This window comes from Synechococcus sp. R5-12 (assembly GCF_047502655.1).
Classification (GTDB): Bacteria; Cyanobacteriota; Cyanobacteriia; order Thermostichales; family Thermostichaceae; genus Thermostichus.
In genome coordinates this window covers 1-40,489 of the sequence record NZ_JANSIM010000041.1, presented here as the reverse complement: position 1 = coordinate 40,489, position 40,489 = coordinate 1, and the positions used below count along the sequence as shown (strand labels likewise).

31 protein-coding genes, 2 tRNA genes and 1 pseudogene are annotated in these 40,489 nt (G+C 59.4%); 20 read left to right on the top strand and 14 right to left on the bottom strand.

What is annotated here, in order from left to right; genetic code table 11:
• Nucleotides 1-487 precede the first annotated feature (487 nt).
• Together NW843_RS03125 and NW843_RS03120 are read left to right on the top strand one after the other, a co-directional pair.
• Complete coding sequence (locus NW843_RS03125) at nucleotides 488-958, top strand: photosystem I reaction center protein subunit XI (protein WP_011433113.1); 471 nt, start codon at nucleotides 488-490, stop codon at nucleotides 956-958.
• 38 nt (nucleotides 959-996) lie between these two features.
• Nucleotides 997-1,110 carry a photosystem I reaction center subunit VIII gene (locus NW843_RS03120; protein WP_011433114.1) on the top strand — a complete coding sequence of 38 codons (114 nt, stop codon included), beginning with the start codon at nucleotides 997-999 and terminating at the stop codon, nucleotides 1,108-1,110.
• Nucleotides 1,111-1,763: 653 nt separating this feature from the next.
• Here the strand turns inward: NW843_RS03120 and NW843_RS03115 are convergent.
• The 5 genes from NW843_RS03115 to NW843_RS03095 form a co-directional block, all read right to left on the bottom strand.
• The gene (locus NW843_RS03115) at nucleotides 1,764-3,197 is read right to left on the bottom strand and encodes a 1-acyl-sn-glycerol-3-phosphate acyltransferase (RefSeq protein WP_414381867.1); all 1,434 of its coding nucleotides are present in this window, start codon (nucleotides 3,195-3,197) and stop codon (nucleotides 1,764-1,766) included.
• 334 nt (nucleotides 3,198-3,531) lie between these two features.
• A complete protein-coding gene (locus NW843_RS03110) occupies nucleotides 3,532-5,124 on the bottom strand; it encodes an Hsp70 family protein (protein WP_414522085.1) in 1,593 nt (530 codons plus the stop codon).
• The gene (locus NW843_RS03105) at nucleotides 5,124-5,687 is read right to left on the bottom strand and encodes a helix-turn-helix domain-containing protein (RefSeq protein WP_414356640.1); all 564 of its coding nucleotides are present in this window, start codon (nucleotides 5,685-5,687) and stop codon (nucleotides 5,124-5,126) included. Before NW843_RS03105 ends, NW843_RS03110 begins: the two co-directional genes overlap by 1 nt.
• A gap of 48 nt (nucleotides 5,688-5,735) precedes the next feature.
• Entirely contained in the window at nucleotides 5,736-6,278 is a 543-nt protein-coding gene (locus NW843_RS03100; RefSeq protein ID WP_011433119.1) for a hypothetical protein, read from the bottom strand.
• A gap of 259 nt (nucleotides 6,279-6,537) precedes the next feature.
• Nucleotides 6,538-6,897, bottom strand: a complete 360-nt coding sequence (locus NW843_RS03095) for a hypothetical protein (protein ID WP_414344375.1) — start codon at nucleotides 6,895-6,897, stop codon at nucleotides 6,538-6,540.
• A 202-nt stretch (nucleotides 6,898-7,099) separates the two neighbouring features.
• Between NW843_RS03095 and trpB the strand changes: the two genes are divergently transcribed.
• From trpB to lysS, 7 genes are all read left to right on the top strand, one after another.
• The gene (gene trpB / locus NW843_RS03090; protein ID WP_414522084.1) at nucleotides 7,100-8,377 is read left to right on the top strand and encodes a tryptophan synthase subunit beta; all 1,278 of its coding nucleotides are present in this window, start codon (nucleotides 7,100-7,102) and stop codon (nucleotides 8,375-8,377) included.
• Between the two features lie 37 nt (nucleotides 8,378-8,414).
• A complete protein-coding gene (locus NW843_RS03085; RefSeq protein ID WP_414351904.1) occupies nucleotides 8,415-9,197 on the top strand; it encodes an AMMECR1 domain-containing protein in 783 nt (260 codons plus the stop codon).
• Nucleotides 9,187-9,951 (top strand): pantothenate kinase, encoded by a 765-nt coding sequence (locus NW843_RS03080; RefSeq protein WP_414522083.1) that lies wholly within the window; start codon nucleotides 9,187-9,189, stop codon nucleotides 9,949-9,951. The genes NW843_RS03085 and NW843_RS03080 overlap by 11 nt, the downstream gene beginning before the upstream one ends.
• A 53-nt stretch (nucleotides 9,952-10,004) precedes the next feature.
• Nucleotides 10,005-11,141 carry a chorismate synthase gene (aroC, locus tag NW843_RS03075; RefSeq protein WP_414522082.1) on the top strand — a complete coding sequence of 379 codons (1,137 nt, stop codon included), beginning with the start codon at nucleotides 10,005-10,007 and terminating at the stop codon, nucleotides 11,139-11,141.
• A gap of 12 nt (nucleotides 11,142-11,153) precedes the next feature.
• Entirely contained in the window at nucleotides 11,154-12,548 is a 1,395-nt protein-coding gene (gene radA, locus NW843_RS03070; protein ID WP_011433126.1) for a DNA repair protein RadA, read from the top strand.
• Between the two features lie 266 nt (nucleotides 12,549-12,814).
• On the top strand, nucleotides 12,815-13,624 hold the full coding sequence (locus tag NW843_RS03065; RefSeq protein WP_414381847.1) for a Uma2 family endonuclease: 810 nt from the start codon (nucleotides 12,815-12,817) through the stop codon (nucleotides 13,622-13,624).
• 54 nt (nucleotides 13,625-13,678) lie between these two features.
• Nucleotides 13,679-15,214, top strand: coding sequence for a lysine--tRNA ligase (gene lysS / locus NW843_RS03060; RefSeq protein ID WP_414522081.1), 1,536 nt, complete (start codon nucleotides 13,679-13,681; stop codon nucleotides 15,212-15,214).
• 93 nt (nucleotides 15,215-15,307) lie between these two features.
• Here the strand turns inward: lysS and NW843_RS03055 are convergent, their stop codons facing one another.
• The 5 genes from NW843_RS03055 to NW843_RS03035 form a co-directional block, all read right to left on the bottom strand.
• Nucleotides 15,308-19,120 (bottom strand): tetratricopeptide repeat protein, encoded by a 3,813-nt coding sequence (locus NW843_RS03055; protein WP_414522080.1) that lies wholly within the window; start codon nucleotides 19,118-19,120, stop codon nucleotides 15,308-15,310.
• Nucleotides 19,121-19,257: 137 nt separating this feature from the next.
• Entirely contained in the window at nucleotides 19,258-20,901 is a 1,644-nt protein-coding gene (locus NW843_RS03050) for a copper resistance CopC/CopD family protein (protein ID WP_414522079.1), read from the bottom strand.
• A 17-nt stretch (nucleotides 20,902-20,918) separates the two neighbouring features.
• Nucleotides 20,919-21,518 carry a YcnI family protein gene (locus NW843_RS03045; RefSeq protein WP_414522078.1) on the bottom strand — a complete coding sequence of 200 codons (600 nt, stop codon included), beginning with the start codon at nucleotides 21,516-21,518 and terminating at the stop codon, nucleotides 20,919-20,921.
• A gap of 62 nt (nucleotides 21,519-21,580) precedes the next feature.
• Complete coding sequence (locus NW843_RS03040; RefSeq protein WP_414406505.1) at nucleotides 21,581-21,928, bottom strand: hypothetical protein; 348 nt, start codon at nucleotides 21,926-21,928, stop codon at nucleotides 21,581-21,583.
• A complete protein-coding gene (locus NW843_RS03035; protein ID WP_011433133.1) occupies nucleotides 21,928-22,269 on the bottom strand; it encodes a c-type cytochrome in 342 nt (113 codons plus the stop codon). The genes NW843_RS03040 and NW843_RS03035 overlap by 1 nt, the downstream gene beginning before the upstream one ends.
• Before the next feature lie 135 nt (nucleotides 22,270-22,404).
• Between NW843_RS03035 and dnaG the strand changes: the two genes are divergently transcribed.
• Nucleotides 22,405-24,345, top strand: a complete 1,941-nt coding sequence (gene dnaG / locus NW843_RS03030; protein WP_414522077.1) for a DNA primase — start codon at nucleotides 22,405-22,407, stop codon at nucleotides 24,343-24,345.
• Nucleotides 24,346-24,501: 156 nt separating this feature from the next.
• Here dnaG and alaS read toward each other — a convergent pair whose 3' ends face one another.
• Entirely contained in the window at nucleotides 24,502-27,156 is a 2,655-nt protein-coding gene (alaS, locus tag NW843_RS03025; RefSeq protein WP_414522076.1) for an alanine--tRNA ligase, read from the bottom strand.
• A gap of 284 nt (nucleotides 27,157-27,440) precedes the next feature.
• Between alaS and NW843_RS03020 the strand changes: the two genes are divergently transcribed.
• Nucleotides 27,441-29,102 (top strand): protein kinase domain-containing protein, encoded by a 1,662-nt coding sequence (locus tag NW843_RS03020; RefSeq protein WP_414522075.1) that lies wholly within the window; start codon nucleotides 27,441-27,443, stop codon nucleotides 29,100-29,102.
• A 263-nt stretch (nucleotides 29,103-29,365) separates the two neighbouring features.
• Here NW843_RS03020 and NW843_RS03015 read toward each other — a convergent pair whose 3' ends face one another.
• Complete coding sequence (locus tag NW843_RS03015; protein WP_414342275.1) at nucleotides 29,366-29,869, bottom strand: hypothetical protein; 504 nt, start codon at nucleotides 29,867-29,869, stop codon at nucleotides 29,366-29,368.
• Nucleotides 29,870-29,918: 49 nt separating this feature from the next.
• On the opposite strand from NW843_RS03015, the gene NW843_RS03010 reads away from it, so the two are divergent.
• From NW843_RS03010 to NW843_RS02995, 4 genes are all read left to right on the top strand, one after another.
• Nucleotides 29,919-29,992: transfer RNA gene (locus tag NW843_RS03010), tRNA-Asp, on the top strand.
• Nucleotides 29,993-30,169: 177 nt separating this feature from the next.
• Nucleotides 30,170-31,351, top strand: a complete 1,182-nt coding sequence (locus NW843_RS03005; protein WP_414522074.1) for an aldo/keto reductase — start codon at nucleotides 30,170-30,172, stop codon at nucleotides 31,349-31,351.
• A 134-nt stretch (nucleotides 31,352-31,485) separates the two neighbouring features.
• Nucleotides 31,486-31,755, top strand: coding sequence for a DUF4258 domain-containing protein (locus NW843_RS03000; RefSeq protein WP_011433139.1), 270 nt, complete (start codon nucleotides 31,486-31,488; stop codon nucleotides 31,753-31,755).
• Entirely contained in the window at nucleotides 31,752-32,006 is a 255-nt protein-coding gene (locus tag NW843_RS02995; RefSeq protein WP_011433140.1) for a DUF2283 domain-containing protein, read from the top strand. Before NW843_RS03000 ends, NW843_RS02995 begins: the two co-directional genes overlap by 4 nt.
• Nucleotides 32,007-32,304: 298 nt before the next feature.
• On the opposite strand, the gene NW843_RS02990 is transcribed toward NW843_RS02995, so the two are convergent.
• On the bottom strand, nucleotides 32,305-32,763 hold the full coding sequence (locus tag NW843_RS02990; protein ID WP_414342279.1) for a gamma-glutamylcyclotransferase family protein: 459 nt from the start codon (nucleotides 32,761-32,763) through the stop codon (nucleotides 32,305-32,307).
• A gap of 89 nt (nucleotides 32,764-32,852) precedes the next feature.
• On the opposite strand from NW843_RS02990, the gene NW843_RS02985 reads away from it, so the two are divergent.
• Nucleotides 32,853-35,201: an AAA family ATPase gene (locus NW843_RS02985; protein WP_414522073.1), complete on the top strand. Its 2,349-nt coding sequence runs from the start codon at nucleotides 32,853-32,855 to the stop codon at nucleotides 35,199-35,201.
• Nucleotides 35,202-35,428: 227 nt separating this feature from the next.
• On the opposite strand, the gene NW843_RS02980 is transcribed toward NW843_RS02985, so the two are convergent.
• A tRNA-Pro gene (locus NW843_RS02980) sits at nucleotides 35,429-35,502 on the bottom strand.
• 290 nt (nucleotides 35,503-35,792) lie between these two features.
• Here NW843_RS02980 and rpsB point away from each other — a divergent pair.
• The 4 genes and pseudogenes from rpsB to queG all read left to right on the top strand — a co-directional run bounded on the left by rpsB (nucleotide 35,793) and on the right by queG (nucleotide 40,165).
• The gene (gene rpsB, locus NW843_RS02975) at nucleotides 35,793-36,587 is read left to right on the top strand and encodes a 30S ribosomal protein S2 (protein ID WP_011433146.1); all 795 of its coding nucleotides are present in this window, start codon (nucleotides 35,793-35,795) and stop codon (nucleotides 36,585-36,587) included.
• 159 nt (nucleotides 36,588-36,746) lie between these two features.
• Nucleotides 36,747-37,391: pseudogene (tsf, locus tag NW843_RS02970) on the top strand (translation elongation factor Ts); the annotation flags it as partial.
• A 354-nt stretch (nucleotides 37,392-37,745) separates the two neighbouring features.
• Nucleotides 37,746-39,161: an amidohydrolase gene (locus tag NW843_RS02965; RefSeq protein WP_414522072.1), complete on the top strand. Its 1,416-nt coding sequence runs from the start codon at nucleotides 37,746-37,748 to the stop codon at nucleotides 39,159-39,161.
• Between the two features lie 2 nt (nucleotides 39,162-39,163).
• Entirely contained in the window at nucleotides 39,164-40,165 is a 1,002-nt protein-coding gene (queG, locus tag NW843_RS02960) for a tRNA epoxyqueuosine(34) reductase QueG (RefSeq protein ID WP_414522071.1), read from the top strand.
• The last annotated feature ends 324 nt before the right edge of the window (nucleotides 40,166-40,489 follow it).

The following is a 40,489-nucleotide window of genomic DNA, read 5'->3' as shown; positions in this document are numbered from 1 at the left end:
AGCCCGCCCTGTACTGCGAAGCAGTCAGGGTCGGGTAGTTTACTTAGGCTTTGTTGACCCATGGCCAGTGTATCTACCACTTTTTTCGGGGCTACCTACCACAGCGCAATATCGATCCCTTGCCCAGCAGGGATCCCACTTCATTGCAGACCTTAATACTCAACTTAATACTCAATACACAGTCCGAAAAAGCTGCCGCTATTCCTCACCACTGGTTACAACCAGGCGGTGAATCTGGACTTCTCTCTTCTTCCCCTGGAGAGGGTGAAGTTCGCGTTAGCAGGTCAGGGATCATGGGCAAGAGCGCGAATTGCTGAGGACAGGTTCTGGGAGGGAATGTCTCAAACTTATGTCTCAAACTTATTTAGAAGAGCTATCTCTGTGTTAAGCGAGCATGAACTTTTTTAACGATCCGGGTGGTGGTTGCCGAGAGGGTAACTTAGGCCCCGTAGAATGAATCGCAAAATTCCAGGCAGGACATTCGGACATGGATTACATTCGCACCTTTAACGACGATCCCTGCGAGGGGCATCTTTCGACGCCCATCAGCGATTCTCCTGTCACCCGTCTGTTTATCAACAATCTCCCCATCAACCGTCCTGGCTTATCGCCGCTGTTGCGGGGTCTAGAAATTGGGCTGGCCCATGGATATTTCTTGGTGGGGCCGGAAATTGTGCTGGGGCCGCTGCGGGATTACCCTGAGGCAGCTAACTTAGGCGGGCTGGTTACGGCAATGGCGATTGTGCTGCTGGGAACCGCCTGCATGTCGGCCTATGGCAGCGTTACCTTCGGAAACAAGCCGGAAACACCGGGGGCCGCTCCTCTGGCTACAGCTCGGGGTTGGGGGGATCTGACGGCAGGATTTTTCTTGGGAGGTATGGGTGGCGTGTTCGCTGCCTATTTCCTGCTGGAGAACTTTGCCGGGATCGACGCCATCTTTCGAGGGCTGGTGAATTAGTTGTCAAGTTTGTCAAGTCACTTGAGAGGAGCAAAATCATGACCGGTTCTTACGCTGCTGCTTATCTTCCTTGGATCTTTATCCCCATTGTTGGTTGGCTGCTTCCTGCGGTAGGCATGGCAGTGCTTTTTTTGTACATTGAGCGGGACTAGTCCCGGAGTGCTTTGATACTCACTAGTGCTGATTAATTTCAATTACTTCAGGCTAGAGATCAACCCCAGATATTGAGGCAGGGATCCCTTTTTTAGGGATCCCTCTCTTTTGGTCAGGATGATTTCCATCCGCGCTACCAGAGTCCCGAAAGGCGAAGGCTGTCCCCTCACCTCTTTTTTTAGGAAGGGAGCATTTCCAAAGGACTTTAGATTGGAGCAGGATCCGGCGAGCTGATCCCAAGCCAACAAGGGGAAGGGCAGCTTCCGCAACACCCTTGCAACTTCAACGAGAAGGAGGAGTCGATGGCCAGCCTTAACTTTCCAACCCTGCGTATAGGCGATCCCATTCAAGAGGGCAGTTTCCAGGTTTTCCCTCTCTTTTCTTAGGGGGAGCAGGAAGTTGCCTATCGCCTTCCAGATCTGCAAACCCAGGAAGCAACCATCACCGAGGTGAGCGAGGCCGGAGCAGTACCTCACCTGGTTGTGGAAAACCACAGTGAGTTCCTATTGCTGCTGGGAGTACCGAGCAGAGTCCCAGCGGGGCGACCAAGGCTCAGCTCTGTTCTATGATGGGAAGGTGGTTTATCTTTCAGCAGTCTCTCGGCAGTAGTGCCAGGCTTCTCACCTAAGCTGGTTCCCCCTTTGGGGGATCCCTAGAAATTGGAAGAAAAAGAAAGAAATTGGAAAGAAAAAACATCCTGAGTTAGCTCGGTCACCGCCTGTTTGGCTTCCTGGCGGCCTCGGCAATACCGCTCTAACCGCTCGCTAACGGAGATGGGATCCCCGACGGTCACGTGAACCCCCCGCCAGCCTAGGCGAGGGCGGGCTGGGTAGGATTCCCCTCGAAGGCGGGCCAGCACATCAAATAGAATGAGGGCAGTTTCTGCCAGCCGCTCAAAAGAGGGTTTGCTCAGCAAATACTCTTCCTGGACGGCTACACAGCTTTCCACCAAGCGCATGTGCTGCAGGTAGAGCGTTGCCTGGTGGGCTTTCCAGTCGAGCAACCCCCGCTGCAGGGGAGACAGGGATCCAGGATGCCGCAATTCTTCTCGGTAAATCTGGATCCAGGCGACTTCTTCAATGCGGCGGCAGCGGCTGTTCCAATCCCCCTGGGGAGATAGGCCAAAGTAGGTCTCTGCGGTTTCCAGGGCTCTGTGGAGCAGCCGCTCCAGGCGAGCGTTAAAGTGGCCAGGGGCTAGCCTCTGCTCTATCCGTGGTTCTTCTTCATCTCTCCCAGAGATGAAGGGAGGTAGGTCGTAGAAAGCTTCCAGTTGTCCCAGGAGATGCTGGGCTAGGCGGCAGATCCGCTGGGTGTAGCGAAGGTTGGGGCTCCTGGAGGATCTTGGCTCTGGCTTCGGAGGCGTCAACCCACTCAGGTGCTCAAGGCGCGCCAGCAGGCGCTCCAGCTTCGTCCAGGAGGGATCCGTGTAGTAGTACCGAATGCCAATGGGCAGCAAAATGACGGTCTCTGAGCGACCAGCTTTGGCCAGGTCCTCGGCGCACCAAAAGCACAGCTGAGCCATTCCCGGTTCCAGGGGATTGATCCGTTCGCTGTGGCCGTTGGTGGCTCCTTCTGGGGCGATTGCAAAGGGAAATTGCCCATCCAGGAGCAGTTGCCGGGCCGCCTTTAGCGCCACCCGATCCACCCTCCGACCGCGGCGTATAGGGATCCCGCCCAGGCGAGACAACAGCCACCCCAGCCATTCCCCTCCCCAGAGGGGCATGCCCCGGTCGTAGAGAAAATGGGCGTGAAGGGGTTCTCGAAGGCGGATCCCTTGTCGACGGGCGGCTTCAGGCACCAGGCGAGATAGAACGTACAGGCCCACCAGCGGGTCATCCACCTCCACATGTCGGAAAGCCAGGACTAGGCGAATTTGACCCTCCTGGAACTGGTGGTAGAGCCGCGCCAAGATCTCCGCCCCTGTGGCCTCGATTTTGGCAATGCCGGAAGGAAGCCAGCGCCGCACCCTCACCCGCAAGAGCAGGGGCAGGATCCCGTGGACGAGCCGTAGCACCCAGGCGCTATAGGCGGGCGGAATAAAGTCGAGGGGAGGACGGGCAAAATGGGGCGGTGGTGACAAGAGCAAGATTTGTTCCCAAGGTAGCTCAAGAGAAGAAGTGTAGTTAAACGCAAATCAGATTCATATCCCATCGCTCAGATTATTCATCAAGTCGCTACAGAGATCACTGGATATGCAGCCATTCTCAATCAACAATCAATATCAACAATATCAATGATTGAGATCCTTTCCCTGAGACCCCACGCCGTCGGCGCAACCGCTCTCTACTCTCCTCAAGCCCCCGACCCCTCTCTCACAAGGGGAGATGAGAGTTGGGAATCGTGGCCATGTCGTGCCCTTTACATTGCTTTCTTTGTCTTCCGTTGCAGTGAAGACGCTCTCTTCTCTCTACTTTCGTCTCTTAACTCAAGGTGGCTACAGGCTGGGCCTCTGCCAAAAGGGCCTGAGTTTGCAGGTCGGTGATGGTAACCAACAAGCGCCGCGAAGCATCGACGGCAAATTCGACGCGAAGGCGATCCTCCCCTACGCGGCCAGGGGGCTGCAAACGGGCCAGACAAATTGGTGATGACTCCGTCGAAGTAGCGCGAACGGTTGGGGATCCGAGAGGAGCCAGGAACCGGAAGTCGGTTTGCCGGGTGAGTTGACGGCTGCTCATGCGCCCCAGCTCGTCGTAAACCACCTCCGATTGGACTACCTGGGCCACTTCTCCCACCTCTAGGCGAATCTCCGTTTGTCCGTCGTTGGCCACTTGCAGGATCAAGGGCTCAGCCCGTCGGCAGGGATAGGGGCTGCCCTGTTCGAAGAGGGGGTAGTAGATGTAGCTTTTCTGCAAGGGATCCCAGAGGCGGAGGGCATAGCTGTGGTGCAGGCGATCCTCCAGCTTCACCTGGCGGCCCACCTGCAGGGCGCCCAGGGCCACAGCATCGAAGGGGCGTTCGCAGCGCACTTTCTTTTTGCCGAAGTAGGAGCGCAGCAGCTCTTGAACTGCTGGCAGTTGGGAGCTGCCTCCTACCAAGAGCACCTGCTCAATTTGGTTCTTGCCCAATCCCCTCGCCTGGGCGGTGAGGAGAACGTCGTCTAGGCACTGGCGGATTTGATCCAAAAGCTGACGAGCTTCCAGGATCTCTTCCAGCTCCTGCCGGCTTAACTTCAACTCATGGGCAGTGAGGGCTTCGTCGTCAAACCAACTGCCCACCGCTTCCATCTGAGTGGAAAGGGCGATCTTGAGCTGTTCCGCCTGCTCCAGGAGGTTGAGCCAGCCCAGAGCTCCAATTTGCTGTCGGCTTAGCCCCAGTTGCTGCAGTAGGTAGTCGGCAATCCAAATGTCGATGTCCACCCCGCCCACATAGGCATCGGCCTTGGCGATCACCTCCGCTTTGAGGACAGGGCTACCCGCTTGGGGAGCGAGGGTGCGCACCAAGCTGAGATCCAAGGTACCGCCGCCGAAATCCACCACCAGCACTAGGGATCCCGGCTGGCCAACCGCATAGCCCAGGGCTGCTGCCGTGGCTTCATCGACAATTTGAACGGGATCCCAGCCACAGGCGCTGGCCACTCCCCGCAGCCAATTCAAGTAGCGCTCAAAAGAGCCGACAGGGGCGGTGAACACCAGCTGTTGCGGCTGCAGGTGTTCTTTCGGGACAGCTTCCATCACCGTCTGCAAAAAAGCTTGGGCCACCCTCTCGGCGTCGTAGCGCTCTCCATCTAGAACTCGCGGCGGAGGGACAAACTCCGCCACCAAGTCCCGCTTAAACCCCTGAAACAGCCGTTGCGGATCCACTGCCCCCCACCGACCGGCGCGCACGGTTTCCCCCACCAGGAGCTGGCCTTTTCCCTTCACGTAGACCAAGCTGGGAATAGCCGAGTGGTCTGGGCGAGAGAGGCCGGGAAGAGTGAGGAGACGGGGCACTGCTTGGGCGGGATCCCAAACTGCCACCACCGTGTTGCTGGTGCCAAAATCAATGGCTAGGGTCGCTTTGGGGGCAGGTGCCATCAGCTCAATCCTCCAGGCAGGGAACGGCTGACTTTGGCTGGGCAGAGGATGTGGTCACCGCGGCGGTAGCCGACAAAGCGAATGTAAACGGGATCCCCCTTTTGAATATCCAGCTGATCCGGTTGATGCAGTTGCGGATCAAAGGGGACGGACTCCAGGGGGTTGCCGATGGGCTCATACCCCCAGCGCTGCAGCAGAGCGTCTAAGGAGCGAAACAGAGCTGTCACGTTTTGGGCCGGCCAATCGGGCTTGCGCTGGGCAATCTGGCGGACAGTGGGGTAGCTGGTCAGCAGCGGCTGCAGCAGAGAGAAGAGGACTTCTGAGGAATCGGTGGATTCCATTTTGTCATTCCCGTTGAGGCGCAGCAGGGATCCCAAGTCCCACTGCAGGGCGGCAGCCAGCTTTTGGAGCTGCTCCAGGCGCAGGGATCCCCACTTTCCCTGGCGCACCTGATCAAGGGCGCGGCGGCTGATCCCGGCCTGGGCCTGTAAAGCCCGCCAAGAAGACAGGCCAACAACCCGCATGCGTTCCTGCAGCCAACTATCCAGCGGTCTCTCGGCCATTGGGTTTTGCCAGGGATCCCTACGATCATGCCCCAACTTGGGTCTAGCTCAGGGATCGGCAAGGCGCAGGGAACGGGCTATAGCTTCCACATCTCGGTCATAGCGCTCGCGCCGGCTGGCCGGGTACACGAACTCAAAGCCAGCTTGCAGCGAAGGGCGGACAACTGTTTTGAGATAGAAAATCCGCTGGCCAAAGGGCTCCGCACCGCTGACACGAACGGGCTCGTAGCCGGAGACCACAAAGAAATCCCGGCCAACAGCTTGGTAAGTAACCCGGCGCTGGTTTTCCCGGCTGCGGCGAAGTTCTTCCTGCAGGGCGCTGGCGGGCGTTGCTTGAAAAATGTTGTACCCACCCCAAACGCGCAGCTCAGCCCCGTCTTGACCGAGAAACACTTGGCCATCGCCGTTGTCCGATTCCCCTTGCGGAATGAAGTCTGCCGGGTAGTCGATGCGGTAGCCGAAACGGGCATTGAGATAGGGCCGGAAACCGGCTTGGGCAACGGGAAGGGCAGGGGCGGGAGCAATGACGGGGATCCCCGCTCCTAGGATCAGTCCGGCAAGCAGACAAGCTAGGCGAGCAGCAGACTTCATGGTTTTGATTGCTCTAATCTGTAGCTATCCTAAGCTCTCTCACCTCCAGCCCCTCTCCTAGGGGGACAGAATTTGGTTTGTCCAAGCTCTTTCCCAAAAGACAAAGGGAATAGGAATCCAAGTTTCACTGCCGTTGAGAATGGGTCGGTTGCGCCGCTTGTATCTGGGTGCCACTTGAAATAGTAGGTATAGCATCTTTTTCGAGAGTTTGAAATAAAATACCGATTTTTGGGCCACTATTTTGTTTTGTCGACCAAGTTTAAGTTTGCCGATCAACATCAGGGTTTTGGCCGGAGCGCAGCCGTTCGATTTCTTCTCTTGCCCGCTGGATAGCGCTGCAATTGTCTACCGCTGCCCAGGTGGAGGCCAGAAACAGCCCAGGGAGAGAAACCTCTCCTTCTTCGTCGCTAAACAACACGCCGATGAAGAGACACCACCCCAGAAAGATCATCAGAGCTTTCCACCGCCGCGTGTAAATGTAGGCTGCAAAAGCAAGCAGAATGGACAAAAAGATCGCCACCCCCTGAGACTTTTGAGAAAGGGCATAGGTACGACGAATTTCTGCATCCGCTCTTTTTTGATCTTCTTGCCGCAGCAACTCTTGTAGATGTTCGTCCATAGGCCACCCAAACCTGACGGCCTCATCTTAAAAATCCTTGGAAGCCCCCTGTTCAAAGACAATTGTTCGGGATCCCTGTTGGGGGAGAACGGCAGGAAAAGAGAGGAGAGGTTGGCCACCCCCCCTTCTCGAGTTCCCAACTTCTGTAGAATGGGAAAGCCTCTCTCTAGTTGCAGGCTACAAGGCCCGGACGGATTTTGCCATGACCTCAGCTCCTCTTGCTTCTCCCCCTCGTGTTTTGGATCCTCTCGACCCTCAAGTGCGTCCGGATCCCCAGGGGCGGTTTGGGCCGTTTGGGGGTCGGTTTGTGCCGGAAACCCTGATGAGCGCCCTAACGGAGCTGGAGGAAGCCTTTGAGCATCACTGGCGGGATCCCGACTTTCGCGCCGAGTTTCACAACCTGTTGCGGGATTTTGTTGGGCGGCCCAGCCCCCTCTACTTTGCCCAGCGGCTAACCGAATACTACGGCGGCCCGCAGATCTACCTCAAACGGGAAGATCTCAACCACACCGGCGCCCACAAGATCAACAACGCCCTTGGCCAAGTGCTGCTGGCGGTGCGCATGGGCAAGCGGCGGATCATTGCCGAGACTGGCGCCGGCCAACATGGGGTGGCCACGGCAACCGTGTGCGCCCGCTTTGGCCTAGAATGCGTCATCTACATGGGGGCGCTGGATATGGAGCGGCAGGCCCCCAATGTGCAGCGGATGCGCCTTTTGGGCGCTGAGGTGCGGGGAGTGGAATCGGGCACGCGCACCCTCAAAGACGCCCTCTCCGAGGCCATCCGCGACTGGGTAACCAACGTGGAGACCACCCACTACGTCATCGGCACGGTGGCGGGGCCCCACCCTTACCCGAAGCTGGTGCGGGCCTTTCACGATGTCATTGGCCAGGAGACGCGGCAGCAGTGCCAGGAAAAATGGGGAGGGCTGCCGGATGTGTTGCTGGCCTGTGTGGGGGGTGGATCCAACGCGCTGGGGCTGTTCAACGAGTTTGTCCGGGATCCCCAGGTGCGGCTGATCGGCATTGAAGCTGCCGGAGAAGGGCTGCACACGCCCCGCCACGCTGCCACCCTCAACCGCGGTCGGATTGGAGTCCTGCATGGAGCCATGAGCTACCTGCTGCAGGATGAAGAAGGTCAGGTGCAGGAGGCCCACTCCATCAGCGCTGGCTTGGATTATCCTGGCGTGGGGCCAGAGCACAGCTACCTAAAAGAAATCGGGCGGGCCGAGTACTACGCGGTTACTGACGACGAAGCGGTGGAAGCGCTGCTGCTGCTGTCGCGGCTGGAAGGGATCATCCCCGCGCTGGAGACGGCCCATGCTCTGGCCTATCTGAAAACCCTGGCCCCGCAGCAAGGACTCCGTCCCGCTAACGCGATCGGCCCTCAGCAGCGGGTGGTGGTCAACTGTTCTGGGCGCGGCGACAAGGATCTAAACACCGTTTTCAAGTATTTGCAGCAGCGGGGACGTAGCTTTTAGAGTACGGTTGTTGTGACCACCAACGGGATTCTCTTGGGTGTTCACCTGCCGAGTTCACTTCACGGTTCGATTGCTGGGTCTTCAAGGACTCCGTCCCGCTAACGCGATCGGCCTGCTCCTGGCTGCGGGGCTGGGCTTGTGGACGGGATCCCTGCCGCAGCCTTCTGAGACAACTGCCCCTGTTCCTCCGCCGGAGTCCATGGGTGCCTCGCACCGCTTACGGGATCGCACTGGCGGGACGGAGTCCGATTCAGAAGGGATCCCCTCTCCCAGCCGGCGACAACCTCTCCCTGACACCCTGCCGGCGCTGGCGCGTCAGGCCATTGCCTACTACTTCGCCACCGGCCAGGTGCTGCCACCTCCAGAGGAGATCCCGCCCCACTGGCGGCGCTCTGCGGGGGTTTTTGTAACGGTGAGTACAGAGGGTCGGCCCCGTGGCTGCTGGGGCAGCTTGGATCCCAGCGGCGAGGACCTGGTCAGGGCCACCATCCGGGCGGCGGTGGGGGCAGTCACCCGCGATTGGCGCTACGTACCTCTGCAACCCGGGGAGCTGGAGTCGGCCTCCATTCAGGTAGCCATTGTGCGGCGGGTGGTGCCCATTGCGTCGGCGGGACGGAGTCCTTTTGCCGCTGTGGAGCAGGTGGATCCCACCCGCATGGGCCTATTTGTCCGCTCTGGAACCCGGGGAGCGGTGTTGCTGCCGGGAGAGGCTTTGACGACAGAATGGCAGCTTGCTACCGCTAAGAGGTTGGCCGGGATCCCTGCCGACCAGCCGGTGGAGCTGTTTCGCGTGGAGGCAGAGCTGTTGCATGAGTTTTGAGGAGGGGGCAGATCTCAACGCTTCGCACTGTTGTCGTGAGTGGCTGGCAGCCGTGCTGGGCAACACTCACGTGCGCTGGGGTTGGTTTGTGGGGGAGACCCTGGTGAAGGTGGAGCAGTTTCCTGCCCACCAGCCCTTGTCCTGGCCGCAGCAGACAGAGCTGTGGCTGGCTCCTGTGGGCTCTGCTCCCCTGCCGCCAGCATCGCCCTGGGTGCATCGATTGGAGCTATCGCAGGTGCCGCTGCGGGATCCCTACCCGGGGTTGGGGCTGGATCGGGCTTTAGCCCTGTGGGCTGCTGGGATCCACTACGGCTGGCCCTGTTTGGTCATCGACGCGGGTACTGCCCTGACCCTCACAGGAGCTGACTCTGAAGGATCGCTGGTGGGAGGGGCCATCTTGCCCGGCCTGGGGTTGCAGGCGCAGGCGTTGGCTGATCACACAGCCCTGCTGCCCAAAGTACAGTGGGATCCGCAGGATCCCTTGCCCCCTCGCTGGGCCAACGACACCGTGGCTGCCATCCGCAGCGGCATCCTCCACACCCTCTTGGCTGGCTTGCGCGAGTTCATTGCCGACTGGCGTCGCCGCTTTCCCCAAGGCCCCCTGCTGCTGACCGGCGGGGATGGGAAGTGGCTCCACCCTCACTTGGGCCCGCTTGACCCAGAGCTGCGCTGGGATCCCCACCTGGTGTTGCGGGGAATTGCCGGCTGCCGCCAGCTGCACCGCACTGCCCGCCACTCCCCTAGTGCAGAATAGAAAACAGTCTCTCCCAGCCGCCTGCGAGTAACGGCTTCTTGCTTGGGGATCCCATGGCCAACGGCAACTCCTTCGGTGTCCTGTTTTGCGTGACCACCTATGGCGAGTCCCACGGGGGGGCGGTGGGGGTGGTGGTAGATGGCTGTCCGCCCCGCCTGCCGTTGACCGAGGCCGACATTCAGGCAGAGCTGGATCGGCGGCGTCCTGGCCAGAGCCCCATCACGACGCCCCGCCAGGAAGCGGATCGCTGCCAGATCCTCTCCGGGGTTTTTCAGGGCTTTACGCTGGGCACCCCCATCCACATCCTGGTGCGCAACCAGGATGCCCGCCCCCAGGACTACCAGGAGATGGCCACCACCTTCCGCCCTTCCCATGCCGATGCCACCTACCAGGCCAAGTACGGCATCCGCAACTGGCAGGGGGGAGGACGGGCCTCAGCGCGAGAAACCATTGGCCGGGTGGCTGCCGGGGCCATTGCCAAGAAGATCCTGCGCCTAGCGGCAGGGGTGGAGATCCTGGCCTACGTGCAGCGGGTAAAAGACGTGGAAGCCCAGGTGGATCCCAGCTCGGTAACTGCAGAGCAGGTGGAAGCCAACATCGTCCGCTGCCCCGATCCCCAAGCGGCGGCGGCCATGATCCAAAAAATTGAGGAGGCGGCGCGGGAAGGGGATTCGCTGGGGGGAGTGGTGGAGTGTGTAGCCCGCCGGGTGCCGCGCGGGCTGGGATCCCCGGTGTTTGACAAGCTGGAGGCCGACTTGGCCAAGGCGGTGATGTCCCTGCCGGCCAGCAAGGGGTTTGAGATTGGCTCGGGGTTTGCCGGCACCTACCTGACGGGCAAGCAGCACAACGACGAGTTTTACATGACCCCCGGCGGCTGGCGCACCCGCAGCAACCGCTCCGGCGGCATCCAGGGGGGCATCAGCAACGGCGAAGACATCGTCCTGCGGGTAGCCTTTAAGCCCACTGCCACCATTCGCCAGCCTCAAAACACCGTCACCCTCAATGGGCAAGAGACGGTTTTGGCGGCGCGGGGACGCCACGATCCCTGTGTCTTGCCGCGGGCAGTGCCGATGGTGGAGGCGATGGTGGCCCTGGTCCTCTGCGACCATCTGCTGCGCCACCACGCCCAGTGCGGATCCCTGGTCTTGCCGGAGGTGCCCCTCCCTGTCGCCGCTGCTCCCCAGGCCTAGGAGTCCCCGGCTATGGCCAAGGCCAAAACCGTCTGGGAGTGCAGCCAGTGCGGCGAGCGCTATGCCAAGTTTTTGGGCCGCTGCGACCATTGCGGCGCCTGGAACACCCTGACGGAAGTGGTCGTCGCCCCAGCGGCCAAGTCCCCACGGGCCCAAGCCCTCGCTCCTAGGTCCAACCGCGCCAATGGGATCCCCCGGTCGGCCCTCCCTCTCTCCCAGGTCTCCTCAGATCGCCACCCTCGCCTCTCCTCCGGCTATGGCGAGTTTGACCGGGTGTTGGGAGGTGGCATTGTGCCGGGATCCCTGGTGTTGATTGGCGGGGATCCGGGCATTGGCAAGAGCACCCTGCTGCTGCAGAGCGCTGCCCACCTGGCCAAGAGCGGGCCCATCTTATACGTGTCGGGGGAAGAATCAGCCCAGCAGATCAAGCTACGCGCCGAGCGGCTGGGGGTGGAAAGCGAGCAGCTCTACCTCTTGGCCGAGACCGACCTGGAGGCCATCGTGGCGGAGATCCAGGCTCTGCAACCGCAGGTGGCGGTGATCGACAGCATTCAAGCCATCTTCTGGGGGCAACTCACCTCGGCGCCGGGATCCGTTTCCCAGGTGCGGGAATGCACCGGCCTGTTAATGCGGCTGGCCAAAAAACTGGGGGTGGCTCTGCTGATTGTAGGCCATGTTACCAAAGACGGATCCCTGGCCGGGCCGAAGGTGCTGGAGCATTTGGTGGACACGGTCTTGTACTTTGAGGGGGATCGCTTCCAAAGCCACCGCCTATTGCGCGCCGTCAAAAACCGCTTTGGGGCAGCCCAGGAAATGGGTGTTTTTGAGATGACCGCCTCTGGCTTGGTGGAGGTGGAGAACCCCTCGCAGCTTTTTTTGAGTAGCCGGGATCAGGCCATGCCCGGAACAGCCACCATCGTTGCCTGCGAGGGCACCCGCCCCTTGGTGGTGGAAGTGCAGGCCCTAGTCAGCCCCACCAGCTACAGCTCCCCCCGCCGCACCTCCACCGGCATTGAAATCAACCGCTTTTTGCAGATCTTGGCTGTGCTGGAAAAACGGGTGGGGATCCCTCTTTCCAAATACGATGCCTACATCGCCTCTGCCGGCGGTATTCAGGTGGCCGAGCCGGCTGCCGACTTGGGGGTGGCAGTGGCTGTGGCCGCCAGCTTCCGGGATCGCCAAGTGGATCCTTTTACAGTCCTGATTGGCGAGGTGGGACTAGGGGGGCAGGTGCGCCCGGTGGCCCAGTTGGAGCAGCGCTTGAAAGAAGCCAGCAAACTGGGGTTTCGCCACGCCATCATCCCCAACAGCCCTGTGTTGTCGGATCACGGCCTGCGCCTGAGTCGGGTGCAGCGGGTGTTGGAAGCCCTGCTGGTGGCTGTGCCCGGTTCCCAGAGCGCAGAGTGAACATCCCCTTGCCTTCCACCCGTCGCCGGCTGCTGGGCTCTGCTGCGCCTATCTCCAAAGGCCAAGCAAGGACTCCGTCCCGCTAACGCGATTGGACTCCGTCCCGCTAACGCGATCGGCATCCGCTGCTTCGGTGGCATGTCCATCATGTTCCCGAAAACTTTTGTTACCCTCGAAAAAGGCTACGCCTGCTGCGCGAACAGCTCAGTAGCATGAGTCAAACCCCAGCCCTCAGTTAGCGGCACCAGCAACGGATCCCGGTGAGCATGGTTTCTGCACTCTCCAGCCCAGTCCAGCCCTCGATGCCGGAGGCAGCATTTCCTCTGCCAGAGCCACCGGATATTAGTGACCTGGTCATCGAGGACGATGAGCCTGTGGACAGCATTCACTCGGAGAAGCTGCAGCGCCTGCTCACCGGTGCCCTCTACACCTCATTCCAGCCCAAGGCCAAAGACACCGGGGAACCGATCCCCTTTTTGGCCACGGCCAATGTCGGTCTGTTCTATGCCCTCAAACTGCCTCCCCTGGTGCCCGATGTGATGCTCAGCCTGGAGGTGGCTCCCCCCGCCAGCTTTGAGCGCAAGGAAGATCGCACCTACCTGGTCTGGGAGATGGGTAAGCCGCCGGATGTAGTCATCGAGATTGTCTCCAACCGCAAAGGGGAAGAGCTGGGCCGCAAACTCAAAGACTATGCCCGTGCCGGCGTGAGCTACTATGGGGTCTACGATCCCTTGCGGCAACTAAGGGAACTGCAGGGATCCCCTCTGGCCCTTTTTCAGCGGCGGGGAGGTGAATTTGTCCCCTTCGAGTCCACCTGGCTGGAGGATATCGGGTTGGGCTTGACCCTCTGGCAGGGATCCTTCGAGGGCGTGAACACGGAATGGCTACGCTGGTGTGATCGGGAAGGGGAGGTGTTGCCCACCGGGGAAGAGAAGGCTGCTTTGGAACATCAACGGGCCGAAAGAGAACGCCAACGGGCCGAGGCAGAGTATCAACGCGCCGAAAGAGAACGCCAGCGGGCTGAAGCCCTTCTGGAGCTGCTGCGTTCCCACGGGATCGCGCCGCCGGAAGCCTGAAAAGGGGATCCCGCCCCTGATGGGGCTTTCATTGTCCATTGCCTATCCACTGCCATGTCCACTCTCCCCAGCAGCAGCGAAGTTGCCCAACGGGCCGCCCGCCTGGAAAAAGCCCAACACCTGCGGGAACAAGGGATCCCGCCCTATGCCTATTCTTTTCCTGTTACCCATCTGGCTGCCGAGCTGCAGGAGCAATTTGCCGACCTAGAGCCCGGCGGCGAGCGGGAGGATGTGCAGGTGGCGGTGGCCGGGCGGATCCGGGCGCGGCGGGTCATGGGCAAGCTGGCCTTCTTTACCCTGCAGGATCGCTCTGGCACCATTCAGCTTTATCTAGACAAGAAACGGCTGACGGAGCATATGGGGGAGTTGGCCTTCAAGAACTTGGACAAGCTCATCGACGTGGGCGATTGGCTGGGGGCCAAGGGCTGCCTCAAGCGCACCGAAAAAGGGGAATTGTCGGTGCGGGTGGACGAGTACCAGGTGCTAACCAAGGCGCTGTTGCCGCTGCCGGACAAGTGGCACGGCCTGCGGGATGTGGAGAAACGCTACCGCCAGCGCTACGTCGATCTCATCGTCAACCCTGAGGTCAAGCAGACCTTGCTCGACCGCGCCCAGATCATCCGCTCCCTGCGGCAGACTCTGGAAGAGCGAGGTTTTGTGGAAATTGAGACGCCAGTGTTGCAGGTGATCCCCGGCGGGGCGGAGGCGCGGCCTTTTGTTACCCACCACAACGCCCTGGATCTGGATCTCTACTTGCGCATTGCCACCGAGCTGCACCTGAAGCGGCTGGTGGTGGGCGGGATCGAGCGAGTCTATGAAATTGGGCGGGTCTTTCGCAACGAAGGCATCTCCACCCGCCACAACCCGGAGTTCACCTCTCTAGAGGCCTATCAAGCCTTCGCCGACTACCACACCATGATGGAGCTGACGGAAACCCTGGTCTGCAACGCCGCCCTGGCGGTGCGGGGATCCCTGCAGCTCACCTACCAAGGGGAAGCCATCGACCTCACCCCTCCCTGGCGACGGGTGACGATGCAGGAGCTGGTGGAGGAGGCCACTGGCATTTTCATCGATGTGGAAAAGGGATGCCCTGAAGAGCTCTTGCCGGCCTTGGCCGCCCAAGGGATCCCCGATCTCTCCCCCCAGGACTCCCCCGGCCAGTTGCTGGTCAAAGCCTTTGAGCACTGCTGCGAGAGCCGCCTGCGCCAGCCCACCTTTGTTCTGGACTACCCCCTGGATGTGTGTCCCCTCACCAAGCCCCACCGCAGCAAACCGGGGTTGGCCGAGCGCTTCGAGCTGTTCATCGTTGGGCGGGAGACGGCCAACGCCTACTCCGAGCTCACCGATCCGGTGGATCAGCGGCAGCGGCTGGAGGCCCAGGCAGCCCTGAAGGCAGCCGGAGATGAGGAGGCCCACTTTCTGGATGAAGACTTCCTCACGGCCTTGGAATATGGCCTGCCCCCCACCGGCGGCCTGGGCGTGGGGATCGACCGCTTGACAATGCTGCTGTGTGATGTCCCCAGCATTCGCGATGTCATTGCCTTTCCGCTGCTGCGGCCCGAGACGGGAGAAGTGGCGGAGGAGGCTTGAGCCGATCCCTCTAACTGTCCATTCAAATCCCATCGATTTCTAAGAGAGGTTGGAGGTGGCCGCGGCGACGGCGCGGAGCCTTTGGGAAGTGTCTCAACCTATTTTGAAATAACTAGCGATAACGTCTTCCAAAAGCCGACCTTCGTACCCTTGCATCTGGAGGGCAGCCTGGAAATCCTGGCAGGCTCTCTGCCAATCCCCAAGGGCAGTCCGGGCCAGGGCGCGGTTGAGGTGGGCCTTGAGGTGGCAGGGATCCCCCTCCTTCGCGTCAGCAGTGCAGAGTGTTATGGCTTGGTCGTAGTCGCGGATGGCCGCCGAAAAATCCCCCTGTTGGGCGTAGGCCCAGCCGCGGTTGTTCAAAACCCAGACCCGCTCCTGGGGATCCAGCTCCAGTTGCAGCAGTCGGGTGTAGTCTTCTATCGCTTTGTCCGTCTGTCCCTCGCCATCCCACAGGAGAGCTCGGTGGAGCAAAGCAGAGTGCTCCTGGGGGTTCAAGGCCAGGGCCTGCGTGTAGTCGGCAATGGCCAGCTCAGGGCAATTGGCCTGCCGGTGTAGATCCCCCCGTTGACGGTAGGCCAGGGCAGCATTGGCCACCCCCCAGTCTCGGTCAAGACTCAGGGCTTGGTCGAGATCCGCCAGTGCCATCTCTTGATCCCCCAAAGCCAGATGCACCGTTGCCCGCAAAGCAAAAGCCTGAGAAGCCTGCGGTTGCTGCTGGATCAGCGCCGTGAAATCGGCCAACGCCCCAGCCAGATCCCCCCTCTCTTGGCGACACAAGCCCCGATACAACAGGGCTTCGGTGACCAGCACTTCTGGATCCCCTGGGCTGGCCAGCTCCAAGACCCGATCCCAATCGGCTATTGCCCCCTCCAGGTTGTGGCGCAGGCGGCGGACTTGGGCCCGCTTCAGGTGGGCCTCCAGATAGAGCTGCCGGGACTGTTCCCCGTCTTGGGCCTCTTCCTGGATGACTTGGTCGAAGTCGGATTCAGCCTGCGCGTAGTACCCCAGCTCCAAGGACTCCGTCCCGCTGACGCGATCCTGCTCCGCACGGTTGGTGGGGCCATCGGTGCCGCGCACTGCCAACGTCAACAACAGAGAGCCGCGGGCCAAGCGGGCCATCCTGTGTTGGGGATCCTGCTGCAGCAAGCGGTTGAGATCTTGCAAGGCCGCTTCGGTCTGACCCAACTGCTGCAGAGCTTGTCCTCGGTGCCACAGCGCTTCCCTGTGGTCAGGATCCTGCTGCAAAACCCGGCTGAGATCCTGAATGGCGGAATCCCAGTTGCCCACCTGTCCATGGGCCATGCCCCGTCCCAGCCAAGCCGTCCAGTCCTGAGGATCCTGCCGCAACACCTCGTCGTAGTCGGCAATGGCCTCTGGCCACCGGCCCAGCTGTCGGCACAACTCAGCTCGCTCTTGGCGCAGATCCCGCCGTTCCGGCTGCAAGCGCACCGCCTCGTTCAACTGCTCCAAGGCCGCCTGCAGATCTCCCGTCTGGATTTGGGCCCGCGCCAGATCTCGGCGGATATCCGCCTCGGCCACTGCCACCCCCAGCGCCAAAGCCTGGTGGTAATCCTGGATGGCCCCCAGCCCATCTCCCAGAGCAGCCCGCACTTGGCCGCGATGGAAATAAGCCAAGCCCGACTGAGGATCCCCTTGCAGAGCTTGGTCGAAATCGGCCAGCGCTCCCTGCCAATCCCCCAACCGTTGCCGTGCCATACCGCGGCGCAGATGGGCATTAACCAGCAGCTCCGGCCCGCGTGGGATCCCAGGCCTCGCCGCCCACTGCAACACCTGCGAGAAGTCCTCACAGGCTGCCGGCCAATCTTCCCGCTCAGCATGGAGTTGGCCGCGGTTGAGGTAGAGCTGAGGGTTCTGCGGATCCCGCTCCAGGGCAGCTGTATAATCCCGCAGAGCCGCCAGGGGATCCCCCAACAGCCAATGGATTCGCCCGCGGCTGCTGTAGGCACTGGCATCTTGGGGATCCAGAGCGATGGCCTGGCTCAAGTCCGACAAAGCCGCTTCGATGTTGCCCAAGTCCAGGTGGGCAATGCCCCGGTTGAGGTAGGCTTTGGCCATTTGGGGATCCAGCTCCAGGGCGCGGTTGAAGTCTGCCAGAGCGCCGCCGGGATCCCCCAGCCCCTGGCGAGCCAAGCCCCGGCAGAGATAGGCCCGCGACAGGTTGGGATCCAGACGGAGAGCCTGTTCACAATCGGCCAGCGCCGGCTCCAGGGTGTTGCTGCTCAGGTAGGCCATGGCCCGCTGCAAGTAGAGATCCGCCTGGGCTGCCGCCTCTGCCTCAGGTAGCTCAGTGGCCTCAGCAGACCGTAGGGATAGGGCCTGAGAAAAATCTTCAACGGCCCCTTGGGGATCCCCCAACGCTTGTCGGGCCAGGCCCCGGTGGTAATAGGCTTTGCCGTGGCGAGGATCCAACTGCAGCGCTTGGGTGTAGTCCTCGACGGCCCCTTGCAAATCTGACAACTGGACCCGCGCCACTCCCCGGTTGAAGTAGGCTTCCCCGTCCTGAGGGTCCCGCTTGATCACCTCGGAAAAATCGGCTGCTGCCCCCTGCGCATCTCCCAGATGGCCGCGCACCACGCCGCGGTTGAAATAGGCCCGCACATCTTCCGGGTTGAGCTCAATGGCCCGCGAATAGTCTTCGATGGCCTGCTGCTGCTGATTCAGTTGCCGGTAAGCATTGCCACGGTTGTAGTAGGCCACCGCCCATTGTGGGTTGAGGCCGAGAGCCTGGGTGTAGTCGGCAACAGCTCCCTCGTAGTCCTCCAGCCGGTAGCGGGCAATACCTCGGTTGAAATAGGCGCGGGCATCCCCTGCCAGTTGAATAACTTGGGTGTAATCTGCGATGGCCCCTGCCAAGTCCCCACTTTTGTAGCGGGCGCTGCCCCGCTGGCTGTAGGCGCGGCTATTTTGGGGATCCAATTGAATGGCCAACGTACAGTCGGCAATCGCCCCCTGGAAATCCCCTTGGCGAGCTTTCTCCTGTGCGCGGGCCAACAGGCGCGTCGCCAAAACCTGATCCACCGAAACATCGCCGAGCGTCGCCTCTTGGGGAAAAGGCAACAGGGGCCGCAGCGCCTCCAACACTTCAGCAGCGGACTGGAAGCGCTCTTGCCAGTGGGGGCAGATCAGGCGATCCAAAATCTCGGCCAGCTCCTCGCTGACCTGAACCAAATCCCGCCAGAGCAGTTGGCCGGTGCGGGGATCATCCCGGATCTTATGGGGAGGACGACCGGTGAGGGCTTGGATGGCCAGCACCCCTACGGAGTACAGGTCGCTGCAGGGCTGGGGCTTGCCGTTGAGCTGTTCGGGCGCCATGTAGCCAACCGAGCCAATCACCGTCGCCAACTGAGTTTGGCCGGGGGCATGGCTGACCAACCGCCCCACTTCCTTGACTGCCCCAAAGTCGATCAACACCAACTTGCCATCGGCATCGCGGCGCATCAGGTTGGCCGGCTTGATATCCCGATGGACGATCTGGTGGGCGTGTACATGGCGCAGGATCTCCAAAATATCCCACAACAGTTTCAAAACCTCGGCCTCGCTCAGCGGCTTGCCTGGGATCAGCTCCTGGCTGAGATCATGCCCGGCAACAAACTCTTGCACCAAGTAAAAATCCTGATCCTGCTCGAAGTGGGCCAAAAGGCGGGGCACCTGGTCGAAGTGGTTGAGCCGGTTGAGAACCTTGGCTTCCCGTTCAAAGAGCTTGCGAGCCGTGGCCAGTGTATAAGGATCCGTGGAGAGGGGGCGAAGGCGCTTGACGACGCAGGGGCTATCGAAGGTGTCTTGATCCACCGCCTTGTAGGTTATGCCAAATCCCCCTTCCCCGAGGGGATGGAGAATGCGATAGCGTCCCCTGAGCACACTTCCCGCTCTGATCTTGTCTTCCATAGCCAAGCCAGTCGCCTGAGCGGAGCAGCCTTTTGCCACTACGAGCTGGCTCGATTCTGCCACAGGCCGACGCCCTTGGGCGGAGCAACCCACAGCTCCTATCCAGGGTCTTTTTCAGCTTTTTCTGTTGGCGATCTTCAATGACTTGAACGATTGGGTCGGAGAGAAACTGCAATCTGACCTCGCCGCTCTGCAAAATCGCTAACCAACAGCCTCACCTCGATCTGCCATTCCCCCGCCAGGGCTAGGGGCACATTTTCCACCACAAATTGGCCAGGCCCATCCGGCGCTACAGTGCGGCGTAGAGGGGGGATCCCGTGTTCCGGCAGGGAAAACCCAAGGGTCAATTCCTGAGCCGGGATCCCTTTCACTTCAACTTGGATCTGGTTTTCTCCGGGACGGCAGGGCAGAATCTTCAGGTGCAGGCTGCCTTCCGGCCAGTTCAAGCTCTCTTCACAACTGGTCTGCCAACCTGATTCCAGGGGGGATCCCATGCCGTGCCTTCCATTACTGGGAGGAGCCTGGGCCACCAGGAAGCTGGTCAAGGCCAGCACCAGCATCAGCCCCACCAACTCCAGGCGGACGATCCGGCGCAGCGACCGGCCCGCGGCCTGTCCACCTTGCTGTAATCCCGGCACCAGCCGAAACTTGTTGTGGGCGCCCAGCCCCACCATCATCAGCACCAGCAGCAGCTTGGCCCAGAGATACTGCCCATACGGATGATCCCAGTCCCAGCCGCGGTGGATCCCACCCATCCCCACCCCCGCCAGGATAAGCCCCGGTACCGCCCAGGTGGCCACGTCAGAAAACCGTTGGATGATGCCTACAGATGGGTAGGGAGCAGATTCCCTGCTCAACAGGCGCTCTAACCCCCACAGCCCCCCTAACCAAAAAGCCGAGCCGGCCAGGTGCAGCCCCAACAGCGCCATCGTCCCCGCGGGATACTCGCTGGTGAGGGCATGGCCGATGGGCAAAAAGGAGCCGAGCACCAACACCGACCCCATGCCACTGGCCCAGGCGGCACCTCCCTCACAGGCCCAGATCAGGATCCCTAGCCCCACCAGCCGCAGCCCTGTACCCCAGCCGTAGGGAGAAAGCATCACACCCAGCAGCTCTCGCCCATTAAAGTAAGGGTAAAGCTGGGCCAAATGCAGACTGAAGGCCACCACGGTCAAGCTGAGGGTGATCCAAGCTGTCGCAAAAGCCCAAGATAAGGGCTCCGCCCCGCTGACGCGATCAGAATCGGCGAAACTGCTCCGCTGCCCCCGCAACAGTCGCCACCAGCCCAGCACCCCCACCACAAAGAGGCTGCCCAAGTAGATCCCCCAGCGTACCCCCACCAGCGGCCAGTACAAGGGATCCCTTCCTTGAAGCTGGGTCGCCCTCACCGTCTGAACTCGCTCCGGATCCGCTCCCACCAGGAAAACAAACGAACCGCTTACCGGATGAGAATCGGCAGAAATGGCCCGCCAGCTGACAATGTAAACCCCCTCGGGGATCCCCTGCGGCAAATCCCCCTGCGGTGCCTCACCCCTGGTCACCCGATTTTCCAAGGGCAGAGCTCGTCCGTTGCTGTCTAAAACCTGGAGCTGTGTGATCTGCACCGGCTCATTGAAAACAAGCCGCACCTGTGTCGGCGCTTCCTGCAACACTGCCCCATCCTCCGGGAAGGTGGATAGCAAGCTGGCATGGGCAAAAACGGGCTGGATCCCGGCCACCCACAGCAAGGCGCAGAGGATCCCAGCCCAAATCCCAGCAAAACCCCCCCTAGGATAAGACATGATCCCAACCAGGCCGCCTAGCGGGTACCGTGACCGTGCCCATGGCCGTGCCCATGGCCATGACCGTGACCCTGTCCAATGTCTCCACCTGTCAGCTTCAGCAGCGGAGCCGGCTCCGGCAAACTGTTGGGATCCTCGCCAGGCTGAGCCACCTGGATCCAGCGGTACATGCCCTGCTCGCACTCCTGAATCACTGGGATGGGGATGACCTCACCGGGGCGATTCGGCAGCTTGAGGCTGATGCTGAACTCATCCATGAACTCATCGGGCAGCGAGCCGCCGCTCCAGATCACCTCGGCAACCGTTTCGGTAATCATCTTCCCATGCGACTCATAGGGGGTCTCCAGCGGCTTTTTGACCGTCTCGATTTTCCACAGGGGATGCACCATCGGCTTCACAGAGACGAATCCCTCCGGGATCTGCACCCGCAGGCGCACGGTCGGGGATCCATCGCAGCCATGGGGCACCCGAAAGGTGAGCTTGGCAAAGCTGCCCGCCGGGGCCTCTTTGGGATGGACGGTGACATGGGCCCAGGCAGAAGAAAGGGGCAAACAACTCATTCCCAGGGCCAGCAGAGATTGCTTGGCCAGGGTCAAGTATCTTTGCAGACTGAACATTCGCAGATGCTCCTTGCAAGCCTGTAGAGAAAGAGAAAAATGCAGTGTTTGTTGGTCAAAACCTAGGGGTGGTGATGGGATCCGTGGGATTCCGTTACGCTCATGCTGTGCTGTCCCCAACTGGCTAGGCCCATCGACACCAGGCCGGCGCTGGCCAAACCCATCGACACCAGCCCGAAGGAGAGCGCCCCCATAGCCACTAGGCCAATGGAGAGGATGCCGTGGGTCACCACGCCGATGGCCACTACCCCATGGGCAGAAATGCCCACCGCCACCAAGCCATGGGCTCCCACGCCAACCGACAAGATTTTGCGGCGGGATCCCTGTCCTTCACATCCCTGCTCGTGAGGCAGCCGCTCCGCCGGGCTTTCCTGCAGCAAGGCTGGATCTTGAGTCCTCTCTTTGGACACTAGCCTCTACTCCAGTTGTGCTCAGCGCGATCCAAAACGTAGGCTGCCACCGCCTCGATCTCCTCCGGCTTGAGAATCTTGGCAAAAGCCGGCATGGCCCCTTTGCCGTTTCTCACTTGGGCCTGGATCAGCTCAGGGGTGTCTACATGGTACTCATGAAGAGCCGCCAGAGAAAGGTTTTTCGCTGCCACCAAAGTGTTGCGCCCGTTCAAGTGACAACCCACACATTTGGCCTGAAAGACCTTGGCTCCCAAGGCCAAATCAGGCTCAGCAGAAGCCATTTGCGGGCCTAAAAAGAGGGCAAATACTGCCACCAAAAGCCCGATAAAAAGGTTGATCATTCGCATTTTCATCTCAGGGACTGACCGAAAACTAGCCTTTAAGGCCCGCCCATTATCCCAAGCCCGTTGGGCCAGGTCAAAAGACAGCCTGTCGAGTTTCCCCCGGCTACTATAAGGTCAGGATCCCCTGCAGCCATGAGCGGTCTGCCCCCCGATTTCATTCAGTTGGTGCGCCAAAAGGCCGACCTCGTGGAAGTGGTGGCCGAAAAAGTGGTGCTGCGCAAGCAGGGGAAGAACTTCGTTGGGCTTTGCCCTTTCCACAACGACCACAAACCCAGTTTTCAGGTCAGCCCCAGCAAGCAGATCTACAAGTGCTTCTCCTGCGGGGCAGGGGGAGATGTGCTGCGCTTTGTCATGCAGACCGAGCATCTCTCCTTTGCTGAGGCCGTGCGCCACTTGGCCCGGCGCTACCACATCCCTCTGCCCACTCGCCACACCGAGACACAGCCCTTGGGATCCCTTGATGAGCGGGAGCTCTCCCACCGGGAAAAGCTGCTGGAGATTTTGGCCATGGCTGCCGATTTTTATCGGCATGCCCTCCGATCCCAGCTAGGATCCGCCGCCCGCCAGTACCTGCACAGCCGCCACCTGAGCGAAGAAACTTTGCAAAAATTTCAAATCGGCTTTGCTCCCCCCGGCTGGCAATCTCTCTACGAATACTTGGTCAACCACAAGCGCCAACCGGTCAAACTTTTAGAAGAGGCTGGATTGCTGGTTCCCCGCCAGCAGGGATCCGGCCACTACGACCGCTTTCGCAACCGGATCATGCTGCCCATTTTCGATGTGCAGGGGCGGGTGATCGGGTTTGCCGGCAGAGCTCTGGGGGAGTCAGGACAGCCCAAGTACCTCAACTCTCCAGAAACAGAGCTTTTCAACAAAAGCCAGGTGGTCTATGGTCTCAACTTTGCCCGCGATGCCATTGCCAAAGCCGATCAAGTCTTGGTGGTGGAAGGCTACTTCGATGTCATCGCCCTGCATCAGGCGGGAGTTGCCTATGCTGTAGCGGCCATGGGCACTGCTTTGACACCCCACCAGGTGAAGACCCTGCTGCGCTACACCCAGTCGAAGCGGCTGATCCTCAATTTTGATGCGGATCGGGCCGGTTTGAACGCCGCCAGCCGGGCCATTGAAGCCATTGAAGAACAAGCGCGGCGCGGAGAAATTGAGCTGCGCATTCTCACCCTTCCTGAGGGCAAAGATGCCGACGAATTTTTGTGGGAGCACAGGGGCTCCGCCCCGCTGACACCAGCGGTTGCTGAACTGCAAACCCTGATTGAGCAGGCCCCCCTGTGGCTGGATTGGCGAATTGAACAGGTGCTGGCCGGTCGGGATCTGAGCCGGGCCGCCGATTTTCAACAGGCCCGTCAAGCCCTTGTGCAACTGCTGGCCGGTTTGGGTGGACAGTGGCGCTCTTTGTATTTGCACAAAGTGGCAGAACTGCTCAGTCGGGGCAATGGTCGCCTCAGTCGAGATTTGGAAGAAGACCTGCGCCGAGCCGTGCGGCAGTACCGCTGGGCCAAACCCCAGCAACCTTCCCTCAATAAGGGATCCAAACTCTTGCAGTCGGAGTCCCATCTTTTGCAGATTTTTCTGCATTTTGGCGAGTATCGCCGCGAAATTCGGCAAACTTTGCTGGAGCGGGAGCTGCAATTTAGCTTTCGCCCCCACCGCGAGTTGTGGCAGCGGATCTTGGAGCTGATCTCGGCTCAGCCGGAGCTGGAAGACCGGGGAGAGACTTTGCTGACGGCTTTGCGCACCCTCTGTGCCCAAGATGAGCAGCTCAACGAGCGCCTCAGCCATCTGCTCTGGTTGGACGAAAATACCCGCGTAGCCCTGATGCGTCCACGGATGGTGGTGCGGGCCGCCATTGCCAACATGGAGCTGGAAATTCGCCAGAAACGCTACCGCTATTGGACCCAACTGTGGGATCAAGCCTTTTCCGAGGGCAACACCGCCCTGGCTGCCCAGTACCAGGCCAGCATCCAGCAGGAATACCAGGCGATTCAGGCGCTGCAGCGGCAGGTGCAACTGAGCTTGGAAGACCTGTCGGAAACTGCACTGGCCGAAGATCTATAGTCATTTCGATTTAAACCTAAACCCATAACCCAATACGGGGCCAGAAGGCTTCCCTCAATAGCCCAGGCGTCTCACCCTAAACTGAACAGCACTCTAAACTGAACGACTGTAGTGGCTGATGGACGGCCTGTTGCTGCTCAAAAGGGCTTCGCTCCCCTAGCGCGAGATCAGCTCCGCTTGCAACCGCTCCCGGGCCACCTGCAAAGCCTCTGCCAATTTCTCCGGCTGCTTGCCCCCAGCTTGGGCCAAGTTGGGCCGTCCGCCACCACCGCCCCCAGTCAGTTTGGCGATCTCGCCGATGAAGGATCCCGCCTTCAGGCCAAGTTGCTGCACAGCAGGGCTAAAGGCAGCCACCAGGCTGACCTTACCGGCTTCCGGCACCGATCCCAGCACCACTGCCCCTTCCGCCAGCTTGTGGAGCAGATGCTCGGCAGCGGTTTTGAGGGCCTCAGGGGTGGTGGATCCCAGCTCGGCCACCAGCACCTTGAGATCTCCGACGGCAACCGCCTGGGCCAGCAGACCTTCGGCCTGTAGCAAGGCCAACTGGCTGCGCACCTCTTCCAGTTCCTTCTGGGCAGCTTTCAGCTCCGCCTGTAGGGCGGCAACCCGCTCCGGCAGTTCCTGGGGCTTGGCTTTAAATTGAGCGCTCAGCTCCCGCACCACCCTGTCCCGTTCGTTCAGGTATTCCAGCACAGCCGGCCCGGCCACGGCCTCGATGCGGCGGATCCCGGCAGCCACTCCAGTCTCGGCGATGATCTTGAACAGGCCGATCTCGGCGGTGTTGTTGACGTGGGTGCCGCCGCACAGCTCCATCGACACCCCCGGAAAGTCGATTACCCGCACCTCGGCGCCGTATTTTTCCCCGAACATGGCCACGGCACCTCTGGCTTTGGCTTCGGCCAGGGGCATGATCGCCACCTGAGCAGCATGGGCCTCGGCGATCCAGGTGTTCACCAAGTTCTCGATCTGTTCCAGCTCCTCAGGGGTGACTGGCCGGGATAGGGTGAAATCAAAGCGCAGCCGGTCAAAAGCCACCAGGGATCCCGCCTGACCAATCGAGGGATCGACAATTCTTTTCAGGGCCGCCTGCAGCAGGTGGGTGGCGGTGTGGTGGGCTTGGGCGCGCCGCCGACAGGCCAGGTCGATTTGGGCTTGGACGGGATCCCCCACCCGCAGGATCCCGCGTTCCACACGGCCAAAGTGAACGAACAGATCCCCTTGCTTTTGCACATCTTCAATCCGCACCAGCAGGCCGTCCCCAGAAAGGTAGCCCCGGTCGCCAATTTGCCCGCCGGACTCGGCGTAGAAGGGCGTGCGATCCAAAACGACCTGCACTGCCTGCCCTGCCTCCACTTGGGGCACCGATTTCCCCTCGACCAACAGGGCCTCGACCACGCCGCGGGCAGAAGATTGGCTGTACCCCAAAAACTCCGTTTGGCTGAGGAAATCCGCCAACTCGTCCAGGGATCCCTGGGCTGTGAGGTCGATGGTTTGGTGGGCGGCGCGGGCCCGCTGCCGCTGTTTCTCCATCTCTTGCTCAAAGCCCTCCAGATCCACGCTGAAGCCGTGTTCCTGGGCAATTTCTTGGGTTAGCTCCAGCGGAAAACCGTAGGTATCGAAGAGCTTGAAGGCGTCGGCGCCGGAGATCTGCTTTGGCGAGCTGCTGTCACGGCGGGAAGATTCGACGGCAGTAAACAAATCCAGCAGTAGCCGTTCCCCCCGCTCCAGGGTTTTGAGAAACTGCTCTTCCTCCCGTTGCAGCTCGGTCTTGATCAGGGTTTCTCGCTCCCGCACCTGAGGATAGGCAGCCTCGGCCAACTGAATCGCGGTCTCGATCACCGGGATGGTGAAAGGCTCGCCGATCCCCAGCAACCGACCGTGGCGCACCATCCGCCGGATCAGCCGCCGCAGCACATAGCCCCGATCCACATTGGAAGGGAGCACCCCATCGGCAATCAAATGCATCACTGCCCGCGCGTGATCCCCGATCACCTTCAGGGAGATCTGCTGCTCCGGGTTGGCCTTGGAGTAGTTCAGCCCGGCGATCCCAGCCGCCGTTTGAATGATGGGAAAGATCAAGTCCGTCTCGTAGTTGTTGGGCACCCCCTGCAACACTTGGGCCAACCGCTCCAACCCCAGGCCGGTGTCGATGTTTTGCTTGGCCAGCGGCATCAGGTGACCTTCGCTATCCCGGTTCAGCTCCATGAACACCAGGTTGTAGATCTCCAGAAAGCGGGAGTCATCCTCCAAATCGATCCGCTCATCCCCCAGCTCTGGCTTGAAGTCGTAGTAGATCTCAGAACAAGGGCCACAGGGGCCGGTGGGGCCGGCAGCCCAGAAATTATCCGCCTCTCCCATGCGCTGGATGCGGTGGGCCGGGATCCCTATCTCATCTCGCCAGAGGGCAAAAGCCTCCTCATCTTCGCGAAAGACGCTCACCACCAGCCGTTCCGGGGGCAGGCCGAAAACCTCCGTCACCAGCTCCCAGGCCCAGGCGATGGCCTCCTTTTTGAAGTAGTCGCCAAAGCTGAAGTTGCCCAGCATCTCGAAGAAGGTGTGGTGGCGCGCCGTTCGGCCCACGTTCTCGATGTCGTTGGTGCGCACACATTTCTGGGCCGTTGTAACCCGTGGGTACTCCGGATCCCGTTGCCCCAGGAAAATGGGCTTAAAGGGCAACATGCCGGCAATGGTCAGCAGCACCGTTGGATCTTCTGGCACCAAGGAGGCGCTGGGCAACACCTGGTGGCCCCGCTGGGCGTAGAAGTCCAGAAAAGTTTGCCGAATGGCGGCACCGGAAAGCGCTGGAAACATGACAGGCGAAGATGGCTGTATTCATCAATTCTAAGTTTTCCCTCTGCAGGGCAGTCCAGCCCTTGTTGTTCTCCTCTGTTCCACCAAACCCCATCCGCCGAAAACCTAAGCGATTTGTCCGATTAACCTCAGGGCGGGCAGACGCTAATATCAGCTTATTTGAGGCGGTTGTGCAAGATTTGTTTCTGTGTGGTTTAACCTGTATGTATCTCTCGCAACTCGCCTGCCGATTTCTTGGCTTGGTCTCGGTTGTCCGGGTCGCCAGCCGGTAACCCCAAACTGGTATGCCCAACTGCTACTGCCTTAACCCTGCCTGTTTGCACCCGGAAAACCCGGCGGACGCTTCTACCTGTGTCTCCTGTGGCCATCCCTTGCTGCTGCGCAATCGCTACCGGGCCTTCAAGCGCATCGGCCAGGGGGGATTTGGCTCTACCTTTTTGGCGCGGGATGAGGACATGCCCTCCAAACCTTGGCGGGTGATCAAGCAGTTGCGCCCGGTCGAGGGATCCCCGCAACTGGCCAAGCTGGCGGAGGAGCTCTTCAATCGCGAGGCCCAAGTGTTGGAGCGCCTGGGCGAACATTCGCAGATCCCCAAGCTCTACGCCCACTTTCAGGAAGGCGGCAAGTTCTACTTGGTGCAGGAATTTATCCAGGGCACCACCCTCTCCCAAGAAATGCGTCGCAATGGGCCCTTTTCCGAAGAACAAACCCGGCAGGTGATGCAGGAGGTGCTGCTGATCCTCAGCTATGTCCACAGCCACAACACGGTTCACCGAGACATTAAACCCGCCAACCTGATTCGTCGCAAAGAAGATGGCCGATTGGTGCTGATCGACTTTGGGGCCGTCAAGCAGCTCGGCCCGGGCCAGGATTTGGCAGAAGAGGCGACGGCCATTCGCTCGCTGGGCTTTTCTCCCCCAGAGCAAGTAGCCGGCCAGGCGGTCGGTCCCTCTAGCGATCTCTATGCCTTGGCTGCCACCTGCATCAACTTGATGACGTTGGAATCTCCGGCCAAGTTTTATAACCATGAAACGGGGCAGTGGGATTGGTCGGATTGCCTGCAGCTCAGCCCGGAATTCGACGCCATTCTGCACCGCATGTTGCAGCCGGCCATCAATCAGCGCTTTGCCACCGCCACCGAGGTCTTGCGGGCGCTGCAAGGGATCCCGGTGGAAGAGGCAGGCGGCCCGATCTCTCAGCCGATTGTGTTGCCCAGCTCTCCCCTGTCTGCCAATCCCAGCACATCGGTGATCTCCGGCTACTGGGCCAAGCGCCGCTCGGGTGGTTTCGTGCCCACACCCCTCCCTCCGTCCACCGCAGGGGGAATGACAGCCAGCAGCCCGCTATCCATCCCCTCTGAGTGGGGGAGCACCACCGGTTTCACCCAACTGGGCCGAGCCAGTAGCATCACAGGCGGCGGACGGATCAAGCCGGCCACCCCACCGCGGATCCCTTCCATGGCGGGAGCGGATCTGCGGGGAAAGTCCTTTGCCAACCAAAACCTAGCCGGCTACGATTTGCGCCAGGCCGATCTGCGGGGGGCCGATTTCTCAGGGGCCAACTTGCAGGGGGCGGATCTGCGCGGCATCCTCTTCAACACCCCTCAACCCTACTGGCTGCGGGTTTTGATCCAACTGTCTGGATCGGCCAAGACGTTGGGAGGGATCCTGACAGGCTTGGGGGGGCTGCTGGGCTCAGGGATCCTGGCCTTTTTGCTTGTCCGCCTGACCACGGGCAATTTGGTTTATGCGTTAGGAGCGGCTGGGATCGCCTTGGTGGTGGCCAGCTCGGTGATCTGGTCGATGGGCGGTGGGGTTCGTTTGGCTCGATACCCAGAAGAAAAGAGCAAGCGCTTTACCAACTTTTGCAAAGCGGATCTACGGGGGGCGCGGATGGACGAGAAGCTGCGGAAGTTTGCCCGCCGACAGGGGGCCATCTTGAGTTGACGCAGGGCGGATTGCGGATCTGGCGGATCTGTTTGCGTTGCGATCTTGTTGCGATCTTTAAACTTTATAGATCTTTAATAGTTTTATAGTTGTTTCAGGTTAGGATGAGACGTCTGGGCTACTGCTCGCGCCAGCGGGACGGAGTCCTATCGCGCCGGCGGGACGGAGTCCTTAGAAAAGCCTTCTGGCCCTCCGCATTCAACGCTTTGTCCTAGTTTGAATCGAAATGACCACAAAACCATAAAAGAGAAAAGTTCAAGAGCTCAAGCCATTGAAGGGGGTGGAGAGGCCCATCTGCGAAGCGATTGATTGACCTGTTCCATCAAAGCTCGGCAGGCCACGGTCTTGCCCTGTTGCCGATCCCCAGCTTGGTCGTAAAAGACGATGCCATCGGCCCGGGAAAGGCCCAACGCCAAGAACAACAGCTCCAAAACCCCAAAAGAAGCGGTCTCCAGCTCCGGCGCTCGATCCTTAAGCTCTGCCAGCGTGGTGTGGGCATCTTCCAGGTGGCCGAAGGCCGGGATCCACAGATGGGTCGTCGGCTGGGATCCCTCTGAGGATGAGTCGCCAGCAGCAGGATCCTCGACCACCCGCACCGTCAGCCAGCCGCCATCGGGGTAGCGCAAGGTGGTGTATTGCAGGTGATCCAGGTGTTGGGCCACCTGGGTGAGCACATCCGCCACCTGTTGCATTGCCGCCGTCGGGATCCCATTTTGCGGAGCAGTATCCACAAGGGTTGCGGCCTGTGCTGCCAAACTAACCACCATGATTGACAACAATCCTCATCCACATCCAGAATAGATATTCGCAGCGATTGGGGCTGTAGTTCAATTGGTTAGAGCACCGCCCTGTCACGGCGGAAGTTGCGGGTTCGAGCCCCGTCAGCCCCGTACTCCTAAAACACTCTAGCTTAGTCGCTCCCCTGCAGCCCTCACATTTCCAGACTGATCTGATTTCTTGATTTCTGACGGTGACTGCTGCACAATGCGGCCGGCTCAGGGTTCAAGTTTCGGCGGTGGGGTATGGAAAGCCCGCCCTAAAATGGGGCTTAGTCCAGGGGAAAAACCATGCAGTATCGCAGATTTGGGCGTACCGAGCTGCCTATGCCTGTGCTGAGCTGTGGTGGCATGCGCTATCAACACAGCTGGCAAGATACTCCTTGGTCAGGGATCCCAGCGGCAAGCCAGCAGAACCTGGAGGCGACGATTCGCCGGGCCTTGGAGGTGGGCATCAACCACATCGAAACTGCCCGCGGCTATGGCACTTCTGAAATGCAGTTGGGCCGCATTTTGCCGCTCTTTCCCCGGCAAGATCTGATTGTGCAGACGAAAATTGGCCCCAGCGCCGACCCGCAGCAGTTCCTGGCCAAGTTCGAGCAATCGATGAGCTACTTGAACCTCGATTATGTGGATCTGCTGGCCATCCACGGGTTGAACACCTGGGAAGACTTGGAACACAGCCTGCGTCCAGGGGGGTGCCTGGAGGTGTGTCAGCGCCTAGTACGGCAGGGACGGGTGCGTTTCGTTGGCTTCTCCACCCATGGGCCGACGGAGCTGATCGTGGAAGCCATACAGTCAGGGGGCTTTGATTACGTCAACCTGCACTGGTATTTTGTCAACCAGACCAACTGGCCTGCCATTGAGGCCGCCGCTCAGCAGGATATGGGGGTATTCATCATCAGTCCCTCGGATAAGGGGGGCAAGCTTTACGATCCGCCCGCCAAGCTGGTGCAGTTGTGCCAACCCCTCAGCCCGATGGTCTTCAACGACCTGTTCTGTCTGTCCCATCCCCAGGTTCACACCCTCAGCATTGGGGCGGCCCGACCCAGCGATTTTGATGAGCACCTGCAGGCGGTGGAGTTATTGGATCGGGCTGATGAGCTGTTGCCGCCGATCCTGGCCCGCCTAGAGCAAGCTTTGATCGAGCAGGTGGGGGAACACTACGCCAAAACTTGGCACCAGGGCCTGCCTCGCTACGACCAAACCCCCGGACAGGTGAATATCCCGTTCATTCTGCTGCTGCGCAATTTGGTCTTGGCCTATGACTTGGTGGACTATGCCAAGAGCCGTTACAACCTGTTGGGCAATGCCGGCAGTTGGCTCCCCGGCCAGCGGGCAGACAAAGTGGATGCCGAAGCCCTGCGACCTTATCTTATCCACAGCCCCCACCGCGACCGGATCCCGGCTTTGTTGCAAGAAGCCCATCGCCTGCTCTCTGGAGCTGAGGTGAAGCGCCTATCTCAGAGCTAGCTTGCTCAGGGATCCCCCCGTTTGACGGTCGAGATCCGGTGGAGAAGATGATATGGCAAGGTTTACTCTTTAACCGCAGGAAAAAAAGAGTTGTCAGCTCCCGCCAGCGGCTCCTTATCTCATTTGGGTAGCTCGTGTTAGAGTCTGAGCACTTTCGGCTATCTGAGCATGCGTTGAGACGGCTGCAGCAGCGACAAGAGATCGCAAGCCAGTGGATCGAGAGAGTTCTGAGCTGCCCTGACTACGTACAAGTGGATCCCAAAGATCCTCAGCTCAAGCAAGCCTATGGTCGAATTCCGGAGTACGGCAATCGCCTCCTGAAGATTGTTTACGATGAATCAACGGATCCTTGGACAGTGGTGACTATCTTTTTTGATCGAACAATGGGGAAAAAGCTGCCATGAGACCTTTCATCGAGTTTGATCCTGATGTGGATGCTGGATATATTCGTTTGACAACAGCTCAAGTCCAAAGCTCAGAGGAGATTGCCCCTGGGGTTGTTTTGGATTTCGACAAGGAAAATCAACTGGTTGGAGTTGAGGTTCTCTCTGTTCATCGACAAATGGATAGCGACATTAAAATGCTTCCGCAAGAGATTCAAGACTACATCGTTTTATTGAGAAACTCCGTGTTGCAAGAACAGTTACTGAGTTAGATGAGAGTCTGGCAACACTAGCCCCACCGCATCTGTAGACGCAAGAGGAGTACCATTGCGATGGCCAGCCTTTTACTGTGGCCTGTTTGGCATGGTTGTAGGTGATTGAGATAACAGTCGCCGACCTTTCGGATTGCCAACGGATGTGCCGTCACTTTTATCGGGTAGGCCGCACTCTCTTGGATCTGGACGCTGCCAAAACCGTTCGGGATCAACCCACCTGGTTTGAGGCTCCATCTTAAGGTCAGGGGCAGGAACCTGTTTGCCAGCAGCCTCAATCCTCTTGGACAGAGTGCTCTCAGCCACCCAACCCCATCGCTTCAATTTGATGAATGTAGTCGGGGGGAAGCCCATGCTCTCGTGCCCCCTTCAAGATTCCTTGAAGATATCCCTCGCTTGGGATCAATGAATCATCAATGAATGAATCTCCCGCCACGTAAGTCATTGCTTCGATCACTTCACCCTCATCGCTTCGAACCTGAACCTGCTGGCGACGGTAATGACCTCCCGGAATTCCTTCATACCGATCCATCCTCTCCAGCCTGTCCGAGCTGCACAGATAGGCAACTCCCCACACAACCCCAGAGGGATCCCGGACAATGTTGGCCTTGCCGGTTCCATCGTTGCCGCGCTTGTTGAACGTCAGGCGGTATCCCTGCAAACGAGCACGCCTAGCTTCCTTGAAATCAACAGCACGGTGTCCCATCTGCTGGGCATCTAGGTTACTTCCGTATGCAAAATACCACTGCTCACTCATCTCTAGTTCCCTTGGTGTCGGGTGAACCCGCCTACCCAGAATTACACTGAGATATTGAGCACATTAGCATCACGGGATCCCGCCCCTCCATGAGCTACTTGGTTATCGACACCGAGGGCAACCCCAACCTGGAAGAGATCGCCCTTATCGACAGCAGCGGCAAGCTTATTTACCATGCCTACACCCAAGAATACTCGCCCCACCACCCCCAGCCCAAACCTTTGGCCCAAATCGTTGCTGACCTGCGGCGCTTGGCACAAGGCAAGACTCTTGTTTTCCACCATGCAGATCACGACCTAAAAATCCTTAAACAAGCCTTTGACCAAGTTAACCAAGATTGGCTTCCTAACCCCATCTTCTGTACTTGGTCAGCCGCCAAGCAATGTTTTCCCAACCTCGCCGGTTACGGACTCGAGTACCTGAGCAAACATCTTGGGATCCAACTGGAGAGCGGCTACTTCAACTCCAAGTTGGCCCACGACGCCAGCTACGATGCCCTCTTTACCTACCACCTCTATCGCCACCTCACCCACGCTCAGCTCAAAGCCCAGAATGTTCCCAATCCTTTCGCCAACAGCAGAGTTGACAATCCCTTTCAGCATTATCCCGACGAGACCACCATCTATCAGCCTCAGTACCAGCAGCTCACTGCCACCCTACAGGACATCCAACGGGATCCCAACCACCAGAGCCGAGGGGTTGTCTTACTGGGTGAACCTGGATCCGGCAAGACCCACCTGATCATGCGGGTGGCCCAAAACCTCCTGCGCCACAACCGTCTCCTGTTTATCCCTCAGCCCACCCATCCCGACAACATCTACCACCACATCTACAGCCACACCCTGGAATCCCTGCGCGAACGGGTAGATGCCCATCACCACACCCAGCTCGACTACTTGATTGCCAAGAGCTTTGTGGAAATCTTGAAAACCTTCCCCCAAACCTCAAAAACTGAAGAGCTTCTCTCCCTTCTCACGGCGGATCCCCTCAACCTCTTTCATCGCCTGGGAGCAGAAGGCACCGAGCGTCGTCGTCAACAATGGCAAGCCATTGAAAAACTGGTTCTGCGCTGGTGGGCAGAGCAAAACTTCCTTACCGGTTCCACCGAAAACATTCTCAAGGGCATCATCAAATACTGCAGCTACAGGGATCCCAACCGCCGTCACCAGATCATCCGCTGGCTCAGCGGTACCGACCTGGATCCCGAGGATACCGGCTTGATTGGGTTGCCCCCCTGGAGTGCAGATCTCGACCGCAACACCTTTGCTCTAGAAGGAATGAAAGTCATCGGTAGGCTCTCGCTGCTTGACCGACCTCTCATTATTGTCTTTGACCAATTGGAAGCTTTGGGCCGAGAAGAAAATCGAGATATCCTCCTCAACTTGGGCGATGCCCTGAAAGAGCTTTTTACCCGTATTCCCAACAGTCTGTTTATCCTCAATCTGTTCCCCGACCGTTGGCAACATTTCCAAACCCAATTTGACCGGGCTACCGTCGATCGCCTCTCCCAAACCGTCCTCTCCCTAGATCTCCCCTCTCTTCCCCAGCTTCAAGCCCTTCTCCAGAGCCGCCTGCCTTCAGGGATCCACCTCCAAGCTCTCTTTACCGCCGATGACCTAAGCGATATTCTTGGTCAACCCTCCATCCGGGCCATTCTCAACCGGGCCTCAGCCTACTATCGCCACTACATCAACGGGATCCCTCTCCCTCCCCAGGTGCAAGTTGTACCCACTGCCAGCAATCTAGCCGCCCGTGTCCAGCGGCTCGAAACTGAGCTGCAAACCCTCAAACAACTGCTCATCCCCCTTCTTCCTGCCCAGAGTCTTGTTGCTGTAGCTCCGCCTCTCCAGCCACCCAGCCTCTCTGAGGATCCTGCCGAAGTCTTGGAACCCTACCTCCGTGATACCGAGGCCCAGCTTCGTGCCAGCTATCCCCAAGAGGCGATTATGGACAGCACAGCTGATATCGGCAAATTGCGCACCATCGTCAATGCCCTGCAAGGGATCCATCCTGTCCCCATGAGTGCCCTGAAGCTGGGCAAACGCAAGCTTCCAGATCACCTCTATTTCCCCAGCCAAAAGCGGGTGATTGCCTTTATCCAAGTGGCTGCTGGCAGCATGTATTGGCAGGTCAATAACTTCAACCAATTGGTGATTGCTCACCCTAAGCTTCAGTTTCTCTTGCTGCGGGATGCCCGCCTTAAGCCTCCTTCCAAAACGGCTACCGCCACCCAAGCGGCCTTGGCCGCCCTCAACAACAGCCCCAATGGCAAGTATGCTCTGCTCACCCAAGACGACCGCATCCATCTGGAGCTTATGCACAGGATGATCACCGACATCCAAAACCGCGACCTGGAAATCGACCTGACCCAAGCCGTTCGGTATTATCTTGACCACAGGGATCCCCCCCTTATTGCCTGGATCCTGGGCCGTGATTAAGCGCTCCAGATCCGTCGAAACCCCATGTTGTTCAAGGTCGGCTCCGCATCGGGATCCAGCACCGTAAAACCGGGATCCCATATTGTCCGGCCAAGCTTGTGACCTGATTCTTAAGGCTGCCGATCAACGGAGCCAATGGCAAGGGATTGACAGCGGAGCCAAAGTACCTCAAAGTTTCCGGCATAGTGGGCTTTGTCCGGCTCAAGCCCTCCCCTGATTACTCAGTATCGGAGCGGCGGGATTTGAACCCACGACCCCCACTACCCCAAAGTGGTGCGCTACCAAGCTGCGCTACGCCCCGACGCACTTACAGGTAGAAGCCTATGAAGCGCTTAGCCAGTTTAGCATTGGATCGCCGCCAGAGTTAACCCCAAGCTGCGGGATCCTGCGAAAAACGTGCTAGCCTGGTTAAGCTGTTAAAAAATCACACGCCTGAACCACCGGGTGTCCTAACAGCCCTTTCGCGGTTTGCTGCAACAGCTCCTGAGTTCCTTGCCAATGGGGGTAGAGCGCTCTGTGCAGGTAACCGGCGGGAAGGCCGTAACTGGGATCCGTTCGGGCGGAGGCTAACCCGTAGGAGAGGAAAAACTCATGAGCGTAGTCAGTTTGCCTCAACTGTTGGAGGCAGGGGTTCACTTCGGCCACAAGGCCAGCCGCTGGAACCCGAAAATGCGGCCCTACATCTTTACCGAGCGGAACGGCATCCACATCATCGATTTGGTGCAGACGGCCCGCTATCTGAACGAAGCCTACGAGTATGTGCGGGATGCTGCTGACAGGGGTTGGCGCTTCCTGTTTGTGGGCACCAAACGGCAAGCTGCCGGGATCATCGCTCAAGAGGCTCGTCGCTGTGGCAGCTACTATGTCAACCAGCGCTGGTTGGGGGGTATGCTCACCAACTGGGCCACCATCAAAACCCGCATCGACCGCCTCAAAGAAATTGAGGAGATGGAGAGCAGTGGTCTTCTGGATCGCCTGCCCAAACAAGAGGCCAGCCGTCTGCGGCGAGAGTTGGCCAGGCTGGAAAAGTACTTGGGCGGCATTAAAACGATGCGCAAGCTCCCCGATGCGGTGATCATCGTCGATCAGCGGCGGGAGGCCAACGCCGTTCAGGAATGTATCAAGCTGAACATCCCGATCATCTCACTGCTGGACACCAACTGCGACCCCGATCTCAGCGATATCTTCATTCCCTCTAACGACGATGCCATTCGAGCGATTAAGCTGATTGTAGGCAAGTTGGCGGATGCCATCTACGAAGGGCGGCATGGGCAGCTCGACACCGTTGAAGAGGATGAGTACGACTACGAAGGGGCCATGGATCTGGACGACGACATTCTGGAAGACATGGAGGACGAAGAAGAAGGAGAAGCCGAGGAAGGCTAGAGCAAGGGCAGGGATCCCGTGCAATCCGGGCACTTCCCTGCCTGTTCCCTATCCAGAGGCGTGTATTCTTGAAATCTAGGTTTACAATTCTACCGAAGCCCGCTCATTCTCACTCATATCCCGCCACATTCTTCCCGTTCTTTCATTCGAGGAGCCCTCATGAGCATTGATGCCAAACTGGTCAAAGAGCTGCGCGAAAAGACGGGCGCAGGCATGATGGACTGCAAAAAAGCCCTGGAAGATTCCGGTGGCGATATGGAGAAAGCCATCACCTGGCTGCGACAGAAAGGGTTGGCAGGGGCAGCCAAAAAGGCCAGTCGCGTCGCGGCAGAGGGGGCAGTTGACAGCTACATCCACTTCGGCAATCGAATTGGGGTGTTGGTGGAAGTGAACTGCGAGACGGACTTCGTGGCCCGCAACGAAGATTTCAAGAAATTGGTGCAAGACATCGCCAAGCAGATTGCCGCCTGCCAAAACGTAGAATACGTCAGCGTTGACCAGATCCCTGCTGAAGTGGTGGAGCGGGAAAAAGCCATTGAAATGGGCAAAGAAGATCTGGCCAATAAGCCGGAGAACATACGCGAGAAGATCGTGCAAGGTCGCATCGAAAAGCGCCTGAAAGAGTTATCCCTGTTGGATCAACCCTTTATTAAAGATTCCTCGATCACGGTGGAGGAATTGGTCAAGCAGCACATTGCCAAACTGGGGGAAAACATTCGGGTGCGGCGGTTTGTGCGCTTTGTCCTGGGAGAGGGGATCGAGAAAGAAGAAGTGGATTTTGCTGCTGAGGTTGCCGCTCAAGCCGGTCTCAAGCCGGCAGAGGCCCCCAAAGTGGAAGAGACTCCACCCGCTCCTCCTGAAGAACCTGCCCCAGAACCGGCCCCTGCTGCCGAGAGCAAGCCGGCCAAAAAAGGCTCCGCCAAGAAAAAGAAATAGCCGGTCAAGGCTGAGCTGTAGGGCCATGTCGGCGGTGCAGAGGCGTTGAAACTGCGTTATGGAGAGTGTGGGCACCTCTATGTCGGCAGTTCTATAACCACTACGCTTGGGTATCCCTTGGGGGAAAGGCTAGGTTATGCATGCAAATGTTCTGATCCTCCCGCCTTGGCAGGGTTAACTCCAGCACGCTAAGGTAGCAGACGGCCTTTTTGGATCCCGGGCATGAGTTTTATCTTGCGCAATGCGTTAATTCCCACCGCCACCGGCTACGAAACCGCAGATGTGCGAATCGAGGGGGAACGGATTGCTGCCATAGGCAGAGGGTTACCCGCAACGGGCGCAGACAGCCTGGAACTGGATGCCAGTAACCAACTCTTGCTGCCGGGCTTTGTCAATGCCCACACCCATTCTTCCGAAATGTGGCAACGAGGGATCATACCGCCCTATCCGCTGGAGCTGTGGCTGGCACAACTGCACGAGTATGTGCCGCCGGATCCGGAAAAAATCTATCTCAGCGCGCTGGGGACGGCGGTGGAAACCCTGCTGACGGGGGGCACCTCGGTGGTGGATCATCTGGTGTTGATCCCAGGCCAAGAGTTGGCCACCATTGAGGCGGCGGTACGGGCCTACCGAGAAGTCGGGATCCGCGCCTTCGTGGGCCCCTTGATCCAGGATCAGGCTCTCTCTCGGGGGTTGCCCAGCAGCTCCTCTTGGGATCGGGAGCCGGAAACCTATCCCCTCTCCACAGCAGAGGTGCTGGCCATTGTGGAAGAGGCGGTGCAGCGCTTTCACCGGCCAGAAGAGGGCATTACCCTCATGGTGGCTCCCACAGGGATCCAACTGTGCTCAGACGAGCTGTTCAAGGGCTGTGCGGAGTTAAGCCAGAAGTATGACCTACCCCGCCACGCCCACCTGTTGGAAACCCGCGCCCAGCAGATGCTGGCCCAGGAAAAGTACGGCTGTAGTGCTGTGGAGCATCTGGAGCGCTTGGGCTACCTAGACCGGAAAACTTCCTTGGCCCACTGCGTCTGGCTCAGCGATGCCGATATCGAGATCTTGGCCCGCACCGGCTCTACGGTTGTTCACAACCCCCTGAGCAACCTGCGCCTGGGCAGCGGCATTGCCCCCATCTTGAAATACCGCCGGGCAGGGGTGAACGTGGCCTTTGGCTGCGATGGATCCGCCAGCAACGATTCGCAGGATTTGCTAGAGGCCATCAAAATCGGCACCATCCTTCACAACATCACGGATCCCGACTACCGCCACTGGATTTCTCCCCGCGAGAGCATCGAGATGGCAGCCCGAGGTGGGGCAATCGGCTTGGGCCTGGGGGATCAGATGGGATCCCTGGAGGTAGGCAAGCAAGCGGATCTGGTGCTGTACGATCTCACCCAACTGTCGCTGTTGCCCCGTACCGATCCCATTGGGCTGCTGGTGTTGGGTCGGCCCACCCAGGCAGTGCATAGCGTTTGGGTGCGAGGAAAACAGGTGGTGTCCGGCGGAGCCGTGACGACGGTGGATGTGGCCAAGCTGCGACAGGAGTTGTTTGCTTGTAGCTCCTGGGATCCCTCCCGCCGCTCCCAGCAGGTGGCACAGCTGGAGGCCCGCTACCGCCGCGTGATGGGTTTGCCGGCATAGCCATGGCAGGGATCCCTGCGGGTTCAGAGGTCGACTGGGCCAGAGCCACTGCGCAGGTGAAACGACAGGCCCTGGCCCTGGGTTTTGACAAAGTCGGCATTGCCAGCATAGAGGATCCCCCCGACTTGCGGGGCCTGCAAGCTTGGCTGGCTGCGGGCATGGCCGCCGACATGGCCTGGATGGCGGATCCTAGGCGAATGGATCCAAAGCAGGTGCTGCCGGGGGTGCAGTCGTTGGTCTGTGTGGCTTTGAATTACTACACCCCCATCCGCCACAGCCAGGATCCCGGCAAGGGCAAGATCTCCCGCTACGCTTGGGGTCGAGATTATCACCGCGTGTTGGGACGGCGGCTCAAACAACTCCACCTCTGGATGCAAGCCCAGTTCCCAAATCATACGGGTCGATTCTACGTGGATACCGGCCCGGTGGCGGAAAAGCCCTGGGCCATGCAGGCGGGCTTGGGTTGGATCGGCAAAAACAGCCTGTTGCTCACCCGCGAGTACGGCTCCTGGGTGTTTCTGGGAGTGATCCTGACCACCCTGCCGTTGCTCCCTGACCAGCCCCACACCGCTCACTGCGGCACCTGTACCCGCTGCCTAGAGGCTTGCCCCACGCAGGCCATCGTCAGCCCAGGGGTGGTGGATTCCCGCCGCTGCGTTGCCTACCACACTCTAGAAAGCCACGCCGAGCGGATCCCTGCCAAGATTGCCCAGAACCTGCACAACTGGGTGGCCGGCTGTGATATCTGCCAGGAGGTCTGCCCTTGGAACCAACGCTTTGCCCAACCCAGCCGGATCCCGGATTTTCAGCCCTACTCTTGGAATGTTGCCCCTGATCTCCAGGAGCTGGCCCGGATCGATGATCGGGAATTCGACCACAAGTTTCCGGCCTCTGCCCTGCGCCGGCTCAAGGCCCACCGCCTGCGCCGCAACGCCCAAGCAGCCCTGGAAGGCAATTCCAGCTCTGCAGCTGGCAGCAACGATTTGGAAGCCCCCTCTACTTAACTTGGATACGCTTTCCTAGCAGGATCTTGCGGCCTCGAGGCCGGCGCCAGAAAATGGTGGGGCTATTGTCTCTGGGCCAGGGACGCAAGCTAACATACATGCCCTACCCTCTTTCTGAGGCCACAGTGCTGGGCCGCCATGGTCTTGCTCTCGTGGGAGCGGTTTTGCGCAAAGGACGTGTGGACTTGGTGCAGGAGTTTACCCACCGCTTTGTTTGAGCTGGATCGACTCAAACACAGTAGCCCCACCTAAAACACGGTCATTTCAAGCTAGATTAGGACACTGATACATTCACGCTGAACTCTCCTGAACATGGTTCAGGAA

Coding starts and splice junctions, on each gene's coding strand:
- NW843_RS03100 (WP_011433119.1), bottom strand. CDS start 6,278: ATGAAGTCTGCTGCTCGCCTAGCTTGTCTGCTTGCCGGACTGATCCTA.
- NW843_RS03095 (WP_414344375.1), bottom strand. CDS start 6,897: ATGGACGAACATCTACAAGAGTTGCTGCGGCAAGAAGATCAAAAAAGA.
- NW843_RS03105 (WP_414356640.1), bottom strand. CDS start 5,687: ATGGCCGAGAGACCGCTGGATAGTTGGCTGCAGGAACGCATGCGGGTT.
- NW843_RS02990 (WP_414342279.1), bottom strand. CDS start 32,763: ATGAGTGAGCAGTGGTATTTTGCATACGGAAGTAACCTAGATGCCCAG.
- NW843_RS03080 (WP_414522083.1), top strand. CDS start 9,187: ATGAGTTTTGAGGAGGGGGCAGATCTCAACGCTTCGCACTGTTGTCGT.
- NW843_RS02985 (WP_414522073.1), top strand. CDS start 32,853: ATGAGCTACTTGGTTATCGACACCGAGGGCAACCCCAACCTGGAAGAG.
- queG (WP_414522071.1), top strand. CDS start 39,164: ATGGCAGGGATCCCTGCGGGTTCAGAGGTCGACTGGGCCAGAGCCACT.
- NW843_RS03120 (WP_011433114.1), top strand. CDS start 997: ATGACCGGTTCTTACGCTGCTGCTTATCTTCCTTGGATCTTTATCCCC.
- rpsB (WP_011433146.1), top strand. CDS start 35,793: ATGAGCGTAGTCAGTTTGCCTCAACTGTTGGAGGCAGGGGTTCACTTC.
- NW843_RS03005 (WP_414522074.1), top strand. CDS start 30,170: ATGCAGTATCGCAGATTTGGGCGTACCGAGCTGCCTATGCCTGTGCTG.
- NW843_RS03125 (WP_011433113.1), top strand. CDS start 488: ATGGATTACATTCGCACCTTTAACGACGATCCCTGCGAGGGGCATCTT.
- NW843_RS03020 (WP_414522075.1), top strand. CDS start 27,441: ATGCCCAACTGCTACTGCCTTAACCCTGCCTGTTTGCACCCGGAAAAC.
- NW843_RS03065 (WP_414381847.1), top strand. CDS start 12,815: ATGGTTTCTGCACTCTCCAGCCCAGTCCAGCCCTCGATGCCGGAGGCA.
- alaS (WP_414522076.1), bottom strand. CDS start 27,156: ATGTTTCCAGCGCTTTCCGGTGCCGCCATTCGGCAAACTTTTCTGGAC.
- NW843_RS03055 (WP_414522080.1), bottom strand. CDS start 19,120: ATGGAAGACAAGATCAGAGCGGGAAGTGTGCTCAGGGGACGCTATCGC.
- aroC (WP_414522082.1), top strand. CDS start 10,005: ATGGCCAACGGCAACTCCTTCGGTGTCCTGTTTTGCGTGACCACCTAT.
- NW843_RS02965 (WP_414522072.1), top strand. CDS start 37,746: ATGAGTTTTATCTTGCGCAATGCGTTAATTCCCACCGCCACCGGCTAC.
- dnaG (WP_414522077.1), top strand. CDS start 22,405: ATGAGCGGTCTGCCCCCCGATTTCATTCAGTTGGTGCGCCAAAAGGCC.
- NW843_RS03110 (WP_414522085.1), bottom strand. CDS start 5,124: ATGGCACCTGCCCCCAAAGCGACCCTAGCCATTGATTTTGGCACCAGC.
- NW843_RS03050 (WP_414522079.1), bottom strand. CDS start 20,901: ATGTCTTATCCTAGGGGGGGTTTTGCTGGGATTTGGGCTGGGATCCTC.
- NW843_RS03015 (WP_414342275.1), bottom strand. CDS start 29,869: ATGGTGGTTAGTTTGGCAGCACAGGCCGCAACCCTTGTGGATACTGCT.
- NW843_RS02995 (WP_011433140.1), top strand. CDS start 31,752: ATGAGACCTTTCATCGAGTTTGATCCTGATGTGGATGCTGGATATATT.
- trpB (WP_414522084.1), top strand. CDS start 7,100: ATGACCTCAGCTCCTCTTGCTTCTCCCCCTCGTGTTTTGGATCCTCTC.
- NW843_RS03035 (WP_011433133.1), bottom strand. CDS start 22,269: ATGATCAACCTTTTTATCGGGCTTTTGGTGGCAGTATTTGCCCTCTTT.
- radA (WP_011433126.1), top strand. CDS start 11,154: ATGGCCAAGGCCAAAACCGTCTGGGAGTGCAGCCAGTGCGGCGAGCGC.
- lysS (WP_414522081.1), top strand. CDS start 13,679: ATGTCCACTCTCCCCAGCAGCAGCGAAGTTGCCCAACGGGCCGCCCGC.
- NW843_RS03045 (WP_414522078.1), bottom strand. CDS start 21,518: ATGTTCAGTCTGCAAAGATACTTGACCCTGGCCAAGCAATCTCTGCTG.